This window comes from Ponticaulis koreensis DSM 19734 (assembly GCF_000420665.1).
GTDB lineage: Bacteria > Pseudomonadota > Alphaproteobacteria > Caulobacterales > Hyphomonadaceae > Ponticaulis > Ponticaulis koreensis.
Genome location: NZ_ATVJ01000002.1, coordinates 346,029 through 403,699, shown reverse-complemented (window position 1 = coordinate 403,699; position 57,671 = coordinate 346,029). Strand labels below are relative to the sequence as shown.

Genomic DNA, 57,671 nt, shown 5'->3' with positions numbered 1-57,671 from the left:
AGCCGACGTTTCTCTGTTTATCGTTGATGCCCGTTCTGGCGTAACTCCGCTTGATGAGCGGTTTGCAGAGCTATTGCGCCGGGCTGACAAGCCGGTGGTTCTGGCCGCTAACAAGTGCGAAGGCAGACAGGCTGAGGAAGGCCTGATGGAAGCGTTTGCTTTGGGCTTTGGTGAGCCGGTAGCGCTTTCAGCCGAGCATGGCGAAGGCCTCGCCGAGCTGTTCTCTGCTATCGTACGGGAAGTGCCTGAAGCCAAAGACCAGGAAGAAGAGATCGTTGAGCGTGAAGCGCCATTTGATCCTGACGCCGAAGAACTGCCTCCGCCGCCAAAGACAGCCCGCCTCATCGTGGTTGGTCGCCCGAATGCGGGTAAATCAACGCTCATCAATCAGCTGCTTCAGTCAGATCGTCTTCTGACAGGGCCTGAGGCCGGCATTACCCGCGACTCGATTGAAGTCGCGTGGGAATATGAAGGCCGTACAATCAAGCTGGTCGATACGGCCGGTCTGCGTAAGCGCGCGAAAGTGCATGAGTCGCTTGAGAAGATGTCCACATCGGACACGATCCGATCTATCCGGTTTGCGGACATCGTTGCGCTGGTGATGGATGCACGTGATGCCTTCGAAAAGCAGGATCTTCAGATTGCTGATCTTTGCGTCCGTGAAGGCCGTGGCCTCGTTATGGTGATCTCCAAATGGGATCTCGTCGAGAACCCGGACCAGTACGCAAAGCAATTGCGCGAGAAAGCTGACCGACTGCTGCCGAATGCCAAAGGCGCGCCGGTTGTGTTCCTGTCTGGTCTTACAGGCAAACGTATCGACCGGATGATGCCTGCTGTTATGCAGACATTCGATGACTGGAACGCGCGGGTCAAAACCAAGGACCTCAATGACTGGCTTCGCCATGTGGTCGAGCGTCACCCGCCACCATCTGTGCACGGCAAGCCGATCAAGCCGAAATATATGAGCCAGATCAAAACGCGTCCGCCAACATTCGTTCTTATGGCGAATCGCGGCGAGAACATGCCTGAAGCCTATAAGCGCTATCTGGTGAATGGTCTGCGCGAAGCTTTTGACCTGAAAGGCGTACCAATCAGGCTTTATGTCCGTCAGGGTAAAAACCCTTACGCGGATAAAGGCTGAAAAGGGTGATTCAGGCTTAATCTTCCTCTTGCATTTGAGTTCGCATAACTTTAGAAGACGCGTTCTTAAATGTGCCGCCTTAGCTCAGTCGGTTAGAGCGCTAGATTGTGGATCTAGAGGTCCCCTGTTCGAACCAGGGAGGCGGTACCATTTTCCTCTCACTTGAAACAATGCTTCCAACTCGATCATTCTGTGATCGGCGACGTCTCCGTGTAAATAAACGTCTTGAATTATCTGAAGGTTAGCGACTAAGAAAAGCTATAACGTTATGACTGGAGACGCAGAGTATGGCCGACCTTAGCGCGGAACGTATTGCAAATGCCGCGCTGGAATTGGTTGATTCTGAAGGTGTGAATGCTTTCACCCTGCGCGGGGTGGCTCGTCGTCTCAATGTCACGCCTATGGCGCTTTATCACCATGTCGCAGATAAAGAAGAATTGGCGGCGCTTGTCGTTGATGCGGTTGTGAAATCTGTTCCGCGTGATGATGGCACAGGCGACTGGAAGGAAGACCTGTGGCTAATGTCGCGTTGGATGCGGGCCTATACACTCAAGCATCCTTCTGTTGGCCAGTTGCGTAGAGCGCACCGCGTCTGGACGCCGCTTATGCTCAGCACCACCAACGACTGGTTTGGATACTGGCGTCAGAGCGGGTTGAATGAAGAAAATACTATCAAGGCGGCGGGGGCATGTGGCCTCGCAATTTATGGCCTGATCAACGAAGAACTGAACATTCGTAACATGACACCTCCCAAGCCGGAAGTGCTCGAGCGTATTCGCAATGTTCAGGCTGTTTTTGCGCAAAAGCCTGATGTGACATCAATGTTTGAGCTTACGGTACGTTCGGTTATCGACGGTGTCTTTACTCGTTTGAGCGCGGAACAGAACGCTTAAGACCAAAGCCCAATGGCGCGATCGGGCCTCCAAAGACAGTATTGTCGCAAAGATAATACGGGAGGGCTCTCATGCGAGCACACATCATCACAGCTATTGGCCTGCTCATCCTTGCCATTTTTGCCTATCGCGGTGCGAATGCACTCATGGTGCCGGGATTTGGCTGGTCAGAGCTCTACGTGCTGGGTGGCCTGATCTTAGGCGGTTGGGTCAGTTTTTCCGGTTCAAGCGAACTTCTGGCGCGCCGGCGTGTAGCGCGCGCTAGGGCTGAATAACTATCAGATAAACCGCAATATTTTCACTTAAAATCGCGTCTGTAGAAAGCTCTGCAGACGCCGAATTTGTTTGTACCGGGAAGTATTCAAAACACTTTGTTTCACTCTGAAGTGTTCGACCAAAGTCCCTCTACTCAAAATGACTGACCTATTTGATCCTTCATTACAGGCGGAAAAACCGCTGTGAATAAACTGGGGAGGTTATACCTTGTCAAACGAACCTACTAAAATCGATGCGAAAGGGTATTGGTCGGCGACAGTCAGGCTGACGATATCGCTGCTCGTAATCTGGTTCGCCGTCTCATATGGGGCCGGCGTTCTTTTGCGTGATGTGCTCGACAACGTTTCAATTGGCGGCGCGCCGCTGGGCTTCTGGTTTGCCCAGCAAGGCTCGATCTACGTCTTTGTTGCGCTGATTTTCTATTATTGCTTCGCGATGAACAAAATCGAACGCAAGTATGGCGTGAAGGGCTAGCATCATGGATTGGACAATCTTCTTCGTGGTGGCGAGCTTCGGCACCTATATCGGTATCGCGCTCTGGGCGCGCGCCGGTTCAACAAACGACTTCTATGTTGCGGGGCACGATGTGCACCCGATGATCAACGGTATGGCGACGGCGGCTGACTGGATGTCTGCGGCGTCCTTCCTGTCTATGGCCGGCCTGATTGCTTCGCTTGGCTATGGTGGCTCTGTCTACCTGATGGGCTGGACAGGTGGCTATGTGCTTCTCGCACTGCTGCTCGCGCCATTCCTTCGCGAATTCGGCAAGTTCACCGTGCCAGACTTTGTGGGCGACCGTTATTACTCGACGGCGGCTCGTGTCATCGCGGTTATCTGTGCTCTGTTCGTGTCCTTCACCTACATTGCTGGTCAGATGTCGGGCGTGGGTATCGCGTTCTCTCGCTTCCTAGGCGTGGACTTCAACACCGGTATTCTGGTCGGCATGGGCATCGTATTCATTTACGCGGTTCTGGGCGGCATGAAGGGCGTGACCTATACGCAGGTGGCTCAATACTGCGTTCTGATTTTCGCTTACACCGTGCCTGCGATCTTTATCTCGATGATGATCACCGGTAATCCGGTTCCACAGCTTGGCTTCATCTCCAACGTTCGCGGCGAAGATGTTTCTATGCTGGAAAACCTGAACCAGGTCGTCACAGAGCTCGGCTTCATTGAGTACACAAGCACGAACAAGTCATGGATCGATGTCTTTGCGATTACCGGCGCTCTTATGTTCGGTACAGCGGGTCTCCCGCACGTCATCATCCGCTTCTTCACAGTTAGCAGCGCGAGTGCTGCACGTGTGTCCGCGGGCTGGGCGCTCGTCTTTATTGCGCTGCTCTACACAGTCGCTCCTGCTGTTGGCGCATTCGCTCGGTACAACATCATCGATACAGTCAATGAAACGACTTACATCGAAACGGATGACTACGCGACAGCAGCCGAAGGCATCACGAGCAATGGCGGTACACCGGTTCCTGAATGGTTCAAGAACTGGGAACGTACAGGTCTGGTCGGCTTTGAAGATATGAATGGCGATGGCTTGATGCAGATCCGTGGTCCTAATGCGCCGGATGGTCTGGCGAATGAAGTCACGATCAACAACGACATCTCTGTTCTGGCGAGTCCTGAGATTGCTCAGCTTCCGGAATGGGTGATTGGTCTCATGGTAGCAGGTGGCCTTGCGGCTGCGCTGTCCACAGCGGCTGGTCTCCTCATGGTGATTTCGTCCGCGATCAGTCACGACCTCTGCCGCAGAACTCTGTTCAAAGGAATGAGTGACAAGACCGAGCTTCGTATTGCACGCGTTGCCGCAGCAGGTGCTGTAGCCGCAGCGGGCTTGATGGGGATGAATACGGCCAAACTTGCCTTTGTGGCGCAGGTGGTCGCGTTCGCCTTCGGTCTGGCCGCCGCGTCGCTCTTCCCGATCATCTTCCTCGGTATTTTCTGGAAGCGGATGAACAAGGAAGGCGCGATCGCAAGCATGGCGTTCGGCCTGATCTCAACCTTCTCCTACATCTACTATTTCAAATTCGTAGATACGGATCCGTCACACTGGTTCCTGGGTGTGTCACCAGAAGGTATCGGCTTCGTCTTCATGTTCTTCTCTGCGATCATCGGTATCGTTGTTTCTCTCGTAACAGCGCCGCCACCGCAGGATATTCAGGACCTCGTTGAAGATATCCGTGTCCCTGGTACGCGTACGCGTCACGGTTCAGTGGACGATGATATGGGTCCGATGGATGATCATACGCCAACTCCAGCGGAATAACTTCCGACGGAAATGGAATTGAAAGGGGCGGCTTAGGTCGCCCCTTTTTCGTATACGACCAGAGGAGGAGTTGCGTCGCCGCACGCGCTGTCACATCCTCAGGGCAGGAGTATTTGCCCATGCCAATCTGGCTCATTCTGATTACCAGCGCGATTTATATGAGCGGCCTGTTTGTTCTGGCCTGGCAGGGAGATAAGCGCGCTGACGATAAGGCATTCGCCTACAGCCCCACCCGCTATGCGCTCGCGATTGCCGTGTACTGCACATCCTGGACGTATTTCGGGGCCGTTGGGACGGCTGTCGAGGCCGGATGGCAGTTCCTGCCGATCTATATCGGGCCAATTCTGGTTTTTTTCTTTCTACCGGACACGCTCCGCCGGATTGCTGATATCTGTACGCGTGAGACGATTACGTCTCTCTCCGACTTTCTGGCTGCGCGCTATGGCAAGTCACGGGTTCTGGCGGCTTTTGCGACCTGCGCTGCCGTGGCCGGAAGCGTTCCTTACATCGCGCTACAACTGAAATCTGTTGGCTGGAGCTTTCAGGCTTTATCGGCGGGGCAGAGGCTTCCGGAAGCGGCGCCTCCGGACGAAACTGTTCTCATCACATCGCTCGCGCTTGCTGCATTCACGGTGTTTTTTGGCGCGCGTCACGCGGATACCACAAAGCATAATGTGGGCCTGATGCGGGTGCTGGCCTTTGAAGCGATTGTGAAAATCGGCGCTCTGGCTGCCGTTTGCTTTTTAGCCGTTTTCCTGCTGACGACGAATGAAGTTCCGACGGTTCAGGACGCGCCATCCCCCTTCACGGCAGAAATGAACTGGGTCCGTTTTTTCACGACGATCATGATGGCAGGCGGCGTGATCATCTGCCTGCCGAGGCAGTTCCATATTCAGTTCATTGAACGACAGAGTAATGCTGACCTGAAGCGTGCACGATGGATGTTTCCGGGCTATCTGGCGATTACCTGTTTGATGGTCGTACCAATCGCACTGGCGGGTATGAGTTTCCTTCCGGCGGGAATGTCTCCGGACCTCTACGTTCTGGAATTGCCGATGGTTTATGCCAACGGCTTCATGCCGCTGTTGGTGTTTCTTGGTGGCTTCTCTGCCGCATCAGGCATGGTGATCGTGTCGACGATTGCGCTTTCCACCATGGTGACGAACGATCTGATCGTTCCAACGCTTATGCGATTTAATCGGTTGAGCGCGCTGGAGACCCGCGGCGGCGAACTCCTTCTGACAATCCGGCGTATCGTCATGCTTTGTATTTTGGCGCTGGCTTATGGCTATTATCGCGGGGCGGGCAGTGCAGATGCGCTGGCCCAGATTGGTCTTCTATCCTTCGCAGCGGCTATCCAGTTCGCACCAGCACTAATCGGTGCGCTTTACTGGCGGTCAGGCAAGGCTGCAGGCGCGATTGCGGGCCTCTCAGCCGGAATGACTTTCTGGCTGTTCACACTGTTTTTGCCTGAGGTTATCGGCATTGAGACAATGCGCGCTTTTATGCCGGGCGGCTTCGATCCTCAGGCGCTGTTTGGTGTGTCTTTCGGCGATACCATCACCCACGGCGTGATCTGGAGTCTCGGTAGCAATCTCATTGCTTATGTCATTGTTTCCATGCGCTCCGGCGAAAGACTGCGGGATCGTATTCAGGCTGCTGCGTTTGTGGACCAGCAGATCGATCCACTCACGGTCAGCGCCAGCGTAACGACGAGCCAGTTTACAGATGCTACTCCGAGTGGGCTGAAGGCTCTGGCCGCGCGTTTTCTTTCACCCGAGGCTGTCGACCACGCCTTCGAGAAATTCGAAGAAGAAACTGGTGTTACGTCGAGCGGCGACGACCCTGCGGACTGGCGACTGGTGCAGCGTACCGAGAAGCTTCTCGCCAGTGCGCTGGGCGCGGGTTCGGCGCGTGTTGTCATGTCGTCTGCAGTCGGGGGAATGGATGTCGCGCTAGGCGATCTCCTGTCCATTCTCGACCACCGGACGCAGGCCGAGCGCTTTGATAAAGGCATGCTTCATTCCATGCTGGAGAATATTCCTTCCGGCATCAGCGTTGTGGACAGTGAACAAAAGCTCGTCGCCTGGAACCAGGCCTATGTGGAGCTGTTCGACTATCCACCTGAATTGCTTCAGGTAGGCATGCCGATTTCACGCCTGATCGGTCACAATCTTGAGTCTGGCTGGATTGAAGGAGACCCTGCCGAGCAGGCGCGGCGCCGTGTCGAGTATATGCGTTCGGGCACATCGCACCGGTATGAACGCGAAAGCCATGATGGTCGTTGGCTGCGGATTACCGGTAGCCCGATGCCAGGCGGCGGTTATGTCTCGATTTTTCATGACATTACCGAAGACAAGTTTCGCGAGCAGGCTCTGCTCGAAGCCAATGAGTCACTGGAAGCGCGCGTGGAGGAGCGCACGGCTGAACTCCTGAAAATGACGGGTGATCTCGATCAGGCGCGTATGGATGCAGAAGGTGCTAATGCTTCCAAGACCCGGTTTCTCGCGGCGGCCAGCCATGACCTGTTGCAGCCATTGAACGCGGCGCGCTTGTTCCTCGCTTCAGTGGATTGCGAGCAGGAAAGTCAGACATCGGGTCTAATCAGCAAAGCAGACCGCGCAATCCAGTCAGCGGACAATCTGCTGAAAGGATTGCTTGATATTTCACGTCTGGACCACGGCAATATCACCGCGCAGCCGACAACACTGATGCTAGGTCCACTACTCGAAGATCTGGTCGATGAGGCCACACCTATGGCGGAGAAGGCAGGACTGAGAATTCGTATTGTGCCGACATCTCTGAGTGTTTCAGCGGACCCAGACTTTCTCCAAAGTGTCATTCGCAACTTTCTGTCCAATGCCCGGCGATACACCAAAGAAGGCGGCGTGCTCGTTGGGGCGCGCCGACGCGGCGACATGGTGCGTATTGAAGTTTGGGATACGGGCCCCGGCATTCCGGATGCCAAGCGAGATATTCTATTCGAAGAATTCCAGCGTCTGGACGATGTCGACAATCTGGGCATTCGCGGAGCAGGGCTCGGTCTTTCCGTTGCAAGGCGGCTTGCTGCTTTGATGGGGGCTAAGCTCGATCTGTCTTCCCGGCCAGGCAAGGGGAGTGTGTTCTCCGTGTCGGTCCCGATGGCAGGCACTGCGCCGCGCCGAAGCCGTGTAGCAACGCCAGTGAAAGCGAGCGGCGCCAGACTCGAGGGCGTCCGCGTTCTTTGCGTAGATGATGAGCGCACAATCCTTGATGCGATGTCGTCGCTTCTGATGCGCTGGGGCTGCGAGGTGCAAACCGCTGGAAGCCTGCAGGAAGCGCAAGGATGTGCAGCATCCGATACGGGAGGCTTTGATGCTCTGCTCGTCGACTATGAACTGAGTAATGGTGAGACGGGCGTTGATGTCATTCGGGCGCTGCGTTCAAGCCTCTCAACACCGGACAACATCGCAATTATAACTGCGAATACCGGAGCGGGGATTGAAACTGAGGCAAGCGAGCAGGGCGTAATCCTGTTGCGCAAGCCGGTCGATTCGGACGAGCTCAAGGCATTCCTTGAAGCGTGCCGTTTGCGCCTTCAGGCTTAGTCGGCTGACGTTGCCTCTTTGAAGATCAGAAGAGCCTGAGTTCGGTTATTCGCGCCGAGCTTACGAAAGATTGCTGTCATATGAGCTTTCACCGTGGCCTCGGAAATACCCATCTCATAAGCGATCTGCTTGTTGAGAAGCCCATCTGATAGACCGTTGAGCACGCGCCGTTGTGCAGGCGTCAGCGATGCAAGGCGCGCTGTCACGGCTTCGCTTTCCGCATCTAGTCCGCCGCCCTCGGAGACAGGAAACCACGTTCCACCATCAAGTGCTGTAACGAGGGCTGCAGAAAGATCCTCTGAAGACAGGCTTTTAGGAAGATAACCTGAGGCACCGAGTGATTGGGCGCGGGCGTAAGCTTCGCCGCCTTCAGTCGCCGAGACAACATAAACTGGCGTATCGCCAACAGCTGTTTTCAGTTTGACGAGACCGTCAAAGCCGGTGGCGTCGGGAATATTCAGATCGAGTAGCAGCAGGTCATAGCGCGTGTCTGAAACGGTGTTCATAGCTGCGGTTATGGATGCGGCTTCTGCCGTGTCCGCGCCGTCTGGAAATGCTTTTTGAAGCGCTGCTTTCAGCGCATCACGAAACAATGGGTGATCGTCCACGATCAGCACTGCTGGTCTTGACGGTGTCATGTCCTCAATCCTCCCACCCGTTTTTCAGAGCGTTTTTTTTCAGTCTGTAGCCACAACACGACGAAAGTCGACTCGTTCTCGACCTTAGTCTTAGCACCAATTGCTAATAGAGCGGGTCAGCGACTGAGCAGATACTGCTTCCCATAACGATATAAAAATCATCCCCTGGGGAGGTTAAACAATGAAGACGACTCTTAAAGCACTCATGCTTTCCGGTGTAGCTCTCGGTCTGATTGGTTCCGCAACGGCGGACGAGGCCGAACTGGAAGCGCGCATCGCCGCCTTGGAAGCGCTGGTGCAAAACCTGAGCGCTCAGTTGGACGCAGAACGCACCCAGACCGATCAGGACATCGTCCGTCTGGAAGCAGCGGCCAGTTCAGCTCCAGCTGCGCAGCAAGATGGCATGATGCTGGGTGAAACGAATGTTCGCGTCGGCGGCTATATCGATCTCGACGCGCATGTCACCAGTCTGTCCGATGGTGCGATCGGCTCATCTTCCATCGCGCGTGACTTTCACATTCCGGGTGCAACGCCGATTGGAGGCAGCGGGACGACCGCAACTGATATGACAGCCCAGGCATCTCGCATCTTTATCGCAGGTGATCGCGACATCGATGGCAACAAAGTCTCTGGATATTTCGAGATGGACTTCCTTGGTTCTCTTCAGGGTGATGAACGCGTATCCAGCTCTTTCTCTCCGCGTCTTCGCCGTGCCTATATTGACGTGAACGGCCTTCGTGTTGGTCAGGAATGGTCCACCTTCCAGAACACGTCCGCAATTCCGGAAAGCGCGAGCTTCCTCACGCTGTCAGACGGCATGGTGTTCATGCGTCAGGCGCAAATCCGCTACACGAACGGCAACTGGCAGTTTGCTCTGGAGAACGGCGATACTACTGTCACTCCAGTGGGCGGAGGGCGTGTTGAGGCCGACTCTAATACGCTTCCTGACGCTGTCATTCGCTATAACCACACCGGTGACTTCGGCAATGTGTCATTCTCCGGTCTGGCCCGTCAGCTGCGTTATGAAGCAGCCGGTATCGAAGAGCAGACAATGGGCTATGCGCTCAGCGTTGCAGGCAAACTGAATGTCGGCGGCGGCGATGATGTGCGCTTCTCGCTGACAGGCGGTGAAGGTCTTGGTCGCTATATTGGTCTGAACGTAGCCAACGCCGCAGCGGTCAATCCGCTGACGGGTGAGCTGGAAGCGATTCTTTCATATGGTGGTCTCATTGCCTGGAGGCACCCGTTCGGTGAAACGGCGCGGCTGAACCTTGGTTATTCAGGGCTATTTATTGATAATCCGTCCTATGTTGCTTCAACTATGACACAGTCTGTCCAGTCAGTTTACGGGGCGGTCTTGTGGGACATTGCGCCAAGGGTGACAATGGGGGCGGAACTACTCTTTGGGCAGCGTGAAAATGAAGCTGGGAACTCCGGTGATATTTCTCGGTTCACCTTCTCAACGAAGTACGCATTCTAGAACTTAAAACATACGGGAGTGAGGCATGGCAGACGGTAACAGCAATACAGAACAGGCGGTATTCCCTGTTCCTGCTGAGATCGCAGATGCGGCAAAGGTCGATAACGCAAAGTATCTGGAAATGTACCAGAAGAGCGTGGACGACCCGGACGCATTCTGGGGCGAAGCAGGCAAAAGACTGGACTGGAGCAAGCCTTACTCCAAGGTGAAAGATGTCTCTTACGATCAGTCGGATCTGCATATTCGCTGGTATGAGGATGGCGAGCTTAATGTCAGCTATAACTGCATTGACCGCCATCTGGAGACGCGCGGCGACCAGCCAGCCATTATCTGGGAGGGTGATGACCCGAGCGTTGCTAAGACGATCACTTACCACCAGCTTCACGAGCATGTTTGCCGCTTTGCCAATGTGCTGAAAAAGCTAGGCGTTAAAAAGGGTGATCGTGTTACGATCTATCTGCCGATGATCCTTGAGGCGGCTTACGCGATGCTCGCATGTGCGCGTATCGGTGCGGTTCACTCGATCGTTTTTGGCGGTTTCTCACCGGAAGCTCTTGCTGGTCGTATCAATGACTGTGATTCCACGGTCGTCATTACGGCTGACGAGGGGCTTCGCGGTTCTAAAATCGTCCCGCTTAAAAAGAATGTAGACGCCGCCCTCAAGCACGCGCTTGGCGTCGAGAAGGTTCTTGTTGTTGAGCACACAGGTAATCAGGTCCCGATGAAAGGTGGCCGCGATGTCTGGTGGCACGAAGCGGCAGCCGGCGTGGACGAGTTCTGTGATCCTGAGCCGATGAATGCGGAAGATCCGCTCTTCATTCTCTACACCTCTGGTTCAACGGGTAAGCCAAAGGGCGTTCTGCACACCACTGGCGGTTATCTCGTCTGGGCGAGCATGACGCACGAATATGTCTTCGATTACAAAGACGGTGACGTGTATTGGTGTACGGCGGATGTGGGCTGGGTCACAGGACACAGCTATATCATTTACGGTCCGCTCGCGAACGGTGCTCAGACGCTGATGTTTGAAGGCGTCCCGAGCTATCCGGATGCATCACGCTTCTGGCGGGTCGTGGATAAGCACCAGGTGAACATCTTCTACACTGCGCCAACGGCTATTCGTGCGCTAATGCGCGAAGGCGAAGACTTCGTCAAAAAGACCAGCCGTAAGTCGCTCCGCATTCTCGGGTCGGTCGGTGAGCCGATCAACCCTGAGGCATGGCTCTGGTATTACAACGTCGTCGGCGAGGGCCGTTGCCCGATTGTTGATACCTGGTGGCAGACCGAAACAGGCGGCATTATGATTACGCCGCTGCCGGGCGCGACCGATCTGAAGCCGGGGTCCGCGACACGTCCGTTCTTTGGCATTAAGCCGATCCTTGTGGATTCTGATGGCAAAGAGCTTGAAGGCGCTGTCGATGGCAATCTCTGCATCACAGACTCATGGCCGGGCCAGATGCGCACGGTTTATGGGGACCATGAGCGCTTCTTCCAGACCTATTTCTCAACCTATCCGGGGCGCTACTTCACTGGTGATGGCGCGCGCCGAGATGAAGACGGATATTTCTGGATCACGGGCCGCGTGGATGACGTTATCAACGTCTCAGGTCACCGCATGGGTACTGCTGAAGTGGAAAGTGCGCTGGTGGCTCACGACATGGTGTCTGAAGCCGCTGTGGTCGGATATCCGCACGATATCAAAGGGCAGGGCATCTATGCCTATGTCACGCTTATTGCCGGCGTAGAACCGAGTGAGGAAATCCGGAAGGATCTGGTCAAATGGGTCCGTACCGAGATTGGCCCGATTGCCAGCCCTGATCTCATCCAGTTTGCACCGGGTTTGCCGAAGACGCGTTCCGGCAAAATTATGCGCCGTATCCTGCGCAAGATTGCAGAGAATGATTACGGCTCGCTGGGCGATACATCGACACTCGCTGAGCCTGAAGTTGTGCCGCAGCTCATTGAGAACCGCATGAACCGATAGGTTCAGATACTGTCTCCCGTGATGCCGTCCCGAACTGCAAAGAAGGTACGGCTCCGCAACCTAAAGGGCGATGATCGTGTGATCATCGCCCTTTTTTTCTTCTACGATTAGTGGAAGCAGATTAGTTGTCGCCGCCTGTTGCGCCAGCCTGTTGCTGACGGAACTGCTGACGCATCATCATTTCCATGGCAGCACCCATTTCGTCACGGGAAAGTGCGCCATCGCCATCTTCATCAAAGCGACCCATCATAGGCGCGGCCATCATGCCGAACATGCCGCGGTTCATTTCTTCCGCCTCTACCAGACCGTCAAGGTCATCATCGAGTGCACCGAACAGCATACCGCGTTCGAGCTCTTCTTGAGTCTCGGTCATCGGATCCGCTGTGGTTTCACCGACCCAGCGGTATGTGAGGCGGGTGTACATCATTTCTTCGAATGACTGGTCGCCCCATGTGATGGTTGAGGTTGGATCAGGGTTAGCGAAGTTGCGCTCAGAGTTGTCGTAGAAATAGTGAGCGACGAGACGGTCACCTGCATTGATCATGATCGGATCAGAGAGGCGATAGTCGAACTGCCAGTTGAAGTCATAACGCGGCGAGTTGATAACGATTTCAGTTTCGCCGGTTGTGCGGATGAGTTCCATGTACATGGAGCGCGCACGATAGTGAGCGTGTGGATAAACGCCGAGAAGTTCCGCGTCAGCAGGGAACTCTACATAAGCAATTTCCTCGTGGCGTTCTTCGCCCGGTGGGATTGTGATGGTCGGATCGACGATCACATAGCTGCGTGTGTAAAGCTCTGGCTGCTCGTCATGGAAATAGAAACCAACACGTGTGTAGTCGGTCACTTCGCGACCGTTCGGCGTGTAGTGCATCTGGAAACCGATTGCGCCACCAGCTGGGAATGGAACGCCGGAATTGTCCGGGTGGATCATGGATTCTTCACCAACAGCATATGTGCCGGTAGAGAATTCCCAGCGGCCGAACGTATCCGTCGCGCCCGGAGGCGGCATTTCGGACATGTAGCCAGTCAGAGCGTGGTGAACGGTATCGCGTGTTCCAGGCTGGATGGTCGTTGCACGCAGCCAGTGATCTTCAGTCAGTGGATTTGCAACAACTGGGTACTGGTATTCCACAACGCCTGTCGCAGGAATATCGAATGGATCAATTTCCAGAACGAGATCCGGCTCACCGAGCGGCCATTCAGGTACTTCGAATTCGACGCTTGGCAGTGGGTCTTCGCCTTCGCCACGTGGTGTGCCTGCTTCAATCCAGCGGATGACCGTCTGGTATTCTTCGGTGGAGAGCGAGCGGCTGTGCTCGACTTCGCGGATAGTCTCGTCAAATGACCATGGCGGCATACGCTTGGTCATCATGACTTCACGCATCATTGGCGCCCAGCCGACGACAGTTTCATAGTCGGTCATGGCCCATGGCGCGATGCCGCCAGTCGTGTGGCACTCGACACAGTTTTCGATCAGAACTGGTGCGACATCGTTAGCGTAAGAAACGGAGAGCGGCTCGTTGCGAGCTGGGAAGCTGATGGGCTGACCGGTTGGCTGAGAAGAAGCAATTGTGACTTCTTCTTCCGCGATCAGTTGATCCAGAACGGCTGCGATATTGCTCGCATCGTCAGCTACGTCACCATGATACACGAGCTTGAAGCCCTCGAGTGGTGAATAGATAAACACTTCGCCTGCGCGGCTTGCGCCGATTTGCTCACCAACTAGCTGGGTGCGGTCAAGTAGAACTGGGATCGTCCAACCGTTCTCCTCTACGGCTGCCGCGATGTCTTCACGCGTCGTACCGATCGTAGAGTTCAGCGCATAGAATGGAATGTCGTGCTCTGAATAGCGTTCAGCGAGTTCGGAGACGGCTGTCATGACCTGATCAGATGCTTCGCAACCGTTACATTGCGTTACGATCACTGAAGCTGGGACGTCCGCATAGTAGAAAAGCTCGTGCGCGTAGCCAGTCTCGTCATTCAGACGAAAGTTGCTGGCATACTCGGCGAGGACAACCGGAGTTATTGATTCTACGGAGTTTTCAGCGGAAACGTCAGAAGAAGTAGACGTGCTTTGACCGCAGCTGGCTACAGAAAATAGCGCAATAGCTGCAACACTAGTTAGGCCAGCGGACCTGATAGACCGGATCATGTTGTTCTCCCGAGGACATGTTTTCGTAGTACTTTGCTACACTGTTTGGGCGAGCTAATACCTTTTTTCCAAAGAAGAATATAGTCCGGTCTATTAAAATCCTTACTATCGCGATGCGATATTTTTCGTTTTTTATACACTGTAAGGCAAAAATGCCTCACTCTTTGCTTAGTCGTCGAGCGCTCTCGCAACGTCAGTCCGATAGTTGATCCCCGCCAGAATCAGACAGATGACGCTGGCCCCATTAAACAGCAGTACCCATTCAAGTGCGTGCTTCAGTGGTGCGTCATGACCGCCTGCTGCAAACATGTCGCTAAGGAAGCCTGTTACCCATGGTCCACCACTGATACCAATCAGAGTCAGGCAGAACAGAGTGAATGCGGATGAGAATGAGCGCATGCGCAGCTTCACCAGTTCCTGCGAAGCAGTATAGGCGATACTGGCATAAATAAGGCCGACAAAGTTCGGCACTACATTCCAAATATATGCTTCCATAGGCGTCGCCGCTTGGAGAAACATGAAGGCGAATGGCAGCGCGATTGCAGATGTCACGGCGATAATCCACGGACGCCAGCGGAGGTCTTTGGCTGAGAGCTTGTCACAAAGGAAGCCAATCACGATTGCACCGACAGAGCCGACGCCGCCAATCAGGAGCCCGAGAGGGATAGCAACATCCTGTGGCTGAAGATCATACGTGCGCTGCAAATGGCTTGATGTGAACGCGACATAAGCGTTCGCGGAGACGCAGATAAGCAGGCAGCCCAGCAGAAGGAACATGTATGACGACTGGCTCATCATGAAGCGGAACGTCTCCATCATGCTTGGAGCGGGTTCGGTTGTGTCCGTATGGCGATTTTCGGAAATGCCGCGTTGTGGCTCTTTCACGGTAAAACGGAGAATTACAGCGAGGAGAATGCCTGGAACGCCCGCTGCAAAGAATGCGGCGCGCCAGCCAAAGTTGGCATAAACGAGAGCGCCAACGATATAGCCGAGCATAATGCCGAAGCCGATACCGGTCGTGTAGATGCCGAGCGCCATGGCTCGCTCACGCGGGGCATAAAGATCGGAGATCATCGATGTCGCGGGAGGTGTGCCGCCTGCTTCACCAATGCCCACGCCCATACGGGCCAGGAAGAGTTGCCAGAAGTTTTGTGTGACGCCGCAGACAGCGGTCGCGCCGGACCAGACGAGCAGGGCGAGCGCGATGATATTCCGGCGGTTAGACCGGTCAGCCAGATAGGCGACTGGAATGCCGAGCGTAGCGTAGACCAGAGCGAAGCTTAGGCCCGTCAGCAGACCGAGCTGTTGGTCGGATAGCTGCATCGCTGCTTTGATCGGTTCGAGCACCGTGATGATGACCTGACGGTCGAGGTGGTTGAAGGTGTAGACCATCGTCAGGACGGCCAGAACCCAGGCGCGGCCCTTTACTTTGTTTGTGACCGGTTCTGCTGTTGTTTGGATGTCAGACATTAGCTGGCTCCCTGTTCGAGAAATGGACGGAGCGCACCCTGCACAACAGGTTCGTCCAGTAGAGGGGTGTGGCCGACGCGCGGCACAGTAACGAGTTCCGCATTGCCGTGTTTGCGGACCATTTTTCGGGCATTCTTGTCTGACAGGAGGTCAGAGATTTCGCCGCGCACCAAAAGTAGCGGGACAGGCTTCATTGCTTTGAAGAGCTTCCACATCGCCATATTGGTGAAAATGTTCGGACGCACTTCTTTCACAGTGCGCGAGATTTCAGGATCATAGTCGAGTTCGACACGTCCATCGTCCAGCTCTCGATAAGTGCGACGGGCAAACGCCATCCAGTCTTCATGCGTGTAGTCAGGGAATGCGGAACGCTGGACATCCTCAACGGCTTTGGCTGCAGCTTCCCAGCTGTCTTTTTGCAGTGTGCCGCCGACATAATTCTGGATGCGATCAAGGCCTTCTTTCTGGAGCACAGGCCCGATATCGTTCAGGACGACGCCTTCAATTCGATGGGGGATCATGGTCATCAGCACCATGGACATGAGCCCGCCCATGCTGGTGCCGACCAGTTTCACTTTCTCAATTTCGAGGTGGTCGAGCAGGGCAATCATGTCCTGCGCATAAATCGCAGGGGAATAGTTCACCGGATTGGTATCGCGTTCGGAAAGCCCGCGTCCGCGCACATCGACTGCGATGAAACGAACATTCGTGCCGCTTTCGAGCAACGCGTTTATCATAGGTTCGAAGTCTTTGTGATTGCGCGTGAGCCCGTGCATGCACAACGCCGTCACAGGGGCGTCGTCCGGGCCGTAACTTTTCGCGTACAGCTTCAGACCATCGCCCGAGCGATAGTAGATATCCAATTTTTTGCCTCCCAGAAGACCTATCAGGCATTGCCCTCTTTACGTCTTCAACAATTGTTGAAATTCTAGACTCTGGACGCGGGAGCGCAAGCTTTTTCAGGCAGAGTTTTGCCTTTGCAGGTGTAGTCCGCTAACTGAATAAAAATAATAGGGGAGCTAACGTTGGGTCATGGCGGCAGAAAACAAAAAGCAGGATAAGCGCGAAGCTATTCTGAACGCAGCGGAGAACCTCTTCGCCAAGCATGGCTATGACGGTGTAACGCTACGCGCCATTGCCAAAGAGGCTGGTGTCGATGTGGCGTTGGCCAATTACCATTTCGGTCCGAAGCGGGATTTGTTCGACGCGGTGCTGCTTCGCCGTGCGCAGATTCTCAACAGCTGGCGTCTTGAGGCGCTGGAGGCCACCGTACAGAAAGCGGCGCCGAACCCGCCTGACGTTAAAGACATTATTCGCGCCTATTTCGAACCGCTATTCAAGCGATCTCAGGTTCAGGAGCCCGGCTGGAAAAGCTATTACGCCTTGATCGCGTATGTGAACAGTTCGCCGGAATGGGGCGGCACGCTGATGACGCAATTTTTCGATCCGATGATCCACCGGTTTCTCGCCGTTCTCAAAACGGCGCTTCCAGGGGTTCCGGATAAAAGCGTCTATTGGGGCTATCACTGCCTATCCGGTGCGCTGACGCTGGCCTTTGCCCAGACCGGACGTATCGACCATCTGTCGAATGATCTTTGTAAGTCTGATGATCTGCCCGATGCGTGTGACTACATAGTTGACTTCGTTGCTGCAGGTTTCTCGGACATGATTGCAGCAAGTGAAAAAGAAACGGCGACGCTTTAAGCGTCGCCGTTCTTCGTTTTAGCTGTACTTCCCGATTAGAACGAGAAGTCGAAGCCGAGAGTTACAGTGCGCGGGTCACCGTAGAAGCCTGTCAGTGTGCCTTCGAGACCGAGTGTCGGTGTTGGCGGGTTAGTCGCTTCGTTGGTGAAGTTGTAGCCAGCAACGATGTAACGCTCGTCTGTGAGGTTTTTACCGGACAGTGTCAGACCATAGCGGCCGTCAGCTGTTTCCCAGCGGATAGACGCGTCGAGCAGAGTGTAGGCTTCCTGATCGAGGTAAGCGCTTGGTGTCTCGAACTGGCTGGAGTCGCCGCGGTAAGACGCCATGACGTTTGCAAGCAGGTTGCCTTCATTCATGCCGAGGTTGAACGGCGTGTCGTAAGCAAGACGCAGGCTTGCAGTCCAGTCTGGTGTATTCTGGATCACGCGCTGATCAGCAACGTCGTTACCGAATGCGTCGATGTATTCGTCGTATGACGCATCGAGGTAGCCGAGAGACCAGCTTGCATTGAACAGGTCGCCGTCATTGATCACGTCCTGAGCGAATGTGGCATTACCCTCAAACTCGATACCCCAGATAGTCGCGGCACCAGCGTTTGTTGTTACGCCTGTGAAGGTGTCGTTGACGCCGTCATTGTCTGTGTCAACACCGATAGAGCCCGGGATCTGTACGTCTGAGTAGTCAGATGTGAAGGCTGCGACAGAGTAGTTCAGCAGGCCGCCGAACTGGCTCGCTTTGTAACCGACTTCAAAGCTGTCGACTTCTTCCGGATCGAATTGCATGAATTCGAACTGTTCCTGAGGCGACACGATACCGTCCTGATCAAGGTCCGGAGCAGCGCTAGTCTGACCGCGAGGGTCGAAGCCGCCGCCTTTGAAGCCCTGTGCATATGTGAAGTAGACATTGCTGTCGTCAGTCAGATCATATGCGAGAGAGAGACGAGGGCTGAAGTCAGAGAAATCCGCAGAGCCGTCAAAGTCTGATGTTGTTGCAATCAGGATCGGGCTACCGCCGAAGAATTCAGAGAAGCCGCCAATATATGTACGACGCAGTACCTGAGATGTACGTTTGTCTTCTGTGTAACGCGCGCCGAGTGTGACCGCGAAACGGTCGGTTACGTCGTATGTGAAGTCACCGAAGACAGACCATGTTTCTGTGTTCACGTCACCGAAGGTCTGAGCGTTCAGACCTGGCAGGCCAAGAAGCTGACCTGTTGTGTCGAGCAGAACGTCGAATACAGTCGAAGCGTTTGCATCGAGATAGTAGACGCCGACGAGACCGTTGAGGCGGTCGCCTTCATAGAGAATCTGGAATTCTTCAGAGAACTGGTCGTTCGCGTAGATCGCAGGGACGTCGAGGTCAGCAGCTGGAAGGCTGTCGAAATCGATAGGCGTGACGCTTTCATCTTCGCGGTAAGCGAGGATGTTGCGAAGCGTGATGTTGTCGTTCAGGCGGAATTCAGCTGTCAGGGACGCACCCATAGCTTCAACATCCTGAGATACAACATTCAGGCCAGCACGCGTGTCATAAACGTTTCCGAGAACCGGTGCGCCTGTCAGGAGACCTGGGGTCAGACGGTGGCCCTGACGTGGTGCAGAATCGTCTTCTGTACGGTCAGCAGAGAAGCGAAGCTGGAAGTCTTCTGTGACGTCCCACTCAGCGGATACGCGCGCGGACAGAACTTCTTTGTTGTAGTTGTCTTCGCCAGTGACGAGATTTTCACCAAAACCATCGCGGTTCAGGGACGCGACTGCGCCGCCGATGCGGAACGTGTCTGAAAGCGGCGTGCTGCCGGAAAGAACAATGTCATGCTGTTGGTAAGAACCAACGGCGAAACGACCGTCCAGTGTAGGTGTGTCGGAAAGTCCGCTTGTCACGTACTTAACTGCGCCACCGATTGTGTTACGGCCGTAGAGCGTACCCTGTGGGCCACGCAGAACCTCGATACGCTCAACGTCGAATACGTCGAGAACCGCGCCCTGCGGACGGTTCAGGTAGACGTCATCGATGTAGATACCGACGCCGGCCTCAAAGCCTGCAACCGGGTCCTGCTGACCGACGCCGCGAATGAATGCGGACAGAGTTGTGTTGGTGCCGCGCGAAACTTCCAGCGTGACGTTTGGTGTGATTTTCGCGACTTCGGTCAGGTCAGTGACGCCGAGGTCGGCAAGCAGACCGCCGTCGAAAGCAGATACGGACAGTGGAACGTCCAGCTGGCTTTCTTCACGACGCTGCGCCGTGACCTGAACAGTGCCAAAACGGGCTTCCTGAACGGTTTCGGTTTCAGCTTCCTGAGCGAAGGCGGCGATAGGTGAAAATGCGGTAGTGGCAAGCGCGATTAGCGCAAGGCGAGTGCGGATCATCTTTCTCTCCCCATGATGCCCAGCTCTTTATGCTGGGAATTCAACAATTGTTGAATAACTGCCGTGGCAGATGTGTTATGTCAATCGGGAATAAGCACGATAGCCAAAAGTTTAATGACTATCTCGCTCAACGGGGGAGTTCAGATGGAGCGTTTCGCCCTATAGCGGACGATCTTCGTCATGAAGTATGCGTTCGGCTGAGCCTTGCGGGTCATCGAACTGACCTGTCTTCATAGACCAGAAGAATGCCGCAAGGCCGATCAGGCCCATACCCAGCGCCACGGGAATCAAAAATAGAAGCGCGGTCATTTGGTTTTTCCTGAAGCTACGCGTAGCGCATTCAGCGTCACGACGATGGAGGAGCCTGACATCGCAATCGCAGCGATGAGCGGTGTGACAAACCCAAGAAGCGCAATTGGAACTGCGATCAGATTATAAATCACAGCCAGACCGAAATTCTCTTTGATTCGTCCCTGAGCTGAACGGGCGACACGGATAACGGTCGCTATGTTCTCAAGCGACTCGCCTGAATAGACCGCATCGCTCGCTGTTCGTGCTGCGTCCAGCGCTCCGCCGGGGGCAAGGGCTGCATGCGATGATGCAAGTGCACCGGCGTCATTCAGTCCGTCGCCAATCATGAGAACCTTATGGCCTTCAACGCTCAGCGCATCGACGCGTTCTGCCTTGCCGACAGGTTTGATGCCGCCAGTAAAGTTTTGAACGCCGACCCGAGCGGCTACCTCTTCGACGCGAGCCGGATGGTCACCTGAGCAAATCTCATAAGTCACGCCCAGCTCATCAAGTGAATGCAGGAGCTCTTTTGCGCCTTTCTTGATGTCTTCGGTCAGATGGAGCGGCGCAGGGGCGCTGCCGTCGATCCAGAACCAGAGACTTACATTGTCTTCCGGCGCCGCGCCGTTTTCTGCGCTGACCCATTCCCAGGAGCCGAGGCGTGCTTCCTTGCCATCAATCAGACCCGACAGGCCGAGGCCTTTATGCTCCTCGACATTCTCTGCGACGGGGCCGGGGCAGGCTGCCTGCACAACCGCGCGAGATAGCGGGTGTCGGCTGGCACGCGCAAGGTGTGCCGCAAGGTTCAGAGTTTCACGGGATTCTTCTGTATCGTCGAAGTGTGGTGTGAGTTCTGTCAGCGTGCCGGTTTTGTCGAAGACTATGTGATCGCACGCAGCAATGCGTTCCAGTGCGTCACCGGATTTCAGAAAGGCGTTTGCGCGGAAAAGACGTCCTGCAGCGACGATTTGCACAACAGGCGCAGCAAGCGCCAGCGCGCAAGGGCAGGTAATCACCAGTACGGAGATTGCAGTGAAGAGCGCGGTCCGTACATCTCCGCTGATGATGAACCAGCCGATGAAGGCAACCGCGGCAAGCGTGTGCACGATAGGCACATAGAGTTCGGCGGCCTTGTCTGCGATCTGGCGATATTTGGAGCGTTTCTGTTCGCCCACATCCAAAAGACGGCTGATTTCGCCGATCAAGGAATCGTCTGTGGTGGTGGCGACAGCAACCTCGATAGGCGCGCCAAGATTGACGCTGCCGGCGTAAATGCGTGTGCCTTGTGGTTCCAGCTGAGGCATGACTTCACCGGTGACCAAACTCGTGTTGAGCGATGCTTCCGCGCTCATAAGGTCGGCGTCTACCGGCAGGCGCTCACCTGTCGAAATGATCAGCGTATCGCCAACGCCCAGCGAACCCGATGCAACCGTTTCGATCGAGCCGTCTTCAAGCCTGCGCGAGACGGTAACCGCTTGCATAGCGGCCAGATCGTCTGCGGCTTTATAGGCCTGCCGCTGTAGTCGGGCTTCAAGGAAGCGCCCGATCAACAGGAAGAAGAGCAGCATGACCGCGGCGTCGAAATAGGAATGCTCGCCGTGATGGATTGTCTCGTAAATGCTGAGGCCAGTCGCCAGCAGGACGGCCAGCGAGATTGGTACGTCCATATTCACGTGTCCGCCGCGCAGTGCGCCGAGCGCAGACGAGAAGAATGGACGGCCCGAGAATGCGACCGTTGGAATAGCAATCGCAGCAGAGACCCAGTGGAGCAGGGTGCGCGTCGCATCGGACATCTCGCCTTTGCCCGCCCAGACGGAAACAGACAAAAGCATGATATTGGCGGCAGCAAAGCCTGCGACAGCCATGGCTAATAGAAGACCGCGTTCGCGCTTCTGACGGCTCGCATCGACCAGATCCGGATCAAACGGCTTGGACGGATAGCCGAGACCGTTGAGCGTTTCGATAATTCTGTCGGGATTAAACCCGTCGCTCGTCCAGTCTGCCACGAGGCGCCCGGTAGAGAGGTTCATGCGGACGTGGTCGATACCTTCGAGTGCGCTGACATTCTTTTCGATCTTAGCCAGGCAGCCGCCGCACTTGGCGCCGGATACGGCCAGTATCAGTTCGCTACGTCCATTCTTTTCGCGAACAAAGGGACGCGCGCTTGTTTGAGGTGGTGCGGTTTCCCCAAGGGGCAGATCAGCAGAGGTCAGCGTGTCCATGTGAGTGACTTATGAGCTGTGACGGTTTCACCGTCGGGTGATTGTGCGGTTATTTCGGCGTTCCAGTCGCCGGTTTCGAGGTCAGTCAGAATGACCTCATAACGGCCCGGACCATTTGCGCTGAGATCGACAATTCGTTGGCCTTCTCGCGTAGCTGGACGGGTGAGTGTAGCCGACACCTCAAGCTGGGTGATGCCGTTCTCGAATTCGTCCAGCCAGTAAGTGATCAGCATTGGGCTGCCACTTTCTGTTGGTTCAAGACCGACCTGCGTCGACCAGCCCAGTTCTTCCTGACGAGCGCGGTCTTCAAGGGCCTGATTATAGTTCAGGCCCTGAATGTAGGATTGCTCGACCTGTTCGCCCGGAAACGACCGCACCGCATACACGGTGAAGATGACGTTCACGATGATCATTACGCCGAAAAAGCCGAGCAGCATGAACAGTACGTGATATCCGTTGAGACGACCGATCTTCATTGAGGTCAGTTCCTTCGTGGGCTGGAGAATGGAATGAAATTAGAGTCCTGCTCTCCGGTCTCTGTGTCAATTGCGACAATGCGAAGCCGGTCATTACCATCCACTGCATCTTCAGGGATTTTGATGATCATGCGGAAACGTGTCACACCCTCACCAGGGATTTCAACGTCGAGATCTCCGTGCTCTTCGCCCACAAGTGAGACGTCTGCGCCTTCGATTCCGGTCACTTCCAGTCGGATGTTTTTTGGATCGATCCGCTTATTCACCAGCTTGATTGCGTAGCCGTTCTGAATGCGACCGTCAGACAGCTGCACGAAGGATGGTGAGCGGTCTTTGAGGACGTTCAGCTCGAAGGTGGAGCGTGTGAGCAGGCCATACGCCATGAGAGCCGTGATGGCGCTGATCAGAACCGCATAAATGATAACACGCGGACGGAACAGGCGGAACTTCTGGGCCGGTTTTCCAGCTGCGCGCAGTTCAACGTTCTTGTCTGTGTCATATGCAATGAGGCCGGTCGGGCGACCAACCTTTTTCATGATGTCGTCACAGGCGTCGATACAGAGCGCACAGTGAATGCACTCCAGCTGGGCGCCGTTTCGGATATCAATACCCATAGGGCAGGCGGTGACGCAGGCATTACAGTCTACGCAATCGCCGCGTCCTTCCCATGTTTCAGACTTTTTGTGCGGACCACGAGGTTCGCCGCGATCCCAACGATAGGTGACGTTGAGTGCGTCTTCGTCGGTCAGCGCCGCCTGAATGCGGGGCCATGGACAAAGATAGGTGCAGACCTGCTCGCGCATTGTGCCTGCCAGCGAATAGGTCGTGAAGGTCAGAATGCCCACGAAGACGTAAGCCGTCGTCGGCGCGTGTCCTGTGAAGAAGTTATAAGCGAGGGAAGGCGCATCGTGGAAATAGAAGACGAGCGCACCGCCGGTTGCAGCTGCGATCAGTAGCCAGACAGCGTGTTTGGCAACTTTGCGCCAGATCTTGTTGAGGGTCCAGGGCGCGCGATCAAGCTTAATGCGTTTGTTGCGGTCGCCCTCGAAGAAGCGCTCAACGGCGATGTAGAGATCGGTCCAGACTGTTTGCGGACAGGCATAGCCACACCAGACACGCCCGAACAGCGAGGTCACCAGAAACAGGCCGAAAGACGACAGAATGAGAATGCCGGTGATGTAGTAGACTTCCTGCGGCCAGATCTCGATCGGGCCGAAATAGAACTTACCATCAGCGAAGAACAGGATGGCCTGATCCGGCGCATCAGGGCCACGATCCCAGCGTATCCATGGCAGGCCATAATATACCGCCAGCGCGAGCGCCATAAACGCAAATTTGAAGGAGCGAAACTTACCGCTGACGAGCTTCGGGTGAACCGGCTCGCGCTTCTTGTACATAGGTTGCGCATCGGATGGCGGGGTAGGTTTGAGAGCTGTCATTGTACTCGACTTCCCAGTTTGTATTTTAGAACTTTCTAAAACAAGAAAGTTAGAAATACGTGATGGTATCTTGTCACACCCTCACAAAAAAAGGCCCGGCGAACCGGGCCTTTTCTAATCAAATCAGCCTTCGCTGCCGCTTAATGCATAGACATATACAGCAAGGGCTTTGACGGTTGTTTCGTCGAGGCGTTCACCCCACGCAGGCATTGCGCTGTTGCGTGGATTGTAGATGGTCGCCTGAACAGTAGCCATGTCACTGCCATAGAGCCAGTCACGGTCTGTAAGGTCAGGTGCGCCCTGGAGTTGATCTCCAGTGCCAGCTTCACCGTGACATGCGACACAGTTCCACTCGTACACTTCCTGACCCGCGATAGAGGCGTCAGATGGCTCTTCGAGACCGGAGAGTGTGCGAACATAGTGCGCAACATTCGTGATCTCTTCAGCGCTGAGAACCTGATCGCGACCGAATGCAGGCATCATGGAGAAACGGCTCTCCATATTCTCCTGACGGACGCCATAGGTGATTGTGTGCTGGATTTCGTCCAGACCACCGCCCCAAAGCCACACATCGTCAGCAAGGGTAGGGTAACCCGGTGCACCGCGTCCACCTGCGCCATGGCAAGTCGCACAGTTGTCACCAAAAGCACTTTCACCAGCCGCCATTGCGAACTGACGAAGGTCCTGATCGGCAAGGATGTCCTCAACAGACGCTTCGATCAGAGCCGCTCCGTTTTCAGCGCGTGCAGAACGCAGAGCGTCGATGCTTTCAGCGACCAGAGCACGGTCAGAGTGGTTACGAATACCCGGAGTGTTCGTTCCCATTCCAGGCAGTGCCGGCCATGCTGGCATGAAGATCCAATAGACCACGGCCCATACGATCGTGATGTAGAAGATGTAGAGCCACCAGCGTGGAAGCGGGTTATTGAGCTCTCTGATGCCGTCCCATTCGTGACCAGTGGTTTCTACACCGGTTGCAGCATCAACGTCTTTATCATGTTCACTCATTGATAGGCTCCTCGTCGATCAGAGGGAGGTTAGCTGCCCGTTCGAATTCGGACTTTTTGGACGGCCAGAGGGCGTAAGTGCAGGCCCCGAGGAACAACACTACGAAGTAGAGCAGTCCCCAGGTCTGTGCGAAACTGGAAAGCGTTTCATAGTTCATGATGCTATCTCCGGTTCTGCAGGCTGTCGGCTTCGTAAGTTTCGAAGTCGACCAGTGTGCCGAGCATCTGGAGATAGGCGATCATCGCGTCCATCTCGGTGATGTTTTCGGCGTCGCCGTCAAATGCACGTACAGTGACCGTACCTTCCCGACCTGATGCCTCGGTGTAACGATCCACCAGAGCACCGTCATAGTCGCCGGAGTTCGGATAAAAGTCCGGATTGGCCTGAGCCAGAAGGTCGTACTCTGCGTTCTCGATCATAGCGTCGGTGTAAGGCACACCTACGAGGCGCATTGCCTGCATGGTTTGCTGTACCTGGCTGAAGTCGAGTGGGCGATCTACCATGAACGTGTATGGCGGCATGATGGATTCCGGAACGACAGAGCGTGGGTCACGCATGTGGTCCATGTGCCATTCATCGGAGTATTTGCCGCCAACGCGCGCAAGGTCAGGACCTGTACGTTTGGAGCCCCACTGGAACGGGTGGTCGTACATGCTCTCTGCAGCCAGAGAATAGTGACCATAGCGTTCCACTTCGTCACGCAGCGGGCGAACCATTTGTGAGTGGCAGACATAGCAGCCTTCACGCACATAGATTTCGCGTCCTGCGAGTTCGAGTGGCGTGTATGGACGCATACCGTTCACGCGCTCGATCGTGTTGCTCAGATAGAAGAGCGGAGCGATCTCGATGATACCGCCAATGGCGACGACAACGAGGATGCCGACTGTGAGGAGCATAGAGTGCTTCTCGAGCAGGGCGTGTTTATCAAACAATGCCATTAGTCTGTCTCCTTATTCAGCTGGCACGGCTTCGGCGCGAGCCGGAATGCCATCATTGGTTGGAGCGTGAACGTGATCTTCCTCACCTTTGCGGGTTTTGCCCTTGGCGGTCATGTAGATGTTGAACGACATGATCAGAGCACCGACCAGGTAGAGAAGGCCACCGAGCGAACGGATGATGTAGGAGATGTGCTTAGCTTCTACGGTCTCGACGAATGTGTATTCGAGGAAGCCGAATTCGTTGTACGCACGCCACATCAGGCCTTCCATGATACCGGATACCCACATGGAGCAGATGTACAGAACGATACCGATGGTAGCCGTCCAGAAGTGCCATTCCACCATGTTTGCGGAATAGAGGCGGTCACGTTTCCACATCCACTGCGCAAGACAGTAAAGAGCACCGAAGGAGATGAAGCCAACCCAGCCGAGTGCACCAGAGTGTACGTGGCCGATTGTCCAGTCAGTGTAGTGAGACAGAGAGTTCACCGCGCGAACTGACATAAGCGGGCCTTCAAACGTGGACATGCCGTAGAATGCCAGAGAAACGACCATCATACGGATGACAGGGTCAGTGCGGAGTTTGTCCCACGCGCCAGACAGGGTCATCAGACCGTTGATCATACCACCCCAGCTCGGCATCCACAGCATGATTGAGAAGGTCATACCGAGTGTCTGCGCCCATTGTGGCAAAGCCGTATAGTGCAGGTGGTGTGGACCAGCCCAGATGTAGATGAAGATCAGAGCCCAGAAGTGAACGATAGAGAGACGGTACGAGAAAACCGGACGCTCTGCACGTTTCGGGATGTAGTAGTACATGATCGCGAGGAAGCCGGCTGTCAGGAAGAAGCCAACCGCGTTGTGACCATACCACCACTGTGTCAGCGCGTCTTGTACACCAGCCATCAAAGAGACTGACTGGGAAGAGAGCGGGCTGATCGGAACTGCGAGGTTGTTCACGATGTGAAGCATCGCAATCGTTACGATGAATGCGAGGTAGAACCAGTTCGCAACGTAGATGTGCGGCTCTTTACGCTTCCAGATCGTGCCGAGGAATACGAGCAGATAGGCAACCCATACGACAGTCAGCCAGAGGTCGACATACCATTCAGGTTCTGCGTACTCGCGGCCTGCAGTGACGCCCATGACGTAACCGGTAGCAGCAAGAACGATGAAAGCCTGATAACCCCAGAATACGAACCATGGCCACATGCCGCCAGCAATACGCGTACGGCAGGTGCGCTGAACAACGTGGAAAGACGTTGCCAGAAGCACGTTACCACCAAACGCAAAGATCACTGCAGATGTGTGCAGTGGGCGCAGGCGACCAAAGTTTAGGAAGCCGAACTCTTCAAAATAGAGAAGGCTTGGGAAGGTGAGCTGCATCGCAATGACGAAGCCGACCAGAATGCCGACAACACCCCAGAACATTGAGACACCAACGCCCCATTTGATCAGTGTGTCTTCATACTGCGTTTCGTCGAACAGCTTGCCGTCTTTGCGGTTCGCTGCCCAGAAGCAAATCCCCAGGATTGCGACGATGCACATAACAAGGCTGAGCCAGCCATGAATGTTGAATAGTGGGTCCGGCGACCAAGCCGCGACCATTAATGCAAGGAGTGTGAATACCCCCACGAAGAGGCCGACTGTCAGCACGCTGAAGTCGATCCCGTTTTTCTGCATGGTTGTTGTTGCCATTTTGCCCTCTGAGAATAACCCGAGTTTGAGTCTGGGATTGTCACGCTTTTCTCTTAAAGAAAATGCGACTATTTGGCCCCACACTTCTTATGGAAATTATGCTATTCAGAGTTCAGGAAACTAAATGGAGTCGCAGATGACTGAAATCCGAAGCCTTGTGGCAAACGACAAAATGCTTCTCGGTATCAGCATAACTACAGCAATCACGGGACTGTTAATGCGGTCCTGTCATGACACAGGTGCCGGTTTTATCTTACCAATGTGCACATCGGGCGGCGGTGAACTGGCTTTCAATGCAGCATCTTCTGGCCATTGCTCGGGCTGCTATGTCGCAGCCACAGGGCTTATCGGGGCGTTCGCTGTGACGGTTCGCCGCGCGTTTCTCAGCCGTTAAGCGCTGACTTTCAAATATTTTTCGAATCCTGAGGGTGTCTGTGAAAGCAGGCACCCTTTTTCTGTCGAGAAAATTGTTGGTTTTGATTAACTTTTGAACAGCAACTGACCGAATTTACGATGGCAGCGTGCATTTCTGTACGCAACGCAGCCCGAAATCGCTCAAAACCTTGCTGCACTGCGGCATCACCCTGAATATGACCAAATGAAGGCATGAATGGGTGGTGATCATGACAGACGTTGTTGTTAAGTTTGATCTGAAGGACGCAGCTACTGAGACGAAGCTTTTTCAGGCAGTGAATCAGTTCGCCGCTGAACGCGAATGTATGGGCACGGGCGCATCGGGGACGGATGAGGCACCAGTGATTATGGTGAAAACAACTTCCTACGGGGAAGGTTTCAAAAAGTCGGTCATTTTCCAGAGACGCCGGGATGCCGAGCATTTCATGTCCTACTGGCGCAGGTTCGCGAAAGTGGCCTAAGTAGCCATCGTTCCCAGGTAAGAAAAAAGCCCCGCGCTCTGCACGGGGCTTTATTTTTGTCTGAATTCAGCGGGGTGGTGCCTTGGCTATTCTTCCGTTTTGATCAGAAGGAACGTGATCAGGTCCGTACGGTCGTTCGGACGACGCATGCCTGCATAGGACATGCGGTTACCTGGTAAGAATGCACGTGGGTTTTCCAGCCAGTGATCGAGTTGTTCCGGAGTCCACTGGAAGTCTGCTTCCAGAACGGCGTCCGAGTAATTGAAGCCTTCAAGCTCACCGACACCACGTTGGAAAACGCCGTGGAGATTCGGGCCAACCCGGTTGCCAGCTTCCGGATCGAGCAGGTGACATGTCGCGCACTGGCGGAACAGGCTTTCGCCGCGCTCATAATCGCCCGTGTTATATGGCTCAGGAAGCGCCGCGACGGCTTCTGAGTAATCCGCCTCAACGATTTCCAGATCTTCAACCATGTCTTCGACGGTAGCTTCAGCTTCTTCCGCCGTCGGGATTTCGACTGCAGGAGCTTCCGTTTCTGGGGCAGGTGCCGGCGTTGCTGATTCGGTTGCTGCTGGTGTCGTTGTTTCAGCTGGAGCTGCCGGTTCCTCGGAACCACCACCGCATGCAGCGAGTGTGAGCGCCAGTGCCGTCGTCGTCAGAAATAGTCGCATGTCATCCTCCGGAATTGTCACAGTGAGATTGCATATAGTTCGACGCTGACGGATTTCAGGTGCGTCGTAACGCAGCTGCCATTTCTGACAGCTGCGATTTTGAAACGCCGCCTAGAGCGGGATGTTGTCGTGCTTTTTCGCCGGGTTAGTGACGTTTTTCGTCTTCAGCTGGCGGAGTGCTTTAGCCACGCGGCGACGTGTCGAATGCGGCATGATGATGTCATCAATATAACCTTTACGCGCAGCAACGAACGGATTTGCGAAGTTGTCTTCGTATTCCTTAGTCTTCTGGGCGATCTTTTCATCATTGCCGATGTCGGCGCGGAAGATAATCTCAACCGCACCCTTGGCGCCCATCACGGCAATCTCAGCTTTCGGCCACGCATAGTTCACGTCGCCGCGAAGGTGCTTGGAGCTCATAACATCATACGCGCCGCCATAAGCCTTACGCGTGATGACTGTAACTTTCGGAACGGTTGCTTCTGCATAAGCAAACAGAAGTTTCGCGCCGTGCTTAATCAGGCCGCCATACTCCTGCTTGGTACCTGGCATAAAGCCTGGAACGTCGACATAAGTTACGATCGGAATGTTGAAGCAGTCGCAGAAACGCACAAAACGCGCAGCCTTACGGGATGCATCAATGTCGAGTACGCCAGCGAGGCTGAGCGGCTGGTTTGCGACAAAGCCAACCGTCTGTCCTTCAATGCGGCCAAAGCCGGTCAGAATGTTTGTGCCGAAGTCTTTGCCGATCTCGAAGAAGTCGCCTTCGTCAGCTGTCTTCTCGATCAGCTCGCGCATGTCATACGGCTTGTTCGGATTGTCCGGAACCAGCGTGTCGAGGGAGTCTTCGAGACGGTCGATATTATCGAAGCTCGGACGAACCGGCGCTTTCTCGCGGTTTGAAAGAGGGAGGAAATCCACAAGACGACGGATCTGCGTCAACGCTTCAATGTCGTTATCGAATGCGCCATCGACAACACCAGACTTTCCAGCGTGCACGCGCGCACCGCCCAGTTCTTCGTGGGATACGTTCTCGTTGGTGACAGTTTTAACAACGTCCGGACCGGTCACGTACATGTAAGACGTGTCCTTCACCATGAAGATGAAATCGGTCATCGCCGGAGAATACACGTCGCCGCCAGCACAAGGGCCCATGATCACTGAGATTTGAGGAATCACGCCTGAAGACAGGACGTTCTCCATGAAAATATCAGCGTAACCGGCCAGCGAATCAACGCCTTCCTGAATGCGCGCGCCTCCGGCATCAAACAGACCGATAACGGGCGCGCCATTCTTCATAGCGGCCTTCTGAACTTTTACGATCTTGGAAGCGTGTGCCTTGGATAGAGATCCGCCGAATACAGTGAAATCTTTAGAGAAGACATAGACCATGCGGCCGTTGATCGTGCCCCAACCGGTGACAACACCATCACCCGGAGTTTTCTGATCAGACATGCCGAAATCATTGCAGGTATGCTCGACAAACATGTCCCACTCTTCGAATGAACCTTCGTCGAGAAGGAGCTCGATGCGCTCACGTGCAGTCAGTTTGCCTTTCTCGTGCTGACGATCAATTCGCTTCTGACCGCCGCCAAGTCGTGCCTGTTCTCTCTTCGCTTCTAACGCTTCGAGGATATCTTTCATATCGAGCCCCTGAACATTTATTTTCAGGCTTTGATATATACCTCGCCATGAATGGCAAGGATGTATCGTGAATACTGCGACCTTTAGATATACTCTTGTGACTAAATGGCAGCGACCTGAACACTGCCGGTCGGGAAGTGTTCAGGCCCTGCCAATACGTTGAAAAGCGCTGATTAGTAGCGGGATGTATAGCGACGACCATGATCGTTATGGTGCCCGCGACCACGGCGCGGGTTCATATCGAGATCGACGACACGGCCGCGACGGATGGTGCATTCAACAGGCACAATGTTAGAGCCGCGGCGTGTGGAAACGCGAACGGCGCCCTCAACTTCGTAACCCGCCGGACCGAACTGACGGACATAAGGTCGACCGACAAATTCTGTGTGAGCGCGACCGCGACGTGTAGACCAGTCGGCGCGGTCATCTGCAGCGCGTTCGCACTGATTAACGACCCGACGTCGCTCGCGACGTGTCAACTCGAAACGGTCGCCGCGACCGCGTCGCCAGTCGCGGTTATCGCGATGGTTCGGTTCATAGCCACGATGCGTTTGTTCGTGACGTGGTTCAAATCGGTCTCGGTTTCGCTCACCGCGCTCTTGCGCATGAGCTGCAGGGATGAGGAGGGTTGCCGCAGCCAACGCAACAGAAACCACTCCGGTTTTCATGATAGGCTTCATCATGAGTTCAATCTGGCAGACCCGATTTGAGCCATGACTGAACGTCCGGTTCATTTACCAGTCATAAGTCAGTTTCGGGGGATCGGACGCAATTTTTGCAATTCTCGTCCAATCGGTCACTTGCAATTTGCGGAAATTCATCATAGCAACGCGCTCTGGCCTTAGGGGTATAGCTCAGTTGGTAGAGCATCGGTCTCCAAAACCGAGGGTCGGGAGTTCGAGTCTCTCTGCCCCTGCCAGTCGTACGGCGCTGAAATGAAACGATTATTTCGTTTTATCTCAGCGCCGTTTTTATTTTATTTTCCATCGCTAAACCGATGCTTCGATGGAATTTTTCATCAGATTTTGGCTTGCTCACGACAGCTTATGTTGTGCCTTGTTGCTGAAAGTAACTGGAAGTAAGAGCACTTTTGAGAAAAAAGGCGTCTCGATTAACAAGACGCCTTTCTTAGTTTTATGCTCGTCTAGGCCATGAGTTTACATAGAATGGACTATTGACCCATGCGACGTGGGAGGAGGCATCTCGGCCTGCAAAATAGACCTTTCCCATCTCAGCTATCATTAGATTATCTGACCGATCGATCTTTGGTGAAAGACGATACTGTAGTGTACTCAATGACAGATTTGTCTTTACGATCCAAACCGAGCCTTGAATACGTTTCGCGCGAAGTTCGTTCAATGCGCTGACAATAGGCTGATAAAACTGCCCAGGACGATTTAGGTCATATGATACGATGTAGTGTTTCACAGCAGTGTCCCGCCATGATGTCCACTTTCAGAACCAACATGCGATTTGCGGTTCAAAATCTCGCTGATGCGTCCTTGGTTGCAATCAAAGTGTGCAGCGATGCGGCTCTGAAGCCATCCTTGCCGTTTCAGTTTCCATACCTCAGTTGCATCTTCAAAACTAAGGCGAGAGCTGGGAGCGCCGGGGGCGCGGCGCGAACTATCAAAAGCCATATAAGGCTCCTGTGGTAGCCGCAAGCGAGCTTGACAATCTGCCCCATGATGATGTCAACATGCGACAGCAAGCGATTGCTAAGCCCGCCTTTGGCAGGTTGTAGAAACGCCCCGTGTGCTGTCCGCGACCAAACTTTCAGCACGCGGGGATGCTTGCGATCCCCGCTGGAACTCTATCAATATGTTTTCATGGCTAAGTGTTGGTCAACACTCCGAGCATGGTCGAAGAAGTGCTTTGGGATACGAATCTAGCTATTATTAACATCTACTTGATGGCTCAACCTAGGTAGCTCAAAGATTATCTTCTTAAAAACAGAAGGTTATCGTGTGCGGATGGCCGGTGTTCTGTTGATTTGAAATCAGAATTCCAATCTGCTTTTCTGTTAGAAACTTCGTTCATTTTTTGTTCGATACCCAAAAGGTAAAGTCTTTCGGTCTTTCTTCGACGAAATGACCAAATTGATTCGTATTGTTAAGCGATAAATGTGTGGTTTGGCCACGAACGTTGACTCGATCAACCAACACCATTTTCTGAGTGATTTTCTTCAGAAAAAAATTCGGTTCCGGCGCATCGAGCACCTTTGATTTTTTCGCCAAGGTTCGACTGTTTCCGTCTTCAAGTGAAGCGCATATATAGCAACTTTACGCGGACAATGATGAGTGTAATTGGGTCCTAGAATTGCATTGTTGCAGCGGCAAAATTTTTCCATCAACGTTGTTAGTAACTACTCATTTCGCAGCATTTTTTTCTTTTTGCCTGATGAAATTAATTGGCTCTAGAAGATTGAAAATTAATAGTAAAAATGGTTCAGGATTGTCAGCCTCCAAAACCGAGGGTCGGGAGTTCGAGTCTCTCTGCCCCTGCCAGTTTCCAAACAATCTTACATCTGAATGACGATCGGAAAGCTGTGTGTCTGGTCGCGAATTGAAACATTCGCGAATGCTTTGTGTTTGGAAGTCTCCGTGAATCCCCGCTAGAGGGCAGTTCAGCATTCTGTTCCGGAGTAATTCTCATGCATTTCATCGACCTTCATGCACAGCGCGCACGAATCGAATCAGAAGTCGACGCAGCGATCCAAAAAGTGCTGCAGCACGGCATGTTTGTCATGGGGCCTGAAGTTCGCGCATTCGAGGCGCAGCTGGCTGAATTCTCCAACACGAAGATTGCTCTGGGCTGCGCAAACGGCACTGAAGCCCTTGCTTTGCCTTTAATGGCCTGGGGACTGAAGCCGGGTGACGCTGTTTTCTGCCCGTCCTTCACATTCTGTGCGACGGCTGAAATTGTGCCGTGGCTCGGTGCGGAACCGGTTTTCGTCGATGTGAAGCGCGAGACGTACAACATGGATCCTGACCATCTGGTTGCGTGTATCGACGCGGTTATCGCTGAAGGTCGACTGACACCGAAAGTCATTATTGCTGTCGACTTGTTCGGACAGTCAGCCGACTATCCAAAAATGCGCGAGATTGCTGACAAGTATGGCATGAAGCTCATCGCCGACAGCGCACAGGGTTATGGTACGACACTCAACGGCAAACATCCGGGCGAATGGGCTGATGTTGTGACGACGAGCTTTTTCCCGGCAAAGCCGCTTGGCTGCTATGGCGACGGCGGTGCGGTTCTCACGAATGACGAACAGCTTGCAGAGCTTATGGATAGTGTGCGTGTGCACGGCAAGGTGACAGCGAGCGATCTGAAAGGTGTCGAATTCGAACACGATCCGAAATACTTTAACATGCGGATCGGCATGAATTCACGTCTCGATACAATTCAGGCGGCGATCCTGATCGAAAAGCTGAATATCTTCGCTGACGAGATCGAGCTGCGGAACAAGGTCGCTGACCGCTATGCTGAGGGCCTGAAAGATCACGTTCTGGCTGTTCCGCAAGTGATGGACGGTGTTGTGTCCACATGGGCGCAATATGTGATCGAACATGAAAACCGCGACGGTTTGCAGGCGCACCTTCGTGCAAACGATGTTCCGACTGCCGTTTATTATCCTGTTCCGATGCACGTGAACGGCGCTTATGAGAAGTACAAGGCCGGAGCGGGCAATCTAACAGTTACCGACACGATCCGTGACACGGTGCTGGCGCTGCCAATGCACCCATATCTCAGCGAAGACGATCAGGACAAAGTGATCGAAGCGATCCGTTCGTTTAACGGCTAGATCCGGTCGTCCAGCGTTTTCTCTGAACCAAGATGGCGGTGTTCGAAATCAGGCTCGATTTCGGACACCCATGCTTTCATGTCATCCGTTGAGAGCTGTGAAAGTGCGGCCGTATCGAGTTTCAGCTCTCGCAATTTCTCTGAAAGCGCGCTCACGCTGCCTGCGAAGTTGAAGGGTGCGTAGTTTACAGCCTTGAGGGCCGCGAACGCGCTATCGGAGACGGTTTCCTTCTCGCCAGCAAACTCTTCATACGGCTTTTCACCTGCCGTATCAGATGGTGTCAGAATAAGTGGCCACTTTCCTGCAGCTTTAAGCTCCGCAAAGTCTGAAAATGCTTCGGCCTGCTTTTCGAGGGTATAGGCAATTGCTTCGTATCCGTTGGCCTCAAGAAAGCTGATCGCAGCCGTTTCCATGCTGACAAGGTGCTCTTCTGGTGAGAGGTCGGGAATGTAGATTTTTCCAGTCTCGCCCAAAATGCCGGTCAGCAGGCACATTTGCCCTGCCTCTTCGAGCGTGAAGAAGAAGCGCTCAATACCAAGCGGGGCTGCGAGAGGGGTATCGCTGTCCAGCCGGTCGCAAAAGCTTTCGAGCAGCGATCCCTGGGAGTAAGCGACATTGGCAAACCGGGCCGAGCTCACATTGGCCGCCTCGGTGAACATCACATGTTCCATGAGCCGTTTTGTGGCACCCATGAAGGATACAGGATTAGCCGCCTTGTCCGTCGAGACGCTGAAATAGCGGAACGGCTTGCTCGTCTCGGAAAGTGCTGACAGCAGGTCGGACTGTTTCATTATGTTGGTGTCCATCATGGCGAAGATGGACCAGGGCCGTTTTTCGGAGCGCACATGCTTCAGCGCGGCGAAGTTCAGTATATAGTCATATGGCTCTGATGCTTGCAGCATCGCGAAGAACGCTGTCGAGCCATAATCCATGGGAAGCGAGTCGATTTGCGCCGCGACGGGCGCCAATGCATTGCCGCGAAGACGTCTTACCAGTCGTGCTAACCCGTTTTCATCCTGATCGATAATCGTCAGGCGCGATAGCGGGAATTGCGCGAGCAAAAGAGTGGTTTCGCTGCCGATTGAGCCAGCGCCACCAATCACCAGACAGGATTTACCCGCTAACACCTCCGTCAAACGATTGGCGTTCGCTGCCATGTCCTTCGCTAAAAGCGATTCTGACCGGCGAGTGAGCATTTCTGTGGGACGCTTCAGCAAATCACAGCCTTCCATAAACAGTGTCGGGGCTCTTATGGCATATATTTTAAATCAGGATTGAAAAAGTCACCCGCCGTAAGCTTGCAATTGACTTGTGCAGGCGTCAGAAGCGGAACTGACTTTCAGTGTAGCGTAGAGAACCAGAATGTCAGACAGCGCCGAGACAATGTCCTACCATATCCCCGGTGAGGATATTGATATCTCCGACCTGATCGCGCAAACGCGCACGGTCACGCTGCCAGAGGTGCGCAGGCCCGAGCTGGTTATGATTATGGCGGGTGGCCTCGGTCAACGCATGATGCCGCTCACAAAAGAAGTCCCGAAACCGATGCTCCCAATCGTCGGCGCGCCAATGCTCGAGCACATTATCGCGCAGATGATCGGGCAGGGGTTCTGCCGATTCGTATTCTCGATTCGTCACTTCTCGGATCAGATTGTCGATCACTTTGGCAATGGCGAGCGCTGGGGCGTAGACATATCCTATATTGAGGAGCCACACCGGCTCGGCACGGGAGGAAGTCTGGCATATCTCGATGAACGCCCGGACATGCCATTCATCGTCGCAAACGCCGACCTTCTGACCGATCTGGACTATCGCAAAGTGCTGGCCTTTCATGATGCCTCGTCCGCGGTGACAATGTGTACCCGACAGGCTGAGTTTCAGGTGCCGTATGGTGTCGTTGAAACCATGTCGGACCGTGTGTTGAGCGTGACGGAAAAGCCGACCCAATCTGTGAGCATTAGTGCTGGCATGTATGCGGTTTCACCAGAGCTGATCGATCTGATCGATAAGGGCGAGCGGATCGATATGCCGGACCTTATCCAGCGCGCGATCGAAGTTGGGAGAACGGTCCGATCAATGCCGATTTCTGATCGCTGGGTCGATGTCGGTCGTCGCGACATGTTTCAGCGTGTTCTTGAAAATCTTGGTGATACAGGAGCTTGAGCGTGAAAGTTATTCTGGCACGTCATGGGAATACATTTGGTCCCGGCGATACGCCTGTATGGGTTGGCGCGCGGGAAGATTATCCGCTCGTTGAAAAAGGTAGAGAGCAATCGACAGCCATCGGGGCATACCTCAACCGTCAGTCTATTATGCCTGATCGTATTATCTCGGGTCCGCTGGTACGTACGCGTGAAGGCGCTGATCTGATCGCCGCGGAAATCGGGTTTTCTGGTGTGATCGAGATCGATGAGCGCCTTAAGGAAATCGACTATGGCAGTTGGGGCGGCAAAAGCGACGCAGAAATCGAGGCGCTATATGGCGCGGATGTTATCGAAGACTGGCGCGAGCGCACCATTATTCCTGATGGAGCAGACTGGTCACCGGACCTCGCAACTCTCAGGCAAAACGCCGTCTCCGTGATGCAGGAAATCACCGAGGTACCAGCAGAGACGGTGCTGCTGATCACGTCGAATGGTACGCTGCGATACTTCCACGAAGCCATTTACGACGGGCAGGTCGATGCGCCCTCAGCCAAGGTAAAAACAGGACATATCTGTTGCGCGGATTATGTGAAGGGTAGCTATATGCCCCGCTTCTGGAATATGAAGCCAGACGATATTTAAAGCCCGAACCGGATTTGAAAGAATAAAATGCCTGACACTGCTGCAAAGACCCTGAGCGCGCTGAAGCGGACGATCGAGACCGAGCGTGAAGGCATGCTCCAGCTCCAGAGCGCACTCGATCAGGCCGCTGTTGATGTTGTGGACCTGATTGGCTCTGTCGAGGGGCGTCTGGCATGCGTTGGTGTCGGCAAATCAGGCCATGTTGCGCGGAAGATCGCCGCTACGCTCGCCTCGACGGGTACACCGGCCTATTTCGTCCATCCGGCAGAAGCGAGCCATGGCGATCTCGGCATGATCTCACAACAGGATGCTGTGCTTGCACTTTCAAAGTCCGGTGAAACCAAAGAACTGAGCGACATTATCGCCTACTGTCGTCGTTTCTCTGTACCGCTGATAGGCATGACGACAGACGCGACATCGACGCTCGCAAAGAATTCCGACCATCTTCTTCTGGTCCCGAACGCAGCTGAAGCCTGCGGTGAGACGCGCGCGCCGACAACGTCTACAACACTGATGATGGCTTATGGCGATGCACTGGCCGTTGCGCTGATCGAGCGTCGCGGCTTCACCGCAATGGATTTCAAACGCTACCATCCAGGCGGTGCGCTTGGCGCTGCGTTGACCAGCGCAGCTGATCTTATGGCCTCAGCTGAGGATATTCCGCTCGTCGCTGAAGGTACGAGTATGGAAGCAGCGGTCGCCGAAATGAGCGCGAAAGGCTTTGGCTGTGTTGGCGTGAAATCGGCTGATGGAACGCTTGCGGGTATCATCACGGATGGCGATTTGCGCCGAAACCTCGCTGTAGACCTGCCAAACCGCAAGGTTGATGAGATTATGACGCGTGGCCCGATTACGGTGAAAGAAACGTCTCTCGCGGCGGATGTTCTGCGCACGCTGACTGCGGGCGAACGTAAGCTGACGCAGGTTTTTGTATGCAATGAAGCGAGTGAACCAACCGGTCTCATTCACATGCATATGCTGTTGAAGGCTGGCCTGTCCTGAGCGCCTACTGAAACTCCACGCGCTCCTGCGAGAAGAAGAACAGCGACTCGGTATTCTTATCGAGTTTGCTGGCGTCCACGGAAAGCAGTGTACGCATGGCGACCTTGCGCTCTTCCAGCCCCTGCAGGAAGTCGCGCTCAATCAGATCCTGCGTCCCTGACGCCTCCACCTGATTTTTGATTTCTGCGAAAATCTCGACAGAGCCCGCAAGGAAGATAGCCTCATAGGCGATCTTGGACGCGATCTTATGGTCGATGGTCTGATAGGCGAGCTGCCCGAACATGGTGAGCTTGTGCTTGCAGATATAGTCGACCTCTTCGCGGTATTCCGGGTGCCGCAGATAATAGAGCTTGAACGACATCATCTCACGGTCGATCAGCTCCAGAATGTCATCTGGAAGTCCGTCATGGACGATAATGATGTCGATGTCCGATCCGTTCACCATTTCGCCGATTGCGGAGACTTCGCGTGGCTCCCGGTGCGCTAGGAAATAGGCAATATCTCCGGCGATAAAGGCGCACATTTCGTGGTGCAGCTCTTTTGGAATTTTGCGCATAATCTGGCGCAGAATTGATCGCGCCAAACGCATTTTCTGCATGCTGACCTGGCGGTGAAGATTGGACAATGTGACTTGTCGGTCGATCACTTGTTCTCGTTGGTCGTTGGTGGAGAACAGCGTGAAAGAGAGGAAGTCCCGAAGGATAGACGGGCTAAGGCGGATGAAATCCTCACGCGTGATGTCATAGCGCAGATAATAGCGGGAGAAGTGAGAAATCAGGATGTCCGGACTAGTGAAACAGGCCTGCCAGAGTTCCAGATAATTTCGGTCCGGCAGGTGTTCGGCAAGCTCTTTGCCCAAGGTCGGACCAACCCGTCGGATGACGTCGACAACTTCCTGTCTGATCGTTTCAATGTCGCTCATAGCCTAAACCCCGCGCTGTGTCTGGACTTCTCTAGCACACGACTTGTCATCGCAGGGTAAATCATGGCGAATGGGTTCGGACTTTCGAGTGACAGGTAGCTTATTGTGTCGGACACGCCCTTCTTTTCGGTTCTGATCATCAATTACAATGGTGGGGCCTATCTTCAGAAGGCGATCGACTCGCTCGCGGCGCAGACCTTCCAGAACTTTGAAACCATCATTATCGATAATGATTCGACCGACGGTTCGATGAACGGGCTTGATGTATCAGCATTACGCCATTGCGATATCGATCTTCTCGGTCGCAATAGCGGCTTCGCAGAAGGCAATAACATCGCGGCCAAGAAGGCGCGGGGCGAATGGTTGGCGCTTTTGAATGCGGATGCCGAAGCGGCACCTGACTGGCTCGAAACGCTCGCAAACTCGATAGCGACGAATCCGGATTGTCGCATGTTTGCATCCACACAGCTCAGCATGGATGACAACGACATCCTTGATGGCATTGGTGACGGTTACACGATCTGGGGCTTTGCATGGCGCGGCGGATATCATCGCCCTGCGAGCGAGATACCCGAAGCGGGTGAGACCTTCGCTCCTTGCGGCGCGAGTGCTGTCTATCATCGCGAAACGTTTCTCGCCCATGGCGGCTTCGAAGAACGTTATTTCTGTTTCATGGAAGATGTCGATCTTGGATTTCGCATGCGGCTGGCTGGCGAGTACTGCCTGTTTGAGCCTGACGCGATTGTTCAACACAAGGGCGGAGGCCTGTCTGGCGAGGCCAGTGAGTTTTCAGTCTATCATGGCGCGAGAAACAGGGTGTGGACCTATATCGGAAACATGCCCGCTGTTTTGTTGTGGCTGACACTTCCGGGGCATCTGGGGCTCACGGCTTATCTGCTTATCCGATATATCGGGACACCTTATTCGGGACATGTCTGGAAAGGTACCAAAGATGGCTGGCATGAAGCATTCACCTTCAGACGCAAGCGGAAAGCGTTGAGATCGGATAAACGAACGGTGCCCCTCAGCCGCCTCTCACGCATGTTTCACTGGAATATTTTTGCAATGTCTGAACATCGATCAGCAGTCCGCCAGACAAATGGGCGTTGATGTGTTCTGACTGCTTCGTGAACGCCTTCTTCTGGCGATTTTGGTTGCCCACTGATATTCTCCCAAAGAGCGAGTATTCTCAAATAGGTGAGGGGCTGATTTGCGAACGCTGCTGATTATTCTGGCAAGCCTGATCGTCGGAGCCGGCGGTGTATTATACGCTGACCGCCAACCCGATATTCACCGGAAAATTGACCGCGTTTTTGACAGATTATCGCCTTCGCCAGCGGGTGTTTACTCGGAAACGGGCGGCGTAGAGGCTGCAACCCTTGCCGACTATTCGCTTGAGCCATGCTTCTTTCGTGATCCGTCGCACACTGCTGAGCCGCCCGGCTGGATGCAGCGCCCTGCGCTGAGCGCCTCCGCCAGTGCGCGGTCTGCTGAACGGGCGTTTCCCGATCTGGACGCGTTCCCCGGATTGGTGAAAATCGAGCAGGTTCTCTCGGCAGGTGGTACGCAGCGCCATCATTGCGCAGCAACCCGTATCTCTGAGAATTGGTTCCTGACGGCTAATCACTGCGTTCGTATGCGTGGGCCAACATCGCAAGTCATCGATATGATCCTTATCGCGCCGGCGCAGGATGTGATGCAGCCTGAAACGGTTATCGTTCCAATTGAAGGCGCGGTCTGTCATTCGGCCTGGTACTCTGATACCGGAAAATTCGATGACGATATCGCGCTCATTTACGTGGAAGATACAGAACCGCTTTCTGAGGTGGAAATCGCCAGAACCGATCTCGGGGATATGCCGCTTCCTATTGGCGCCGGCGATACAGCCTATTTTGCAGGTTGGGGCAAGAACGGTCAGAACCGTTTCCTACAAGGCGGTCCGCTTGTCGTTCGAAATGTCGGCGAGACGTTCATTATGGTAGATAATGGGGGACGTTTTGCGCCATGTGTCGGCGATAGTGGTGGCCCGCTCTATGTGCCGACGTCCAATGGCCCTCAGGTCGTTGGTGTTCTGTCATCCGTAACCGTGGATGCGTGCCCGCCGTTTGATCGGGCCTTCTACATGCGTGTAAAGTCATTCGATGTTTGGATGCGACGCGCCATGTCTATTTGTGAGCAAGGTGGCAGATTTGTCTGTCTGCGCCCGGAGAGCGAAGTATGAATGACCAGAAAAAGCCCATCGCGTTGGAAGAGCGTGCGACCGAAGGGAGGCGCCTTATGTCGCCATCGGCGGCGCGCAATCTGCCCCATATCATGGAAGCGTTTCAGTCTCTTGGTCTTACTGAGGGCAAGGTTCTGGAGATCGGATGCGGAACCGGTGAGCATGCAGCTCACCTTGTAGAAGCCAATGCAGGGTTAAGCTGGTTTGCCACTGATCTTGATTCCTCGTCAGTCGATAGCTGCAACGATTGGGCGACTCATTTGGCAATTTCCGACAGGCTGATCGCGGAAACCGTGGATGCCTCGAAGCCGCCGGATTATTCGAAGTTGGAACCGTTTGACGTGGTTTATAGCTCTAATGTCATCCACATTTCTCCGATCGCCGTACTGGAAGGGATATTGCTGACAGCAGGGCGTGAACTGAAGCCTCAGGGCAGGATGGTTTTCTATGGGCCATTCAGTCGGAATTGCGAGCACACAGCTGATAGCAACGCCGCTTTTGATCAGAACCTTAAAATGCGAGATCCGTCATGGGGCGTGCGTGATCTGGATAACGATGTCGTGCCGCGCGCAATAAAAAACCGGCTGGCTCTGGAAACGGTCAGAGCCATGCCGGCAAATAATTTGTTCGTCGTGTTCAGACGGGAGGGCTGATCAGCCTTCGAGAAGCGACTCGATGCGCTGTTCTAGTTCGCGTTGCGCAAAGCCTGAGTACAGTTCGCCATTGATAAAGAAGGCGGGTGTGCCAGTAACGCCATGTTCGCGCGCTTCACCGAGAACTCGTGCGAGATGAGCGTCGACTTCTGCGCTTTCCATATCGCGTTCCAGGCGAGTGGCGTTCATGCCGACATCACGGGCGATTTCGAAAATATCGTCATCTGACAGCTGTCCGGAATGGCGCATCATCGCCTGGTGGAATTCAAGATACTCGCCCTGGTTCTGGGATGCGATTGCAGCGCGAGCCGCACGTACAGACTGTTCTGACAGGATTGGCAGCTCTTTGAATACGACGCGAACGCGCCCGTCGCTGTTTTCTACCTGATCCATCACCCAGTCGAGTGACCGGCGGCAATAGCCGCAATGATAGTCAAAATACTCAACAATCGTGACGTCTGCGTCAGCAGGACCAACCGAGAAGTCTGCGTCGTTTGAGGCGAGCTGCTCGCCGAGGCGCGCATTTTCACGTTCTTCCAGAACGAGCATCGCTTCCATGATGATTTCCGGATTTTCCAGAAGATATGCGCGAACGATGGCTTCAACGTCCTCTCGGCTTTGAGCCGTTTCAGGCACAGAGTTGCTTTGAGCGGACATGTTGCAAGCGCCGAGACCGACGAGGACGGTAAGCGCCGTTGTAACGGAGAGCGTTTTAGCAAGCATAGACTGTTTCCCTAGATAGATCAGAACCTGACTAGCACGCGCAGGCTCTTATCTCCTAGAGCGGCTCTGCGCTGTAATCGTACAAATTCTGGTGATGTCACTGGCGCGAATGCCTGTTGGCGTGTTCGGTTCAAGGTCCTCTGAGGCTCTCGCTGCAAAACTCCGTGCACGGTCGCAGTCGCCATAGTGGAACGCTTGTTCAGCCGTTGCGAGGTTTGCTTCCGGCCTGCGTCCCTGGCGTTCGAGAACAATAGAGAGTTCATGCCACGCGAATGCGTTACCGGCTTCAAGCGCAGTCGCGAGCGAAAGAAGCTCTTCAGCTTCTGCGAGGCTTTCTTCGGTCTGCATGGCGCTTAGTGACCTTGCGAGGTTCACCATAAGAAGAGGGACGCGGCCTGCGAGCTCCAGAGAACGACGGTTTGGTTCGACTGATTCCTCGAACCGGCCGTTTTCAAAGAGAATCTGGCCCTTCAGCTCGTAGAAATAAGGGTTCTCCGGGAATTCTTCTATCAGCTCGTCAGTGAGGCTTAGGGCCGTTGCGAGGCTATGGCTCTGAAATGCCGAAATCGCGCGAGCATACCGGGCAGGGACTGATGTGTCTGATGGCGGATACTCCCGCTGCACATAAACCGGCGCCATGATGAAGCCAAACAGCTTCGCCTTCATCATTTCGAGCTGATAGACTTCTTCGGGATCGTCTTCGAGATCCATTAAACCGGAACGCTCGGCACCCTGACGAAGCGATTCAATACGGTCCGATGCAAGCGGGTGGGTGTAGAAATACCGATAGCGTTCGGCATTGTTGGAGAATTGGATATCGCGGAAGTTCTCGAAGAACTCCAGAAGACCGCGCGGTGAACGACCAGTTGCCTGCATGTATCGCAAAGCCGCCTGATCCGCGGAGGCCTCCTGAGGGCGCGTATGAGATGCGAAATTCAGATACCCGAATTGCTGTGAGCTCGCGATCAGCGCCGCACCAGCGTCTGGCGCGCCGGCAGCAATGGCGAGCAAGCCAAGACCGATAGATACAAATGCAGGGCGTGACGCAATCTCCAGATCACGTTGACGGCGGATATTATGCCCGCCTTCAATGTGACCCGTCTCGTGCGCGATAACGCCGATCAGCTGGCCCGGCGTTTCCGACGCCATAATCAGGCCGGTATGGAGGTGAATATTCTGACCGCGCGCAACGAAAGCATTCAGCGTCGGATCATTGATGATGAAGATGTTTACATCATCCGGACGCAGATTGGCCGCTTCCAGAACCGGATTGGTGAAGTCTCTCAGAATTGCTTCAATCTCCGCATCACGGATGAAGCTCTGGGCGTGGGCAGAAAACGACACAGTGCAAAACACTGTGATCGCAGAGACAAAGTGTCTGGCGAAGCTTTTAATCTTCACAAATCTCTCCATTTCGCCCGCCCGTTGCGTAATCTAATCACACTTAAGGGCCGGATGCGAGAGGGGGGATGCAGTGCATCCCCCCTTAGCGAATTAAATCTTAGATAGTTTAGAGACCTAGCCCGCGCTGCGGCGTTGCCACCAGCCTCGGCGGATTTTCTTAGGCTTTTCCGTTTCCGGCAATTCCTTCGGCTCTTCGGCCTCTGCAGCAGGGGCTGCCGGTTCAGCTGAAGCTGTTTCCTCGGTTAACTCTGCAGGAGGTGTCTCTTCTTTTGCAGGTTCTCCTGCAGTTTCAGCCGGTGCTTCCGCGACCGCTTCAGGCGCTTCGGTTCCCTGTTCCGGCGCTGTCTCCGGTTCCGATGTTTCTACAGGAGTAGCTGCTTCAGCTTCTTCAGAAACAGCGGCTGCTTCAGAAGTTTCGGCAACGTCATCTGCAGTGGCTTCCGGCTCAGGTTTAGCTTCCGGTGTCGCTTTGATTTCTACACCTTCGCCGACGAGGGCAACGACGTTTGAAGCCGCTTCGTCGAGAACCGCGCCACCGTCTTCAGTCGTGTTCTCATCATTGAGTTCAACTGCCTCTGGTGCGCCGTCTCTTCCGCGGCGACGACGTCCGCCCCGACGTCCGCGACGACGACGTTTGCGAGAGTTGGCATCAGTGCCGTCATCATCGTCGCTGGAGCCGAAATCAGATGGGCCGTTTGAGTTGTCGTCTTCATCATCCGCGTCTGCGTCGACAACCTTCAGATTGTCAGAAGACGAGCGGTCCTGATCTTTACGGCGCCCGCGACGGCGGCGCTTGCGACCCATTGGTTTCTCTTCCGCGATCTCTTCGTCTTCTTCGTCGTCCTCAATATCTTCAAGGTCATCGTCGTCCGTGATTGGCACGCGCTCGATCGGTTTTGGCTTAGGCGGCTCGACATTATCACCTTCTGCGTTAGTGACTCGAATTTCGAACTCACCGAACAACAAGTCGGATTGAGCTTTAACCTGTACGGTTAGCTTCTGGCGCAATTCAAGATCGCTGATCGCCTGACGTTTTTCGTTCAGAAGAAAGAGAACGACGTCTGTAGGCGCACTGACCTCAATCTGGCCACCTGCGACACCTGCGCTGCGGCTTTCAATGGCGCGAAGCAGTTGCAGAGCAGAAGATTCGATAGAGCGGACATGGCCTGTACCGTTACACGCTGTACACGGGTCGGAGCTCGTATCGAGTACGCCCGCACGACGACGCTGCCGGGAAATTTCCATAAGACCAAACATGGAGATCTTGTTGTTCTGGACGCGTGCACGGTCGTATTTCAGGCAATCTTTCATCCTGCGTTCGACAGCGCGGTTGTTCTTCGCTTCTTCCATGTCGATGAAGTCGATCACGACCAAACCCGCGAGGTCGCGAAGGCGCATCTGACGACACGCTTCTTCGGCTGCTTCAAGGTTTGTTCGAAGCGCGGTTTGTTCGATATTGCGTTCGCGTGTGGATTTGCCCGAGTTCACGTCGATCGCGACCAGAGCCTCTGTCTGGTGGATCACCAGATATCCGCCGGACTTCAGTTGAACGGTCGGGCTGAAAATATTGTCGAGCTGTGACTCAACACCGTATTCAGAAAAAACAGGCAGACCAGACTTGTGCTGTTGAACCTTCTTCGCGTGGCTCGGCATGAGCATTTTAGAGAGGTCTTTGGCCTCGCGGTAAGCGACTTCGCCATCGACCAGAACCTGATCAATGTCTTTGTCGTACATGTCGCGAAGTGCGCGATGGACGAGACCTGCTTCTTCGTTGATCAGGCATGGCGCAACCGAGCTGAGTGTCAGTTCGCGAATCTTCGACCAGAGTTTGATCAGGTATTCGAAGTCACGCTTGATTTCCGTCTTTGTGCGTTTCGCACCCGCGGTGCGTACAATCAGGCCCATGCCTTCCGGTACGTTCAGATCGCGGACAATCTCTTTCAGGCGCTTGCGGTCTGTGCTGTTCGTGATCTTACGAGAGATGCCACCGCCGCGAGGCGTATTTGGCATGAGTACGCAATAACGACCTGCCAGAGACAGGTAAGTTGTCAGAGCTGCGCCTTTATTGCCGCGTTCTTCTTTAACGGCCTGGACGAGCATGATCTGGCGACGGCGGATAACTTCCTGAATTTTGTAATTCTTGGAGAGTAGTGCCTTGGAGGAAGGACGTTCATCGTCGTCCTCATCAATGTCGTCAGCGTCGTCACCATCAGCTTGTACGGCAGACGCCGTCTCTGCGATCAGAGCCTCGCGGTCTGCCTGCGGCAATTGATAGTAATCCGGGTGGATCTCACTGAATGCGAGGAAGCCGTGACGATTCCCGCCAAAATCAACGAACGCCGCCTGAAGAGACGGTTCGACGCGTGTGATTTTAGCGAGATAGATATTTCCTCTTAGCTGTCGTTTCTTGGCGCTTTCAAAATCAAAGTCTTCGACTTGACCTTTGTTGACCACGGCAACCCGGACTTCCTCCGGGTGGACCGCGTCGATCAACATCATTTTTGTCATTAAGGGTGTTCCTGCTGCACGTCCTGACAATTCGCGCGTCGTACCTGAATGCACTGCGACGTCGGCCGTGTTGATATTTGTTAGGAGGTGTCTGGCGGTCGAGGAGAAGCGACATGCTTATATGAGAGTGCGATGTCATCAGTTTCGACTTCCGGTACCAAACAATTTTTTGGCGGCGGTTCGGAGGGGATTTTTCTCAACCTCTTCCGCCGTATGTTCACTTTGGGTCGCTCATCTAAAGGAGGCGACTCTCTCACACTGCATAATTTAGAAACAAAAATAAAGAGAAAAGAGCGATTTTGAATTCACTGCAATTCCTTCACTAAGGTAAATGGAGTGTTTACCAAAACGACGCTATGCTCTCAAACGATAGTCTGGCCGGTGGAAAGTGGCATGAAACCTTACCTGCGCACATTGATGGCGGTAGCGTCGCTACTAACTGCGGTTGTCTTTTCGGGCATCGCGGCGATAGCGCAGACTGGTGTCGAAGTTCGTGATGTTCGCGTCGGCTTTGATGGCGACAGAACTCGCGTTGTGATCGATGCCACTGCTGATCTCGATTACTCACAATTTGCGCTCAGCACCGGTGGGTTAAGATATGTGCTGGACTTTGATCGTCTTGTCTGGGCGTTGCCCGATCATGCGGCCCATCAGGGAGAAGGCCGCGGAGCCGGTGGAATTCAACGTTACCGGTATGCACATAATTCCGAGACGACGTCGCGCCTTGTGTTCGACCTTGATCAGCCGCTCGTGCTGGAAAGTTCCTACACTATGGAGCCGACGCGTCAGAATGGTGTTTATCGGATTGTTCTGGATTTCCGTCCGGTCGATCTCGACACGTTTCGAAGTGTTCGTCCGTCCGGTCCGTGGTCAGGCGAGACGCATGTCGCTGATGTAGAAGTCGATGCCGCCGCGCGCGTTCCTGATCTTCGTGGTGGTCGCGGCGATATCGCGCCTGTTCCGGAGCGCCATGTAGTCGTGATTGACCCCGGTCATGGTGGTCGCGATCCTGGCACTATCGGTGACTCTGGCACCTATGAGAAATCGGTCGTCCTGCGCGGTGCTCTAATCCTGCGCGATATTCTTGAGCAGACAGGACGTTACGACGTCGTTCTGACGCGCGACAGTGACGATTATATCGATCACGACCGGCGTATCGAAATTGCGCGAGGAGCGGAGGCTGATATCTTCATTTCTCTGCACGCCGATGCAGCTGGAAGTCGGTCGGTTGCGGGTGCTTCCGTCTATACCCTCTCTACCGAGGGCGATGCCCGTATGGAGCAGATGCGTGAACGAATGGGATGGCATATTCCGATGGAAATCGATCCGGTCGACCCAGCAACTCAGGACATCCTTGAAAACCTCGTCGAGCGCGAAACGCTGACCCGTTCCGCTGCGTTTGCTGATATCCTCATTCCCGAGCTCGAAGAGGTTGGGCCAATCCTGCGCAATACGCACCGTCAGGCCAATTTCTACGTTTTGCTTGCGCCAGATGTTCCTGCGGTCCTTCTGGAAGTTGGGTTCCTGACGAACTCCAACGACGAACGCCGACTGTCATCAGGGCAGGGGCTGACAAGAGCCATGCAGGCTGTTGGTCGCGCGATTGACACTTATTTCGACAGAGAAGAGCAGGCGCTCGCGCGGTATTACTCCAACGGCGGCTGATTACAGGGCTGTTTCGACCGCATATATCTCTATAGAAAGCCTAGTCGTGGGCATGCTCACGCCATAGTATAGCCGGAATTAAAGGTGATTCCGGGATCACCCTGACTGTCAGTAAAATCGCGAGCGAGTCCTTATGAATTCAGTTCTGCAAGGCCTGAGAAGTTTCTTTGGCGCTATTGCGCGTTTTCTTATGCATCCGATTTTCCGGGTCCTGATGATTGTCGTGGCTGTTTTCGGCCTGATTGGCACATTTGCTGTCGCTGCTTACGTAAATGCGCTCTCACGTGATCTGCAGTCCGTAAATGTCCTGGCAGAGTACCAGCCTGAAGTTACGACCCGCGTACATGCGGGTGACGGTCGCTTGATTGCTGAGTTCGCGAGCGAGCATCGCCTGTTCGTTCCATATGAAGCGATGCCTGAGCATTTGATCGAAGCGTTCGTATCTGCCGAGGACAAGAACTTCTTCTCTCACGGCGGTATCGACTATTTCGGCATGGTGCGAGCGATGCTTCGCAATGCGCGAGACATGATCTCTGGCGCTGGTGGCAATTTGCAGGGCGGTTCCACCATTACTCAGCAGGTCGCCAAGAACATGCTGCTGAATGACAGTTCGCAAAGGCTGGATCGAAAGATCCGTGAGGCGATTTTGTCACGTCGCATGGAAGAAGCATTCACAAAAGAAGAGATCATTGAGCTCTACATGAACGAGATTTATCTCGGCGGCAGCTCTTATGGTGTTGCATCCGCAGCGCTCAATTATTTCAATAAGCCTCTAACGGAACTCTCTCTGGCTGAAGCGGCGCTTCTGGCTGCGATGCCTCAGCGTCCGGGCGATGTGAACCCATTCCGCAATCCTGATCGCGCGCGTGCGCGTCGTGACTGGGTGATCGGTCGCATGCAGGCGAACGGTTACATTTCCCGAGATGAGGCTGAAGCGGCAATTTCAGAGCCGCTTGTGACGCAGGAACGTTTGCGAGGCGAAGAATATGCGGCGGCAACCTACTTTGTTGAGGAACTGCGTCGGTCCCTTTCAGAAGAGATCGGCGAAGACGAGCTTCGCGAAGACGGCCTTTCTATCCGATCCACACTTGATACGCGGCTTCAGCTGGCTGCACAGTCTGCGCTCCGCGATGGGCTGGAAGCCTATGACCGTCGTCACGGATATCGCGGCCCGCTTGCTGTGATTGAACTTGGCGACAGCCAGCTTGAATCGCTGAACGCGGTAGAGCTTCCTGGTGGTTATGGTACACGCGAGGCAGGGCTGGTGCTTTCCGCATCTTCAAGCGCGGTTCGCTTGTTGCTGACGGATGGTGCTGAAATTGATCTTGCAGAAGATGACATTGAGTTCTCCCGCACCTATCGCCGTGAAGGCGGCGGTCGCGGACTTCAGCCGGGAGATGTGATCCTCGTCGGCGTCGAGCGTGAAGAGGTCGTACCTGAAGGATCAGACAGCTCCAATCCAGCTGGCGATGAAGTCATTTCCGAAGAGACTTTGACAGAGGCGGCAAACTCGGAAGCCGAGTCGGAAACTGAAGCTGATGAAGTCGAGCCTGCCTTTGTTCCGGTCGGTGAGGCTCGTCTCGGCCAAATTCCTGAAGTTGAAGGTGCACTCCTCGCTCTGGACCCTCATACGGGTCGCGTCCTTGCGATGGCGGGCGGTTACTCGTTCTGGAGATCGCAGTTCAACCGGACTGTGCAAGCACAGCGTCAGCCGGGGTCTTCGTTCAAGCCGTTCGTCTATGCGTCCGCTCTGGAGCTTGGTGATCCCCGTACAGGACAGGCTGTTTTCACGCCGGCAACTCAAATTCTTGATGCGCCTTTTGTTCAGTGCGACTACACGCGTGAAGAAGACCAGTGCTACGCCCCGACAAACTACACGTCGGGTCGTTTTTACGGTATGAGCACGATGCGTCTCGGCCTTGAAATGTCCCGCAACGCTATGACAGTGCGTCTCGCGCAGGATATCGGTATGGAGCAGGTCTCCCGGTTTGCCGAACGTGTTGGCGTGTACGATCATTTGGACCCTTACCTCTCCATGTCGCTCGGCGCAGGTGAGGTTACTGTATGGAATATGGCTGCGTCTTATGCTGCCTTTGTGAATGGCGGCCGTCAGGTCACGCCGCGCCTGTTTGACAGGGTTCAGGACCGTGAGGGTGCAACAATCTATCAAATGGATACGCGCGAATGCCCGGGCTGCAACGAAGAGTATACCGGGCAGGCGCCGCCTATTCTCGCTGATACGCGTGAGCAGGTAATTGATCCGATCACAGCTTTCCAGATCACATACATGCTGCAGGGCGTTGTTGAACGCGGCACCGCGGTGGGCATTCGTCGTCAGTGTCCACGTGGCGGTCCTGAAGCGGCGCTCGGCGTTGATGATATTCCTACACTTTGCGAGCACACGCTGGGTGGTAAAACTGGTACGACAAACGATTATATGGATGCCTGGTTCATGGGCTTCTCTCCAGATCTTGTCGTAGGGATTTACGTTGGCTTCGACGAACCGCGCTCTATGGGTAATGGCGAAGCTGGCGGCAGTGTTGCCGCACCGATCTTCGGTTCATTCATGAATGAAGCGCTGGTCGATTACGATCCGCTTCCATTCCGTGCACCAAGCGGTGTGCGCTTTATGAATATCGACGCTCGATCCGGCACTCTTCCGGGGCCTGATAGTCAGGTCATTCGCGAGGCGTTCCGTCGTGGATCAGAGCCGGGCTTTGAAGACAGCTTCGGTGACGATCTCGACAGTATTTTCGGCAACGGAAATTCGGGCGAAGTTTCTACCGGTGTTGGCGATATATTTGACGGCAATGGTGACGATCCTGTGCAGCCGGGTCAGATTACACCACCACCTCAAACTGGTCCGGAAGATTTTGACGGGGAAGTTTACTAGGCGGTGTGAACTGTCTAGAACCCGCAGTCCAATCGGAATTCACGAATTCAGGAGAGTAGGTGCATGACACCTGAAATGATGTCTTTAGCAGGCCAGATCGAGCAGTCAGTGGAACTGCTGAGGAGGCGTCTTTGACTGGGATCGTTCCCAGAAAAGATTCGACGAATTAACGGCAATGTCAGAACGTCCCGACTTCTGGGACGATGCGCAGGCGGCGCAAAAGCTGATGCGCGAGCGTACAAAGCTCAACGATCAGATGGAGGCCATCCAGTCGCTTGAGAGCGATCTGTCTGATGCGCGCGAGCTTTATGAAATGGCTCAGGAAGAGGGTGATAAGGACGCCCTTGAGGAAATTCTGGAGCTTCTGAAAAACGCTAAAGCGCGCGGTGAAAAAGCAGAGCTAGAGGCGTTGCTTTCCGGCGAGGCCGATGGAAACGACTGTTATGTTGAAATTCATGCTGGCGCCGGCGGAACGGAAAGCCAGGATTGGGCGGGAATGCTCCGCAGAATGTATGTTCGCTGGGCCAATGCGCATGACATGAAGCTGGACGAAGTCGAAGAGCATGTCGGTGAAGAAGCCGGTATTAAGTCGGCAACTTTGCAGATTAAAGGCGAAAACGCTTATGGCTGGCTGAAAAGTGAGTCAGGTGTTCACCGCCTCGTACGCATTTCTCCGTTCGATTCGAATGCCCGTCGTCACACGAGCTTTGCCAGCGTCTGGGTCTATCCTGTAATCGATGAGTCCATTGATATCGAGATCGAAGACAAAGATGTGCGGACTGATACCTATCGCGCGAGCGGCGCGGGCGGACAGCACGTGAACAAGACGGATTCTGCTGTTCGACTGACCCACGAGCCTACGGGTATTGTCGTTGCATGTCAGAATGGTCGCTCTCAGCACCAGAACCGTGCAACCGCCTGGGAGATGCTGCGAGCGCGACTTTACGAGCTTGAGCTACAGAAGAAGCGTGAAGCAACCGAGGCGCTGGAAAGCACCAAATCGGAGATTGGTTGGGGGCACCAGATTCGATCGTATGTTCTTCAGCCATATCAGATGGTCAAAGATTTACGCACAAACGTTGAAACTTCCGACACGCAAGGTGTTCTGGATGGTGATCTTGATCAGTTTCTGGCGGCGTCTCTGTCACATAGCCTGACGTCAGCTTCTGATACGGACGACAGCGGGGCTTAGCGCGTCTCTTTTCAAACAAAAAAAGCCGCCCGAAACGGGCGGCTTTTTTCTAAATTTCTGAGCGTCGATTAGCCAGCGCTTGGCGTCGGCGTCGGCGTAGACGGGGCAGGGCTTGCAGGCGCAGAACCTGTTTTCAGAGGGTCTGAAGAATGTTTGACCTGGCCTTCGAACACCGCATTTGCCTCAATAGAAAGAGATGAGTGCGTAATGTCGCCTTCGACTTTTGCAGATGACGCCAGTTGCACTTTGCGTGCGCGAATATGACCTTTGACCTTGCCGCGTACGACGATTGTTTCTGCAACAACTTCACCTAGGATCTCGCCTGTGTCGCCGATTGTCAGCGCCGCTGCTTTAACGTCACCTTCGATTTTGCCGTCGATCTGAATTTCGCCTTCGGAAACAATTGAACCTTTCAGCTTCATGTCGTTGCTGAAGAGTGAAGGAGCAGAACGTGCTGCAGGACGTGTAGCTGCCTGACGCATCTGCTCTCCCTGCGATGGTGTCGGTGAAGGAGAAGAACCTTCTGGTTTACCCTTGTTGGTGAACATGTTGACCTGCCCTCAAAAAATTTACGGGGTTATATGTTTTGCCTCGGAACCAGACCTCATAGTGCAGGTGAGGACCAGTGCTTCGGCCGGTTGTGCCCATTCGTCCGACCAGATCGCCCATCTGGATCTCGTCGCCTACCTCAACCTCTACACTATTAAGGTGACCATATCGTGTCCGAAAACCGTAACCATGATCGATTTCGACAAGACGTCCGTAACCAGATCGTGATCCGGCATAGGTAACAACGCCAGGACCGGCGGCGACAATTGGAGCCCGGTGATACGCGCCCATGTCCATGCCCGCGTGGAATGCTGGGCGGCGGTTAAACGGGTCTGTCCGAAGACCATAACCGGAAGTTTCACGGAAAGGAACGCTGATCGGCTCACCAAGCGGGAGCAGTTCGACCAGGCTTTGGTAATAGTTTGCTTCTTGCAGGCGTGCTGCTACCTGAACGGCGCGTTCTGAAAATTGCGGATCAGAATCACTGAGGCCATACTGTGAGCTCATTGAGCTGAGCTCTACGAGTGGGCCACCCATTTCACGCTGTTCTTCGAAACGGCCAATACCAACGCCGGTCAGCTGAAGTACGCCGCGCGCCTGTTCGGAACGTTCAACAGCGACTTGTTCAACCCCATCAAGGAATGCGTTTTGCTCTTGGCGCAGCTGATCGATATTCTCGCGGAAACCGGCAACCTCAAGAGACGCCGTCTGTACCGGAGTAGGGCGTGATTGCCGTGGTGCGCCTTCTTCAATGCCCGCTTCAATCAGAAAGTTCGCTTCGTTGCCGCGGAGCACATTTTCTTCGATTGATTCTGGGGATTGGACAGCTTCGAGGAGCATTTTGAGCGTCTCGTGACGTTGCTCGAACTCGACTGTGGCGCGTTGGAAGGCTTCGGTTCGCTCTTCCAGCAGGGACTGGGCGGTTGCTGCGCGGGCGTTCGTTTCGTTCACCCAGCGCTGCCATCGTGCATCGTTGCGGTCGAGTGCATCATTGTGAGCCGAGAGGCGTGGCCCCTGGCTAATGACGCTGAACGTTGCGAACACACACCAGCCAATCGCGAGCGCAGCACCTGCCGCGGCGAGGACCTGTTGGCGTTGGGTAATGTTGATATAACGTACTGAACCGCCGCTACGGTGATAAATCTGACGCTCAGGAAATGTCCTCTCGAGCCAGGATTTAGCTTTTCCGTGCATTTCTTTCATATTCTACGCCGCCCGATACTCGTGCCGATTTAAAGCGCCCCAGATCGCCTTCACCGGATTTTGATCGACCCTAGACGAAAAAAATTACGACGCGAAGACCACTCAACGCATTTTTTTTAGTTAATGTCGGTCGAACCGGTAAATTGCTCATTAAGAAATCAATTATGTTGGTTAATTGCTTCTTTTAGAGTGCTTAGAACATCAGAAGCATGTTCTTTTACTTTAACTTTTTTCCACTCGTGGGCGACCTTGAGGTCCGGGGCAACGATAAATGTTGATCTGAGGATGCCCATGTATGTTTTCCCATACATCTTCTTTTCAACCCATACGCCAAATGCTTCGCATACGGAGGTATCTTCATCGGACAGGAGTCCGACTTTGAGTTCTTGTTTTGCGATAAAATTTGCGTGTTTCTTGGGGCTGTCGGCCGAGATGCCGATTACGCGTGCACCAAGTGCCTGAAATGCTTCGATTTCTGCGCTGAAGTCTTTCGCCTCTGTTGTGCAGCCCGGGGTGTTGTCCTTCGGGTAAAAATAGATAACGGTCCAACCGCCTTTCAGGTCGTCGCTAGATACTGTTCCGCCGTCGGGTGTTGGCAGTGTAAATGATGGGATTTTATCTCCGATCTGCATGTCGACCTTCTTTCTGGTTGATGAAATATATGAGTTTAAAGGATCAGATTCTGACTCTGATCAATATTGTGAGTTTTCTGAGTGCGTCAAACCACAGGCATAATCATTCTGGAAGGTCTGACGGGGCTTGTGCTCCTGATCGGCCTCGGACTTGGTTTGATCGCATGGCGACTCGTTTCAGGGCCTACCGACCTTGAATTTGTACGTGGTAACGTTGAATCTGAAATCTCCCGCGCCCGGGGCGGCCAGCCTGTTTCGGTCGGGGCGCTTTCCTTGCGTTGGCAGCACGATCAGAACGAATTTCAGATTCTGGCAGATGAATTGATCTTCTATAATGACGCCGATGAAGTTGTCGCGCGCGCAGATTCTGCCACGATTGAGTTCGATGCGTTTAGCCTGCTCGTAGGGCAAGTAGAACTTCAGGAGCTCCACATCCGTGATGGTGAGTTTGAGGTTCGGCGTCTGGAAGATGGCGGACTTAAATTTGCCGGACAGGCCATCCCTCCGGTCTATCCAGTTCAATTCCACGAAGCCACGTCGCCATTTCAGTATGCTGAACAAGCCATTCTGAATGTTGTCGAGAATCTCGCAAATTCTGCCGCCGTCGCCAATGTGGATGAAATTACCCTCTCGGGCTTTCGTGTTCGTCTTATAGACGAGGGAAGTGATGTGGAATGGGTGCTGGAAAATGCAAACCTGTCGCTCGTTCAGGATGACGACACGATCGGCATTTCGGGTTTCGGCGAAGCCATTGGCGATGGGGCGCCTCAGAGCCTCGAGTTTGATCTTGAGTTTATTCCGCGGCTGCGCGAATTCCGAACGGTCTTGTCCCTTCAAGACGCAAATATACCGGAGCTTCCTGTGCTTGTGGCGATTATGCCCGACCTTTCTGGCACACTGGTGGCCGACTTGTCCTTTGCATTTGAAGTGCGTCAGTCCGGCATTGATATTGTCTCTGTGGACGTAAGCTCTCAGCCTGGCGAATTGCTTACGGGTGAAGGTCTGATCGAGCTTGGCGCGAATAATCTGCTTGTCGAATACGATATAGAACGCGACGTCCTGTTTGTAGATGCGCGTGAAATCGATACCGAGTTTGCTCTGGGTAGTCTTCAGCTTCAGCTCGATCAGGTTACTAACCTGCTGGAAGATCCTTTGGCTGAACCACATGCCATTAGTCTGGACGCCGAAGCGCTCCAGCTCGACTTTACGCCCTATTTTTCTGACATCTGGCAGGTTCAGAATGTGCGTGCTGAGGCGTTGGTGGATCTGCGCAGGCGCCAGATGGATGTGCTGGACATGACTGCGTTCGTCGATGGCGCTCAAGCTTACGCGCAAGGGCGAATATATTTGCCTGATGAAAATGCGTTACCAGATGACCTTCCTTTTGGCATCTCCATGACGGCCACAGTGGATGGTGCATTCACGCCGGAAACCGTACTTAAATTCTGGCCCGTAACGCTCGGGGCTGATGCGCGTTTGTGGGTTGAGGAAAACGTTCGCGAAGGCGACTTCTCTGAGGCTCAATTCCGGATGGACTTAGCGCCGGATGAATTGCGGGATGATCGACTGGACGATGAAGATCTTCAGCTGGATTTCGTGTTTGAGAATGCTGTCACGTCATTTTTGGAGGATTTGCCTTCAGTGAACAGAGGGCGCGGTTCTGCCCGCTTGAATGGAAACTCTTTCTCGCTCGATCTTGAGAGCGGCGAATTTAGTAACTGGACACTAACCGCAGGCAAGGTCTCTATTTCCCAGTTTAAGCCAAAGGGTGAAAACTTTTATATCGACGCCGAAGGCTTTGGTGACGTTCAGGATATTCTCCAGACTCTTTCTGATTCCCGGCTTCAGCTTGAAGCGCAGTATGGATTGAATATTCAGGATATTACAGGGTCCGGACAGGCGCACTTCTCGCTGATCCGTCCTGCGTTGTCCGAAGTGTCCTACGAGGATACCCGTTTCACTGTCGAAGGCGAAATCACCGATGGCGGCTTCAGGGAGCTTTTTAACGAGATGTCCCTGACCGGCAGTCAGGCGGATATTCACGTGTCCAATGAGCTCTTGCGTATCTCCGGGTACGGCCAGTTCGGTGACGCGCCGATGGAGTTTACTTGGAGCGACCGGTTTCGCGAAGAAGGGGCTGAAGACCGCTCTACATTACGGGCATCCGGCTATGTCAGTCCTGACTTCATCAATCGGTTCGGCGTTGCAATTCGGACCTATATGACCGGGTCGGCTTATGCGGAGCTGGATGCGTTTGGTACGTCGGCCGAGAACTGGAACCTGAT

The 57,671-nt window shown here is 54.2% G+C and carries 47 protein-coding genes and 2 tRNA genes (2 of these 49 cut by a window edge); 24 read left to right on the top strand and 25 right to left on the bottom strand.

Annotated features, from left to right (window positions below):
* The 7 genes from der to G523_RS0113685 form a co-directional block, all read left to right on the top strand.
* On the top strand, positions 1–1,141 hold the 3' portion of the coding sequence (gene der, locus G523_RS19915) for a ribosome biogenesis GTPase Der (RefSeq protein ID WP_022695635.1). Its footprint begins 245 nt before the window's first position; only the last 1,141 of its 1,386 coding nucleotides appear in the window; its start codon lies beyond the left edge, outside the window; its stop codon occupies positions 1,139–1,141.
* A 73-nt stretch (positions 1,142–1,214) separates the two neighbouring features.
* Positions 1,215–1,291, top strand: a tRNA-His gene (locus G523_RS0113710).
* A gap of 137 nt (positions 1,292–1,428) precedes the next feature.
* On the top strand, positions 1,429–2,034 hold the full coding sequence (locus G523_RS20425) for a TetR/AcrR family transcriptional regulator (protein WP_022695634.1): 606 nt from the start codon (positions 1,429–1,431) through the stop codon (positions 2,032–2,034).
* Positions 2,035–2,105: 71 nt separating this feature from the next.
* A complete protein-coding gene (locus G523_RS0113700; RefSeq protein ID WP_022695633.1) occupies positions 2,106–2,309 on the top strand; it encodes a hypothetical protein in 204 nt (67 codons plus the stop codon).
* Between the two features lie 208 nt (positions 2,310–2,517).
* Positions 2,518–2,784, top strand: coding sequence for a DUF4212 domain-containing protein (locus G523_RS0113695; protein WP_022695632.1), 267 nt, complete (start codon positions 2,518–2,520; stop codon positions 2,782–2,784).
* 4 nt (positions 2,785–2,788) lie between these two features.
* Entirely contained in the window at positions 2,789–4,582 is a 1,794-nt protein-coding gene (locus tag G523_RS0113690) for a sodium:solute symporter family protein (RefSeq protein ID WP_022695631.1), read from the top strand.
* 119 nt (positions 4,583–4,701) lie between these two features.
* The gene (locus tag G523_RS0113685; protein ID WP_022695630.1) at positions 4,702–8,169 is read left to right on the top strand and encodes a PAS domain-containing hybrid sensor histidine kinase/response regulator; all 3,468 of its coding nucleotides are present in this window, start codon (positions 4,702–4,704) and stop codon (positions 8,167–8,169) included.
* Here G523_RS0113685 and G523_RS0113680 read toward each other — a convergent pair.
* Positions 8,166–8,807, bottom strand: coding sequence for a response regulator (locus G523_RS0113680; RefSeq protein WP_022695629.1), 642 nt, complete (start codon positions 8,805–8,807; stop codon positions 8,166–8,168). The genes G523_RS0113685 and G523_RS0113680 overlap by 4 nt on opposite strands.
* A gap of 181 nt (positions 8,808–8,988) precedes the next feature.
* On the opposite strand from G523_RS0113680, the gene G523_RS0113675 reads away from it, so the two are divergent.
* Both G523_RS0113675 and acs read left to right on the top strand, forming a co-directional pair.
* Complete coding sequence (locus tag G523_RS0113675) at positions 8,989–10,287, top strand: DcaP family trimeric outer membrane transporter (protein WP_022695628.1); 1,299 nt, start codon at positions 8,989–8,991, stop codon at positions 10,285–10,287.
* 25 nt (positions 10,288–10,312) lie between these two features.
* The gene (acs, locus tag G523_RS0113670) at positions 10,313–12,271 is read left to right on the top strand and encodes an acetate--CoA ligase (protein WP_022695627.1); all 1,959 of its coding nucleotides are present in this window, start codon (positions 10,313–10,315) and stop codon (positions 12,269–12,271) included.
* 121 nt (positions 12,272–12,392) lie between these two features.
* Here the strand turns inward: acs and G523_RS19375 are convergent, their stop codons facing one another.
* The 3 genes from G523_RS19375 to G523_RS0113655 all read right to left on the bottom strand — a co-directional run bounded on the left by G523_RS19375 (position 12,393) and on the right by G523_RS0113655 (position 16,759).
* Positions 12,393–14,426: a monooxygenase gene (locus G523_RS19375; RefSeq protein ID WP_022695626.1), complete on the bottom strand. Its 2,034-nt coding sequence runs from the start codon at positions 14,424–14,426 to the stop codon at positions 12,393–12,395.
* Between the two features lie 168 nt (positions 14,427–14,594).
* Positions 14,595–15,896, bottom strand: a complete 1,302-nt coding sequence (locus G523_RS0113660) for a spinster family MFS transporter (protein WP_022695625.1) — start codon at positions 15,894–15,896, stop codon at positions 14,595–14,597.
* The gene (locus G523_RS0113655) at positions 15,896–16,759 is read right to left on the bottom strand and encodes an alpha/beta fold hydrolase (RefSeq protein ID WP_022695624.1); all 864 of its coding nucleotides are present in this window, start codon (positions 16,757–16,759) and stop codon (positions 15,896–15,898) included. Before G523_RS0113655 ends, G523_RS0113660 begins: the two co-directional genes overlap by 1 nt.
* Before the next feature lie 169 nt (positions 16,760–16,928).
* On the opposite strand from G523_RS0113655, the gene G523_RS0113650 reads away from it, so the two are divergent.
* Complete coding sequence (locus tag G523_RS0113650; protein WP_022695623.1) at positions 16,929–17,600, top strand: TetR/AcrR family transcriptional regulator; 672 nt, start codon at positions 16,929–16,931, stop codon at positions 17,598–17,600.
* A 35-nt stretch (positions 17,601–17,635) separates the two neighbouring features.
* Here the strand turns inward: G523_RS0113650 and G523_RS0113645 are convergent, their stop codons facing one another.
* The 9 genes from G523_RS0113645 to ccoN all read right to left on the bottom strand — a co-directional run bounded on the left by G523_RS0113645 (position 17,636) and on the right by ccoN (position 28,035).
* Positions 17,636–19,963 carry a TonB-dependent receptor gene (locus G523_RS0113645; protein WP_022695622.1) on the bottom strand — a complete coding sequence of 776 codons (2,328 nt, stop codon included), beginning with the start codon at positions 19,961–19,963 and terminating at the stop codon, positions 17,636–17,638.
* A 159-nt stretch (positions 19,964–20,122) separates the two neighbouring features.
* Positions 20,123–20,272 carry a cbb3-type cytochrome oxidase assembly protein CcoS gene (gene ccoS, locus G523_RS0113640; RefSeq protein WP_022695621.1) on the bottom strand — a complete coding sequence of 50 codons (150 nt, stop codon included), beginning with the start codon at positions 20,270–20,272 and terminating at the stop codon, positions 20,123–20,125.
* A complete protein-coding gene (locus tag G523_RS0113635) occupies positions 20,269–22,476 on the bottom strand; it encodes a heavy metal translocating P-type ATPase (RefSeq protein ID WP_022695620.1) in 2,208 nt (735 codons plus the stop codon). Before G523_RS0113635 ends, ccoS begins: the two co-directional genes overlap by 4 nt.
* A complete protein-coding gene (locus G523_RS19370) occupies positions 22,464–22,952 on the bottom strand; it encodes a FixH family protein (protein ID WP_022695619.1) in 489 nt (162 codons plus the stop codon). Before G523_RS19370 ends, G523_RS0113635 begins: the two co-directional genes overlap by 13 nt.
* A gap of 5 nt (positions 22,953–22,957) precedes the next feature.
* The gene (gene ccoG, locus G523_RS0113625) at positions 22,958–24,391 is read right to left on the bottom strand and encodes a cytochrome c oxidase accessory protein CcoG (protein ID WP_022695618.1); all 1,434 of its coding nucleotides are present in this window, start codon (positions 24,389–24,391) and stop codon (positions 22,958–22,960) included.
* Positions 24,392–24,514: 123 nt separating this feature from the next.
* Complete coding sequence (gene ccoP / locus G523_RS0113620) at positions 24,515–25,399, bottom strand: cytochrome-c oxidase, cbb3-type subunit III (protein WP_022695617.1); 885 nt, start codon at positions 25,397–25,399, stop codon at positions 24,515–24,517.
* Complete coding sequence (locus G523_RS0113615; RefSeq protein ID WP_022695616.1) at positions 25,392–25,556, bottom strand: cbb3-type cytochrome oxidase subunit 3; 165 nt, start codon at positions 25,554–25,556, stop codon at positions 25,392–25,394. Before G523_RS0113615 ends, ccoP begins: the two co-directional genes overlap by 8 nt.
* A gap of 4 nt (positions 25,557–25,560) precedes the next feature.
* Positions 25,561–26,337, bottom strand: coding sequence for a cytochrome-c oxidase, cbb3-type subunit II (gene ccoO / locus G523_RS0113610; RefSeq protein ID WP_022695615.1), 777 nt, complete (start codon positions 26,335–26,337; stop codon positions 25,561–25,563).
* A 12-nt stretch (positions 26,338–26,349) separates the two neighbouring features.
* Complete coding sequence (ccoN, locus tag G523_RS19365; RefSeq protein ID WP_022695614.1) at positions 26,350–28,035, bottom strand: cytochrome-c oxidase, cbb3-type subunit I; 1,686 nt, start codon at positions 28,033–28,035, stop codon at positions 26,350–26,352.
* A 136-nt stretch (positions 28,036–28,171) separates the two neighbouring features.
* On the opposite strand from ccoN, the gene G523_RS0113600 reads away from it, so the two are divergent.
* Positions 28,172–28,429 carry a hypothetical protein gene (locus tag G523_RS0113600; protein ID WP_155802754.1) on the top strand — a complete coding sequence of 86 codons (258 nt, stop codon included), beginning with the start codon at positions 28,172–28,174 and terminating at the stop codon, positions 28,427–28,429.
* A 229-nt stretch (positions 28,430–28,658) separates the two neighbouring features.
* Positions 28,659–28,910 carry a hypothetical protein gene (locus G523_RS0113595; RefSeq protein ID WP_022695612.1) on the top strand — a complete coding sequence of 84 codons (252 nt, stop codon included), beginning with the start codon at positions 28,659–28,661 and terminating at the stop codon, positions 28,908–28,910.
* 86 nt (positions 28,911–28,996) lie between these two features.
* On the opposite strand, the gene G523_RS0113590 is transcribed toward G523_RS0113595, so the two are convergent.
* The 3 genes from G523_RS0113590 to G523_RS0113580 form a co-directional block, all read right to left on the bottom strand.
* Positions 28,997–29,581, bottom strand: a complete 585-nt coding sequence (locus tag G523_RS0113590; RefSeq protein WP_022695611.1) for a cytochrome c — start codon at positions 29,579–29,581, stop codon at positions 28,997–28,999.
* Positions 29,582–29,692: 111 nt separating this feature from the next.
* The gene (locus tag G523_RS0113585; protein WP_022695610.1) at positions 29,693–31,225 is read right to left on the bottom strand and encodes an acyl-CoA carboxylase subunit beta; all 1,533 of its coding nucleotides are present in this window, start codon (positions 31,223–31,225) and stop codon (positions 29,693–29,695) included.
* A 173-nt stretch (positions 31,226–31,398) separates the two neighbouring features.
* The gene (locus G523_RS0113580) at positions 31,399–31,908 is read right to left on the bottom strand and encodes a hypothetical protein (RefSeq protein WP_155802751.1); all 510 of its coding nucleotides are present in this window, start codon (positions 31,906–31,908) and stop codon (positions 31,399–31,401) included.
* Positions 31,909–32,068: 160 nt separating this feature from the next.
* Between G523_RS0113580 and G523_RS0113575 the strand changes: the two genes are divergently transcribed.
* A tRNA-Trp gene (locus tag G523_RS0113575) sits at positions 32,069–32,144 on the top strand.
* Positions 32,145–32,649: 505 nt separating this feature from the next.
* On the opposite strand, the gene G523_RS20960 is transcribed toward G523_RS0113575, so the two are convergent.
* The gene (locus G523_RS20960) at positions 32,650–32,865 is read right to left on the bottom strand and encodes a hypothetical protein (RefSeq protein WP_155802748.1); all 216 of its coding nucleotides are present in this window, start codon (positions 32,863–32,865) and stop codon (positions 32,650–32,652) included.
* Between the two features lie 1,007 nt (positions 32,866–33,872).
* Between G523_RS20960 and G523_RS0113560 the strand changes: the two genes are divergently transcribed.
* On the top strand, positions 33,873–35,033 hold the full coding sequence (locus G523_RS0113560) for a DegT/DnrJ/EryC1/StrS family aminotransferase (RefSeq protein WP_027441756.1): 1,161 nt from the start codon (positions 33,873–33,875) through the stop codon (positions 35,031–35,033).
* Here G523_RS0113560 and G523_RS0113555 read toward each other — a convergent pair.
* On the bottom strand, positions 35,030–36,190 hold the full coding sequence (locus tag G523_RS0113555) for a polysaccharide biosynthesis protein (RefSeq protein WP_162141054.1): 1,161 nt from the start codon (positions 36,188–36,190) through the stop codon (positions 35,030–35,032). The genes G523_RS0113560 and G523_RS0113555 overlap by 4 nt on opposite strands.
* 205 nt (positions 36,191–36,395) lie before the next feature.
* Between G523_RS0113555 and G523_RS19360 the strand changes: the two genes are divergently transcribed.
* Genes G523_RS19360 through G523_RS0113540 form a run of 3 tightly spaced genes read left to right on the top strand, consistent with a single transcriptional unit; the run spans position 36,396 to position 38,821 of the window.
* On the top strand, positions 36,396–37,196 hold the full coding sequence (locus tag G523_RS19360; protein ID WP_022695604.1) for a nucleotidyltransferase family protein: 801 nt from the start codon (positions 36,396–36,398) through the stop codon (positions 37,194–37,196).
* A 2-nt stretch (positions 37,197–37,198) separates the two neighbouring features.
* On the top strand, positions 37,199–37,819 hold the full coding sequence (locus G523_RS0113545; protein ID WP_027441754.1) for a histidine phosphatase family protein: 621 nt from the start codon (positions 37,199–37,201) through the stop codon (positions 37,817–37,819).
* Positions 37,820–37,846: 27 nt separating this feature from the next.
* Positions 37,847–38,821: a KpsF/GutQ family sugar-phosphate isomerase gene (locus tag G523_RS0113540; RefSeq protein ID WP_022695602.1), complete on the top strand. Its 975-nt coding sequence runs from the start codon at positions 37,847–37,849 to the stop codon at positions 38,819–38,821.
* Positions 38,822–38,825: 4 nt separating this feature from the next.
* Here the strand turns inward: G523_RS0113540 and G523_RS0113535 are convergent, their stop codons facing one another.
* Positions 38,826–39,743, bottom strand: coding sequence for an RNA-binding protein (locus tag G523_RS0113535; RefSeq protein WP_022695601.1), 918 nt, complete (start codon positions 39,741–39,743; stop codon positions 38,826–38,828).
* Positions 39,744–39,848: 105 nt separating this feature from the next.
* On the opposite strand from G523_RS0113535, the gene G523_RS19355 reads away from it, so the two are divergent.
* From G523_RS19355 to G523_RS0113520, 3 genes are all read left to right on the top strand, one after another.
* Positions 39,849–40,853, top strand: a complete 1,005-nt coding sequence (locus G523_RS19355) for a glycosyltransferase family 2 protein (RefSeq protein WP_022695600.1) — start codon at positions 39,849–39,851, stop codon at positions 40,851–40,853.
* Positions 40,854–40,953: 100 nt separating this feature from the next.
* Entirely contained in the window at positions 40,954–41,964 is a 1,011-nt protein-coding gene (locus G523_RS0113525) for a S1 family peptidase (protein WP_022695599.1), read from the top strand.
* Positions 41,961–42,617 carry a DUF938 domain-containing protein gene (locus G523_RS0113520; RefSeq protein WP_022695598.1) on the top strand — a complete coding sequence of 219 codons (657 nt, stop codon included), beginning with the start codon at positions 41,961–41,963 and terminating at the stop codon, positions 42,615–42,617. Before G523_RS0113525 ends, G523_RS0113520 begins: the two co-directional genes overlap by 4 nt.
* Here the strand turns inward: G523_RS0113520 and G523_RS0113515 are convergent, their stop codons facing one another.
* From G523_RS0113515 to G523_RS0113505, 3 genes are all read right to left on the bottom strand, one after another.
* Complete coding sequence (locus G523_RS0113515; RefSeq protein WP_022695597.1) at positions 42,618–43,340, bottom strand: DsbA family protein; 723 nt, start codon at positions 43,338–43,340, stop codon at positions 42,618–42,620.
* Between the two features lie 48 nt (positions 43,341–43,388).
* Positions 43,389–44,741 carry a M48 family metalloprotease gene (locus G523_RS0113510; RefSeq protein WP_027441752.1) on the bottom strand — a complete coding sequence of 451 codons (1,353 nt, stop codon included), beginning with the start codon at positions 44,739–44,741 and terminating at the stop codon, positions 43,389–43,391.
* A 117-nt stretch (positions 44,742–44,858) separates the two neighbouring features.
* A complete protein-coding gene (locus tag G523_RS0113505; protein ID WP_022695595.1) occupies positions 44,859–47,252 on the bottom strand; it encodes an Rne/Rng family ribonuclease in 2,394 nt (797 codons plus the stop codon).
* 393 nt (positions 47,253–47,645) lie between these two features.
* Between G523_RS0113505 and G523_RS0113500 the strand changes: the two genes are divergently transcribed.
* From G523_RS0113500 to prfB, 3 genes are all read left to right on the top strand, one after another.
* Entirely contained in the window at positions 47,646–48,917 is a 1,272-nt protein-coding gene (locus tag G523_RS0113500) for an N-acetylmuramoyl-L-alanine amidase (RefSeq protein ID WP_022695594.1), read from the top strand.
* A 133-nt stretch (positions 48,918–49,050) separates the two neighbouring features.
* Positions 49,051–51,810 carry a penicillin-binding protein 1A gene (locus G523_RS19350; protein WP_022695593.1) on the top strand — a complete coding sequence of 920 codons (2,760 nt, stop codon included), beginning with the start codon at positions 49,051–49,053 and terminating at the stop codon, positions 51,808–51,810.
* Between the two features lie 63 nt (positions 51,811–51,873).
* A protein-coding gene (gene prfB / locus G523_RS19345) for a peptide chain release factor 2 (protein WP_155802745.1) occupies positions 51,874–53,002 on the top strand; the annotation gives its coding sequence in 2 pieces (ribosomal slippage) (positions 51,874–51,942 and positions 51,944–53,002; 1,128 coding nt in all).
* 68 nt (positions 53,003–53,070) lie between these two features.
* Here the strand turns inward: prfB and G523_RS0113485 are convergent.
* The 3 genes from G523_RS0113485 to bcp all read right to left on the bottom strand — a co-directional run bounded on the left by G523_RS0113485 (position 53,071) and on the right by bcp (position 55,386).
* Complete coding sequence (locus tag G523_RS0113485) at positions 53,071–53,550, bottom strand: bactofilin family protein (RefSeq protein WP_022695591.1); 480 nt, start codon at positions 53,548–53,550, stop codon at positions 53,071–53,073.
* The gene (locus G523_RS0113480; RefSeq protein WP_022695590.1) at positions 53,531–54,754 is read right to left on the bottom strand and encodes a M23 family metallopeptidase; all 1,224 of its coding nucleotides are present in this window, start codon (positions 54,752–54,754) and stop codon (positions 53,531–53,533) included. The genes G523_RS0113485 and G523_RS0113480 overlap by 20 nt, the downstream gene beginning before the upstream one ends.
* A 158-nt stretch (positions 54,755–54,912) precedes the next feature.
* On the bottom strand, positions 54,913–55,386 hold the full coding sequence (gene bcp, locus G523_RS0113475; RefSeq protein ID WP_022695589.1) for a thioredoxin-dependent thiol peroxidase: 474 nt from the start codon (positions 55,384–55,386) through the stop codon (positions 54,913–54,915).
* Positions 55,387–55,467: 81 nt separating this feature from the next.
* On the opposite strand from bcp, the gene G523_RS0113470 reads away from it, so the two are divergent.
* Positions 55,468–57,671 carry the 5' portion of a YhdP family protein gene (locus G523_RS0113470; RefSeq protein WP_022695588.1) on the top strand. Its footprint extends 1,195 nt past the window's final position, so the window shows 2,204 of its 3,399 coding nt (coding positions 1–2,204); the start codon lies at positions 55,468–55,470; its stop codon lies off the right edge, out of view.

Bases quoted from the DNA above. Each gene is read 5' to 3' on its own strand.
- ccoP (WP_022695617.1), bottom strand. From the start codon at position 25,399: ATGAGTGAACATGATAAAGACGTTGATGCTGCAACCGGTGTAGAAACC.
- acs (WP_022695627.1), top strand. From the start codon at position 10,313: ATGGCAGACGGTAACAGCAATACAGAACAGGCGGTATTCCCTGTTCCT.
- G523_RS0113585 (WP_022695610.1), bottom strand. From the start codon at position 31,225: ATGAAAGATATCCTCGAAGCGTTAGAAGCGAAGAGAGAACAGGCACGA.
- ccoO (WP_022695615.1), bottom strand. From the start codon at position 26,337: ATGGCATTGTTTGATAAACACGCCCTGCTCGAGAAGCACTCTATGCTC.
- G523_RS0113500 (WP_022695594.1), top strand. From the start codon at position 47,646: ATGAAACCTTACCTGCGCACATTGATGGCGGTAGCGTCGCTACTAACT.
- G523_RS0113680 (WP_022695629.1), bottom strand. From the start codon at position 8,807: ATGACACCGTCAAGACCAGCAGTGCTGATCGTGGACGATCACCCATTG.
- G523_RS0113615 (WP_022695616.1), bottom strand. From the start codon at position 25,556: ATGAACTATGAAACGCTTTCCAGTTTCGCACAGACCTGGGGACTGCTC.
- G523_RS0113660 (WP_022695625.1), bottom strand. From the start codon at position 15,896: ATGTCTGACATCCAAACAACAGCAGAACCGGTCACAAACAAAGTAAAG.
- G523_RS19360 (WP_022695604.1), top strand. From the start codon at position 36,396: ATGTCAGACAGCGCCGAGACAATGTCCTACCATATCCCCGGTGAGGAT.
- G523_RS0113480 (WP_022695590.1), bottom strand. From the start codon at position 54,754: ATGAAAGAAATGCACGGAAAAGCTAAATCCTGGCTCGAGAGGACATTT.
- G523_RS20960 (WP_155802748.1), bottom strand. From the start codon at position 32,865: ATGGCTTTTGATAGTTCGCGCCGCGCCCCCGGCGCTCCCAGCTCTCGC.
- G523_RS0113580 (WP_155802751.1), bottom strand. From the start codon at position 31,908: ATGATGAAGCCTATCATGAAAACCGGAGTGGTTTCTGTTGCGTTGGCT.
- G523_RS0113685 (WP_022695630.1), top strand. From the start codon at position 4,702: ATGCCAATCTGGCTCATTCTGATTACCAGCGCGATTTATATGAGCGGC.
- G523_RS0113690 (WP_022695631.1), top strand. From the start codon at position 2,789: ATGGATTGGACAATCTTCTTCGTGGTGGCGAGCTTCGGCACCTATATC.
- bcp (WP_022695589.1), bottom strand. From the start codon at position 55,386: ATGCAGATCGGAGATAAAATCCCATCATTTACACTGCCAACACCCGAC.
- G523_RS0113675 (WP_022695628.1), top strand. From the start codon at position 8,989: ATGAAGACGACTCTTAAAGCACTCATGCTTTCCGGTGTAGCTCTCGGT.
- G523_RS0113520 (WP_022695598.1), top strand. From the start codon at position 41,961: ATGAATGACCAGAAAAAGCCCATCGCGTTGGAAGAGCGTGCGACCGAA.
- G523_RS0113515 (WP_022695597.1), bottom strand. From the start codon at position 43,340: ATGCTTGCTAAAACGCTCTCCGTTACAACGGCGCTTACCGTCCTCGTC.
- ccoG (WP_022695618.1), bottom strand. From the start codon at position 24,391: ATGACAGCTCTCAAACCTACCCCGCCATCCGATGCGCAACCTATGTAC.
- G523_RS19350 (WP_022695593.1), top strand. From the start codon at position 49,051: ATGAATTCAGTTCTGCAAGGCCTGAGAAGTTTCTTTGGCGCTATTGCG.
- G523_RS0113590 (WP_022695611.1), bottom strand. From the start codon at position 29,581: ATGCGACTATTTCTGACGACGACGGCACTGGCGCTCACACTCGCTGCA.
- ccoS (WP_022695621.1), bottom strand. From the start codon at position 20,272: ATGACCGCGCTTCTATTTTTGATTCCCGTGGCGCTGGGTATGGGCCTG.
- G523_RS19375 (WP_022695626.1), bottom strand. From the start codon at position 14,426: ATGATCCGGTCTATCAGGTCCGCTGGCCTAACTAGTGTTGCAGCTATT.
- G523_RS0113645 (WP_022695622.1), bottom strand. From the start codon at position 19,963: ATGATCCGCACTCGCCTTGCGCTAATCGCGCTTGCCACTACCGCATTT.
- G523_RS0113505 (WP_022695595.1), bottom strand. From the start codon at position 47,252: ATGACAAAAATGATGTTGATCGACGCGGTCCACCCGGAGGAAGTCCGG.
- G523_RS0113600 (WP_155802754.1), top strand. From the start codon at position 28,172: ATGACTGAAATCCGAAGCCTTGTGGCAAACGACAAAATGCTTCTCGGT.
- G523_RS0113595 (WP_022695612.1), top strand. From the start codon at position 28,659: ATGACAGACGTTGTTGTTAAGTTTGATCTGAAGGACGCAGCTACTGAG.
- G523_RS0113700 (WP_022695633.1), top strand. From the start codon at position 2,106: ATGCGAGCACACATCATCACAGCTATTGGCCTGCTCATCCTTGCCATT.
- G523_RS0113535 (WP_022695601.1), bottom strand. From the start codon at position 39,743: ATGAGCGACATTGAAACGATCAGACAGGAAGTTGTCGACGTCATCCGA.
- G523_RS19370 (WP_022695619.1), bottom strand. From the start codon at position 22,952: ATGAAGATCGGTCGTCTCAACGGATATCACGTACTGTTCATGCTGCTC.
- G523_RS0113485 (WP_022695591.1), bottom strand. From the start codon at position 53,550: ATGTTCACCAACAAGGGTAAACCAGAAGGTTCTTCTCCTTCACCGACA.
- G523_RS0113650 (WP_022695623.1), top strand. From the start codon at position 16,929: ATGGCGGCAGAAAACAAAAAGCAGGATAAGCGCGAAGCTATTCTGAAC.
- G523_RS0113635 (WP_022695620.1), bottom strand. From the start codon at position 22,476: ATGGACACGCTGACCTCTGCTGATCTGCCCCTTGGGGAAACCGCACCA.
- G523_RS20425 (WP_022695634.1), top strand. From the start codon at position 1,429: ATGGCCGACCTTAGCGCGGAACGTATTGCAAATGCCGCGCTGGAATTG.
- G523_RS0113540 (WP_022695602.1), top strand. From the start codon at position 37,847: ATGCCTGACACTGCTGCAAAGACCCTGAGCGCGCTGAAGCGGACGATC.
- G523_RS0113555 (WP_162141054.1), bottom strand. From the start codon at position 36,190: ATGGCAGCGAACGCCAATCGTTTGACGGAGGTGTTAGCGGGTAAATCC.
- ccoN (WP_022695614.1), bottom strand. From the start codon at position 28,035: ATGGCAACAACAACCATGCAGAAAAACGGGATCGACTTCAGCGTGCTG.